The following is a 57,671-nucleotide window of genomic DNA, read 5'->3' as shown; positions in this document are numbered from 1 at the left end:
TAGATAAAAGAGATAGTTATGATTTAGATTTAGCAATAATTCTAAAGCATAAGATACCTATAAATATGGATATAGAAAATACGTTAATTGAAGAATAAGTTTAAAAAGGAGCATAAACATGAAAGTAGTCAAAAATATTATAACTTGTACAATAATATTGATGGTTTTATTTGTAGCTGGATGTAATGATATTAACAATAAAATATAGACAAAATTGCACTTGAAGAAGCTAAAATAATAGTAGCTAATGAAGGATATTCTTTAGAATCAGAAACACTTAGTGAGTCGGACATTTTAATAGGAGATTCAGGTGTATTTGAATTGATAAAAAAAGCTAGCATAGAAGGTGGGTATTCTAAGGATGACTTTAATTCAATGACAGAAGATAGGAAAGTTGTATCGTATAAATTAAAGGAAAAATCTAAATTTAAAGATAGACCAATAATGTTATGTTTAGTTATAGATAAAGATAAGGTAATAGGAGCCTACTTAGATTATGATGGGTATTATCCGAGTATTGCACCTATTAATTTTAAAGAATATATCAAACAGTAAAAGCTTATATAAATAATAAAAAACAATAGCCTATATAGGCTACTGTTTTTTATTAAAGACAAGATTTTATATAATCAACAGGCACATCCATTCTAATAGCCACATTTTCAGCTGACATTCCTTTATTTATAAATCGTCTAACTACCTTATTGATATTTTCGCCAACTTCTATAATATGTTTATCAGGATCATAAAAGCGGACAACGCGCTGACCCCAGGAATGTTCAATAATAGGATGGACATAACATATTCCTGGAATTTGATTTAATTTTAAGATGAAATTATCAAAGTCATCTTCTTCAAAATATAACTCACTATTATTTGCGCCAAAGAAAACTTCATTTTTTGGCTTATGTATAAAACTACACCAAGACTCCTTTGTTTGAAGGGCTATTCCCCCAGTTAGAGTTACATTTGCACCAAAATCTAAAATAACATCCAATCCTAGAACAGTAGAATAAAATAGTTTAGACTTTTCTATGTCAGAAACTACGATTAATGGGTTAGCAAATTTCATATTAATTACCCCCTTGATTAAAATTATGTATTAATTAAATTCTAGCTGAAAACTGTAAGGGTTGTAAATAATAAAGTTTACATAGGAATAGTGATGGCTTATACTAATATTAATATTTTGATTTAATGAGGTGAATAGATGAAGTTAGATTTAGAAAATATGATATACATATTAATCTATATGATATTTTTTCTATCTGTCATAAGTTGTCTAGCTTATTTTTGCAAAAAAAGAATATCTCATCAAATTGAGTTTATTTTAATAAAAAATATATCTCTAGATATGTTTAAGTACTCTGAGAAACTAGAACCAAAAGAATATTTTAGTTATCAAAAGTATGATATTTGGAGGTATTGTAGCTTATTCTAATTGAAATGAAACATTTTATAAACAAAAATTAAAAATCAAAGGAGATAATAAAATGAATTTCATTTCAGGTATGTTACAAGATTTATTAAATATATTATTCAGTTTTACAGGAGATTTAGGGGTTGCCATAGTAGTTATAACTTTAATGGTAAAATTAATTTTAATGCCTCTATCTTTAAAACAAAAATTTGCGATGAGAAAACAACAAGACTTGGCAGAAAAAATGAATGACATAAAAGAAAAATACAAAAATAATGCTAAGGAAATGGAAAAGCATCTGCAGAAACATTCAATGGAAACTATGAAAAGTATGATGGGATGTTCAACAATTTTACTACAAATGCCAATAGTGTGTGCACTTTACCAGACATTTTTAAATATGCCAAATACGTCACCAAGTGTGTTAATACCATGGATTAGTAGTTTAAATGTTAGTGATAATTTATTTATAATACCTTGTATATATACTTTAACTATGTTGGCCCCAAATTTAATAAGTATGGTGCCTTATTTTAGAACAAGCTCACAAGTTATGTTTAATAAGCAAATGATTATGTCCACAGTTATTATGGGATTTTTGTTAACAGCAAGAACTCCTGTAGCGATAGGGCTATATTTTATAACAAGTAGTTTATATACTTTAGTGGAAGATATTTGCTTTAGAATATATGTAAAGAACAAAAATAATTTAAGTGTAAATTAATATATGATAAATACCTGTCTAGATTATATTTAGACAGGTATTTTATTTTGTGAAAATTCTTCATAAACATAATGTTTGAATAAATAAAAACATGGAAACTATAAAGGTATAAATCTAGAAGGAGAATAAGAAAATGAACTATGATGTAGTGATCGTAGGAGCAGGACCTGGAGGGGTAGCTGCTGCTCATAATTTAATAAATAGTAATATATCTTGTATATTAATAGACAAGCAAAAATTTCCGAGAAATAAACTTTGTGCGGGAGGCATAACTTATAAAACTTTTGAATTAATGAAAACTCTAAAGTTACACAATGAATTTAATACTGAAAATTCAGTATTAAGTGAAGGCGGCAGTTTATATTTAGAGTATAAACATATAGCAGATATAAAAACTAAGGGGTTAACTTATTTAGTAGATCGATTTGAGTTTGATGACTACTTAGTTAAAGAGTATAAGAAAAAGGGTGGCACTTTTCTAGAAGGTACTGGTGTTAGGCAAATTAATACAAAAGAAAATATAATAACTTTATCTAATGGTGAAGAAATTAAGTTTAAATATTTAATAGGTGCAGATGGAGCCATAGGAATAACAAGAAAGTTGGTTGATGAAAAATTTAATGCAAATGGATTTTGTCTACAAGTGGAAATAGACAAAGATGAGTTTAATTATGAAGGAAACAATATGTCTTTGTATTATGGAGTTATTCCACAAGGATATGCTTGGATATTCCCAAAGAAAAATAGCTTTACAATTGGATTTGGTGGAAATTATGATAAGAAAATAGATTATCATAAAGAGTTTGAAAAATTTTTAAGTAGCTTAGGTATAGTTTGTGAAAGAAGAGAATTTAAAGGAGCAATGCTACCTTTTGGTGAATATATAAAGACTCCAATTAATAAGGAAAAAAATTTATTATTAGTTGGTGATGCAGCTGGCTTAGTAGATCCGTTTACAGGAGAGGGAATATATTTTGCTATGCTATCAGGAATAAAAGCATCTAAGACGATTATTAATGCTTTAAGAACAAATGATAGAAACAAGATTTATAAATATATCGACGAAATTAATGAAATTACAAAAAGTATAAGTAAAGGTGCTAAGCTTAAGAAACTAGTTTATAAATTTAGAAAGCCTGTTTTTAACGCTATGAAAAATGAGAAGTTTGGAAGTCATATATTTAATGACTGTTTGTATGAATCAAATTATGATTTATTAGAAATTGTATTTCATCATAAATAAATACTTAAAAAGGGAATGTATACAAGTATTTTTTCTTGTAATACATTCCCTGGATTTGTATAAAAGCTATTAATAATCTAATTGTTTTAGACTTAGAAGAATGAAATTATTAGATTTTTGTTTTACCTTATAAATTTTCAATTTCTTTTCAATATCTTTATCGATTTTTTCTCTTTTTTCACCAGAAAAAAGTTCTCTAATAGCATCAATAACAGAAGCAATTACTGCAATAGTGCCTGCACTTCCAAGTTCAAACCCCATCATTTCTGTTTCTGAAAGTTGCCCTCTTATCATAGTATTTATTTGTTGGACTAAGTCTCCCTTTATTATGACATAGTCCCATTTTTCACTTAATCCAGTTAATAGTTCATCCTTAGTAAAAGCCTCAAATGGAGGATTTTCTTTTTCTAGTGAACTTATTTCATTTAATACATCTTCAGAAGATTTACCAAGTGTATTACCTATAGCCGATAAAACTTCACTGGAATATTTTTTTGCTTGTTTTTTAGTATGTTTTAATAATAAATCTCTATCAATACCAGTTTTTAAACTTACTTTATCTCTACTACAGTTATTTTTTTTCAAATACATATCTAGGTAATTCATAATTAGCCCCCTTGAAATTATTAATATTATAAAATGTATTTCTATACTCAAATTAAATAAACTTGCATGTAGATTGATTACTAAGGATGTTTCTTATAAATTTAAGTACTAGTAATGTAATTGTTTCAAAGTTAAAAATACTACATCATCAGACATACTACTTAGTTTATAAAGTCTAAGTTTTTTCTCAATTTCTCTATTATTTTTGTCGCAATTACTAAATAAATCCCTTACAGTTTCTATGGCAGAAGTAAGTATAGTTATACCACCACCACTTCCTAATTCAAATCCTAAAGTTTCTGTTTCAGAAAGTTGATTTTTCATTATATTATAAATCTCTTTTCCGTAAGTACCTTTAATAACTATGTAATCCCATTGTTCATTTAACCCCAATAATAATTCGCTAGGATTATAAGCTTCAAATGCTGGATTTTCTTTTTCTAAAGTCAAAAGATCATTTAATACATCACCAGGTGTTTTATTTATTGTATTAGCGATGGCTATTAGTACTTTGCCAGAGTATTTTTCAACAGTTCTCTTTGTATGGTTAGAGAGTAGCTGTTGACTTACTCCTGTTTTTTTATGAACATCATATCTTTTACAATTATTTTTTCTTAAATATAAGTCTAGATAGTTCATTTAATTTCTCCTTTAAAAATTTTACTACTAAAAAATATTTTACTAGTAATATATATTGTAGTGATAAAAATGTAAAATGTATACTATAAAATAGTAAAATGTTTTGGTATAAAAATATAATTTATATCAATTACATAAGAATGTATCTTTACATTTTTGTAAGAAAACAAAAATTGTATTGACTGAAGAGAAAAAAACATGTAATATGAAGTTAAGTTCACGTGAAGTTTATTTCACATGAACTTAACTTCATATTATGAATGATTGATATAGATAAGGAGGATTATTATGAAAAATAAATTTTTTGAACGTATTTTATTTTCTATTGTAGCTATTGGGATATCAATAACAGATATCTTATTGGGAGGAACATCCAATATATATGTAGACAATTTTTACATACTGGTTGGTTTGATTGCATTTGTTTATACAATATTTGATTATTATAAGTATAATAAAAACCGTAAAGAAATAGATGATCAATTATCAAAAGAGTATGATGAAAGAGATGAGTTAGTAGATGGTAAAGTGTCTAAAATCACATTAAAGGTAATTTTAGCAACTATTTTTATAGTAATGTTTGCTTCGAAATTTGCAATTATAAATGGAGATATTTCATTATTTATAATACTAGTTACCTTTATAATAACTGAATTTTTAGCACGAAAATATTATAACTATATAATATAAATGTGGTGAAACAATGAAAAATAAAGTTAAAGAATTACGTCTAGAACATGGTATAACGCAGCAAGAATTAGCTGATAAAGTATGTGTATCATCGAGAACAATTATATCATTAGAAAAACAAACATATAATCCGTCGGTTCTTCTTGCATATAAAATTGCTTCGGTTTTTAGTTTATATATCGAAGAGGTTTTTATATTTGAAGAAGATGACAAATAAAAAATGAGAATAAGGAGATAGTAAGATGCCAGGTATATTTATTATGATTTTTGGAGCAATATTAATAGTTTGGGGAATATATAGAATGAAAAATGATGACGCTCTTTTTGGAAAAACTCAAAAAGGGAAAAATATATTTAACCTAATAATTATGGGGCAAGCTTCTGGAATAGGCCAATTTGCAAGCGGGATACTTTGTATAATAATAGGTATTGCTTCTTTTATAATTAAATAAAGTGAAAACAAAGTAACTTATATTAAAATAAAAAGGTATGAACTCACATAGAATTCATACCTTTTCTTATTTTATATTGATATTACATGTCTAAATATAATTTAAAAATTTATATAAAATTAGAATAGTAGAATAATATTCTAGTTATAAATAATAAAAGAGATATTTATAGATTAAAACTATTTTAGATAATTACTTTATTAATATATCTAGGCTACAATAATGCTATATAGAATATTATAGGGGGGATAAAGGTGGAAAGTAACTATAAGGTTGCATATTATAATGAGTGGAAAACACTACAAAAGAGAGAATTTAAGAATGTGGCAGAGATAAGGAATGTTATATATGATGAAGATAAAAAAGAATTTTCTATAAAAGTTTTTAATAGAGAATATATATTAAATTGTAATGATGAAACAATAAGGCGAAGTGGTGATAATCATATACCAAGTGCTGAAACTGGTGTTATGATATTGAATTATTTGTCTTTTACAGAAAATAATATAGATAAAACTAACAAGTGGGTAAGTCTAAAAGAAATACCAAACGGAGGGATGATGTTTTATCCGGCTTTTTATAAAAGTAGTATAGTTAGTTTAATTAATACTTTTGGTTATGATTCATCAAAATTAAGAAAGTGCGGAGAGAACCTAGATGGAAAAGAAACAAAAATGGGTGATATAGCATTTGAATTTGAAGTTTTTCCAAAGGTATTTTGTCGTGTTGCAGTATGGGAAGGAGATGATGAAATTGAGCCAAGTGCCACAATTTTATTTGATTCTTCAATACAATATATGATGCATGTGGAAAGTATAATTGGACTGGGAGGATATATAATTAATAAAATCATTAATGAGTTAGGAAGAGATTAGTCTATGTAATCAGTTATTTTAAACCTTGATTAAATCTAGTAAAAAACGTAAAATATAAAGATATGATATTGAAAGAATTGAATTTAAAATAATTATAATAAATAGATTAAAAGGTGATTATATAAAATGATAAAAGAAATAATAGTAGTTGAAGGAAGAGATGACGTTACTGCTGTGAAAAGAGCATTAGATTGTGAACTAATAACTACTGGAGGATTTGGATTCCCTAAAGGAGTTATGGAAAGAATAAAAGCAGCTCAAGAAAGAAGAGGTGTTATAATTTTTACTGATCCAGATTTTGCAGGAGAAAAGATTAGAAAGAAAATAGCAGCAGAAGTACCAGGATGCAAGCATGCATTTTTACCAAGAGAAGAGGCTAAAAAAGATGGAGACATAGGAATAGAAAATGCATCTCCAGAAAGTATACTAAGAGCTTTAAATAAAGTGAGAACTGAAAGTACAGAAAAAAGAAATGAATTTTCACAAGTGGATTTAGTGACAAATGGACTTATAGGTAATGAAGACGCATCTTATAGAAGAGATACCGTAGGACAGATACTAGGAATTGGATACGGAAATGCAAAGCAATTTTTAAACAGATTAAATAACTACGGAGTTTTAAGAGAAGAGTTTAATAAAGCAATAGAAAGTTTATAAGGAGACGAACATGGATAGATTATCATCGCATAAAGCCACAAAAGAAGTTGTTCAAAAACATAATTTTAAGTTCTCAAAATCACTGGGACAAAACTTCTTAATAGATACAAACGTAATAGATAGTATTATTGAAGGTGCAAGAGTTAAAGAAGGAGATTATGTAATAGAAGTAGGACCAGGAATCGGAACACTTACAAAAGAAATGGGAAGAACTGCAGAAAAGGTTGTAGCCATAGAAATAGACAAAACTTTAATTCCTATATTAGAAGAAACTTTATCAGACTTTTCTAATATAGAAGTAATCAATAAAGATATATTAAAAGTTGATGTACAAGAATTAATAGAAGAAAAATTAAATGGAGGGCCAGTAAAATTAATAGCCAACCTTCCATACTATATAACAACACCAATAGTTATGAAATTCTTAGAAGAAGATATACCAGTAACTGATATAGTTGTTATGGTTCAAAAAGAAGTTGCGGATAGAATGAATGCTAAGCCGAATACTAAGGACTATGGAGCATTATCAGTGGCAGTTCAATATTACTGTGATACAGAAATAGTTGCAAAAGCTCCGAGACATATGTTTATGCCGCAACCAAATGTTGATTCAACAGTTATAGGACTTCATGTAAGAGAAGAAATGAAATATCCAGTTGATAACGAAGATATATTCTTCAAAACTGTTAAAGCATCATTTGGACAAAGAAGAAAAACCCTTCTTAATTCATTAAGTGGACTTGGATTCTTAAGTAAAGATCAAATAAAGCAAGCTTTACAAGAAGCCAATATAGATGAAAAAAGAAGAGGAGAAACTTTATCAATAGAAGAGTTTGCCTCATTAGCAAATGAAGTAAATAGAATTAACGATGAAAATAAATAAGTAATTGATTATAAGCTAGTCTGAGGACTAGCTTTTTTGATATTAAAAATAAAATAGAAAATAACAGTTTACACATATATCCATTTATGATATATTACAAATAGATATATGTATATCTAAAATGGATACATCTGAAAAAGATATAAAAGGCAGAAGGTGGTTAAAATTAGTAGAAATAATTCTTTACAAGAAGAACAATTAACAGAACCAGGATATTATATATTATTAGCATTGCTAGTACCTATGCATGGATATGGAATATCAAAATACATAGAAGATTTAACTGAAGGTGAAGTTTCAATAGGTCCTGCAACTATGTACACTATGCTAAAAAAGATGCAAGCTCAGGATTATATAAGTTTAGCGGGAGAAGAAGCAAGAAAGAAAATTTATAAGTTAACTGACAAAGGAAACATGGTTATAAGGAAAGAACAAGAGAGAAGATATAAAATGGCACTTTATGGTGTTAAAGCTTTTGAAAGAATAGGAGGAGTGGAATAAATATGGCGAAAAATATAAAGTATGTACCAAGTGGTGGTTTGCTTTTATCTGAAGAAAAAGATATGAAGAAGCTGAGTAAGTTAGCTAAAGAAGGTTGGATGTTAGAATCTTTTGAAAAATTATCATATAAACTTATAAAAAGTGAACCAGAAGATATAGAATATTGTGTTGATTATAACGAAGATAAAGATGATTGGAATGAATATATATCTTTATTTGAAAATAGTGATTGGGAATATATTTGTTCCTATGAGGGATATCATTTTTTCAAAGCGCCAAAAGGAACGAAGCCTATTTATACAGATAAGGAAACATTGAGCTTAAAATATGAAAAACAATATAAATTAATGAAGAAATCTATAATAGGAACAGTAGTATTAATATTGGCATGTATATTAGGAATTGGTTTCATATCAATGTTAAACAATGGTTCTAATACATTAAGAGGACTAAAAATCGTCCTTTCTTCAGGTGTTGGTGCAGGAATTGGTATTTTAATTCCATTTATAATTTGTGCAGTCATAGCATATAAGAAAATAGAAAATTAAATTATGGGTCAAAAAGCTTAGTATGCCTTACATACTGGGCTTTTTTATTTTAGATTTTCATAGTACTTAATAAATAAGTTATTACATATAATTTCTTGAGAGATTATGTTAAGGGGTGAGAAACTGATGGCTACCAAAAGAAAGTTTAAAAGAGATTACATCATGCTAGAAGCGAAAGACATGAACTATAGATTTAAAGATAAGGTATCGCCAAAGGCTTTTGCAAAAATTGAAGTCACTGATGAGAAATCAGTTATAGCTTTGTATGCTGAAAATCTGAAAAGTGTAAGTGAAGGTTATACAGTAGTAGCAATAAGAAGTGACTACGAAACCATAGATTTAGGTAACTTTAATGTTAATAGTCAAGGAAAAGGTGAGTTTAGCCTAGATATGGGTGATGAGGATATAGACATAAAAGGAATAGCAGTTATACAAGATAGAGCAGTCCCACTTATAGGTTTTAAGGGGAGCAAAATAGAAAACTTTGAAGAAATATTATTTCCTCCACAATATGAGTTTGAAGAAGTAGATGATGATGAGTATGAATACGAAGAAGTAGAATATGTTGAGGTAGATGATGTTATAGATGAAGAATATGTTGATGATGAAGATATAGATAGAGAAGAGTATGAAGAATACGATGAATATGAAGAATACGAGGAATATGAAGAGATCGAATATGTTGAAGAAGATGATATAAGAGGTAATGAATATGAATACGAGGAAGTTATTTACGAAGAAATTGAAGAAGATGAATATGAATACGAAGAAGTAGAGGATGAAGAATATGAGGAAGTTCAGCCTAATATACAATCAAAAGTGCCAGAAAAGAAAAACACTAAAAGTAGAGATGATGACTATATTGAAAAGAAAATAAACAAAGCGAAATCTGTTTTAGAAAAGCAATACACAAAAAATGCTTATGAAACAGTAAAAACTAAAACAGAACCAACTAAAACGGCTAGTACATTATTAATGCCAAGACAAATTAAAAAAGGTTTAAAATATTTTAGAGAAGTAAAACCTTTTGTGGCAGATTATATTGATAGTACTAGATGGTGGAAAATAGAAATTAATCCAACAACTTTATGTGGTTATACAATGCCATACTTAGGTTATGTTAATTCTTTAAACTATACTATGTACAGCGATGCTATAATGCAGTCTTATAAATACAGACACTACTTATTTGGAGTACAATATGATGAATATAATAAGAGACAATATTACATTTATGCAGTACCAGGAAGAAAAAATGAACAGCCAGATAAGGGAAATACAGGATTTACAAGATATCAAGCATGTGATAATAGAAATAATTCTTTAGGCTACTGGTTATGTTTTGTTGATTGTAAAGCAAGACGAATAGTTAAATAAAATAAACGGTTTATATGATATAATACACATGAAATAGTAAGTGAGCTGTAAGGAAAAGAACTATTTAAAATAAATTAATCTTAAAATTAACAACAAAACGTTATATAATAGTTATATAAAACATTTAACCGGGGGTAAGACATGGCCAGAAAAAGAAAAATAAAAAAATCAGTGTTCTTAGTTGCAGCTATTATACTATTTTTTGGTGTATATATTATATCGTTTACTCTTTTCTCTAATAAAGACAATAGTAGTAAAGACAATGCAGTGAAAATAGAAGAGCCTGAAGACAATAGATCCTTACTTAAACAGTTAGAGGAAAAAGATAAGATCTATTTATCTGATGGTACTGTATCAGATGTTAGAGTTGATGAGCAATTATTAGAAGAGTTAAGATACTCTTTTGAGGATATTAGCAAAATAAGAAAACCAGCATCTTATGAGTCTACTTATGAAGGATATTCAGATGACGGACTAAAGTTTTCAACAAATTTAGATGTAATAAGAATTTATACAGTCAATGAAGAAGAGTATTATAAAATTCCTGTAGCATCTAAAGACGAATTTAAAAAAATATTAGATAAGAGTATCTATACATCTTTTGATTTTATAAAGCAATATAAAACGTGGAAAGAAGTTAAGATAACTTATAAAGATACAACAAAGAATTTAAGTAAGTGGAAATATGATGATTTAGCAAATACAATGGCTGCGAAAAGAGTGGTTGGTAAAGTACAACCAGAAAAGAGTAAGGAAAGAAGTGAGTATAATTTTGTAATTGAAATCAAAGCTGATAATTATGAAGCAAAAGTTGAAGTTATGGGAGCTAATTACGTAAAAATAGAATCTAAAGATTTAAATTCTTATTACGAAGTGCATACAGCTTTATATGATTATATTAAAGATGAAGTTTTTAAATTATCTAAATAAAAAAAGTAGAAAATTTGATTTATCAAATTTTCTACTTTTTTGTTATTATTTACTTTCTTCAAGTAATAATTCACCAACATGATAAACAGGACCTGCACCAGCAGTTATTAGTAAATCGTTAGGTTGCATATTAGCTTTCAGATAATCAACAATATCTTCGAATTTGCTGATATATATAGCATCCACATTGTTATGGTATAGTTTTTCAACTAAGTCCTTAGAATGAATATCTCCTGGATCATCTTCCCTAGCAGCGTAGATATCAGTTATTATAACTTTGTCTGCAGAGTAGAATGCTTCTCCAAATTCATTGAAAAGAGATTTTGTTCTACTGTAAGTATGAGGTTGGAATACACACCATAAAGTAGATTTTTTTAGTTTTTTAGCAGCAGCTAAAGTTGCTTTTAATTCTGTTGGGTGATGAGCATAGTCATCAACTATTAAAGCATCGTTAAAAGTACCTTTAATTTCAAATCTTCTTCCAACACCTGTGTATTTAATAATGCTATCTTTTATGTCTTCTACACTTATTCCAGAAACTAAAGAAACTATTATGGCAGAAGCAGCATTGTAAATGTTGTGTACACCAGGAACAGATAATTGGAATGTACCTAAATCTTTTCCAAAGTAAGTTAAATCAAATGATCCAAATCCACTATCATTAAAATGAATATTTTTTATGATAGCATCATTTGAAGCTTCTTTACCATACTTGATTACATTAGCTTTGACATCATGTAGTATTCCGTCTGTATTAGGGCTATCACCATTTATTACAAAGTGACCATCTTTAGGTAATAATTTTCCGAATTTATTAAATGAAGCTTTAATTTCTTCTATTCCAGAAAAATAATCAAGATGATCTTCCTCTATATTTAAAACGATTGCTATTTTAGGGTTAAAATTTAAAAAACTATCTGTATACTCGCAAGCTTCTGTTATGAAGTTTTGAGAGTTACCTATTTTTACATTACCACCAATCGATTTTAAGTTACCACCAACTAAGATTGTTGGATCTAAGTTAGTTGAATCAAATATAGTCGATAATATAGAAGTAGTTGTAGTTTTTCCATGAGTACCCGAAACTGCTATTGAGTTTTTGTACTCTCTCATTATTTGTCCTAAAAATGCAGCTCTGTTTATTGTTAGTATGTTTTTGTCTTTTGCAGCCATAAGTTCTTCATTGTCTGTGTGTATAGCAGCAGTGTAAACTACCATGTCCAATCCATCAACAATGTTCTCTTTTTTTTGGCCAATATAAATTTTTGCACCTTGTGCTTGAAGTTTCTCTGTCATTGAAGATTTATTCATGTCTGAGCCTGAAACTTCGTAGCCTTTATTAAGGCATATTTCAGCTAAAGCACTCATACTTATTCCGCCTATGCCGATGAAGTGTATCTTCATAATAATAAAACCACCTTTCATTTAATTTATTTCTATGAATAAGAACAATTTTTGTGGTATAATTAAATAATGTTCAATATTTTAAGTATCATATGCATATACTAATTCATATATTATAGTTTATTTATTTTTTCATAATATATGAAACATAACTAATATTATATCATACAATAAAATCTTATGCATTATTTACTTTATACCATAAATGTTGTAATTGTAGGAGGTTACTGAAACAATGAAGTTTAAGAGAACGGAAAGAATTGGTGCTATAGTCAAGATATTATCTGACAACCCAAATAAAATTTATACATTAAGCTATTTCACAGAAACATTTAACGCTGCCAAGTCTACAATTAGTGAAGATTTATTAGTTGTAAAAAATGTATTCGAAAAATTACAATTAGGTAAGGTTATAACAATTTCTGGAGCGGCTGGTGGAGTAAAATACATACCTAAAACATCAATACAAGAAAATCAAAACTTCCTAATGGAATTATGTGAAAAAATAAGTTCGCAAGATAGAATTTTATCAGGAAGATTTCTATATTTAATAGATTTAATATATAATCCAACAGTTGTAGCTAAAATAGGAAAGATATTTGCTTCAAATATAGATTACTCTGAAGCGGATTATGTAGTTACTATGGAAACAAAGGGAATACCTATGGCTCTTATGACTGCAAAAGCTATGAATTTGCCATTAGTCATAATAAGAAAAGACATAAAGGTTTCAGAAGGACCAACATTAAGTATGACTTATGTTACAGGAGACAATTCAAAAGTAGAAAGTATGAGTTTACCAAGAAAAGCTATCAAGTCAGGAAGTAAAGTTATTCTTATAGATGACTTTATGAGAGGTGGAGGAACAATAAAAGGCATGACTCAACTTATGAATGAATTTGGTGCAGAAGTAATAGGAACGGGTGTATTCATAACAACATCTACACCAGAGAATAAATTAGTTGAAGATTATATATCTTTAATAGAAATAGATACAAGAGAAAATGAAATAGTTGTTAAGCCAAATTTAAAAACTTTTAAAGATGAATATAGAACAGAAGACGTTGTGGATGATACTTTAGACAATGTAGATGATGATGAAATTGCTGAGTAATTCTAACTAATTCAAGCTGTATAATTATTTTTATGAATAAAAAATAAAAAAAACTCTGAAAAATTAAAGGAATTTGTTAAAAAGTATAGAATTATTTACCAAACAGTTTATAATTATATTGGGTAAATTGTATTTTGTCAAAATCACAAAGGGGGATATTGAGGTATGAACATAACTGACGTAAGAGTAAGAAAAATTACTGATGAGGGGAAAATGAAATGTATAGTTTCAATAACTTTTGATAATTTATTCGTAGTACACGACATAAAAGTTATCGAAGGTCAAAATGGACTATTCATAGCTATGCCGAGTAGAAAAGTTGGAGAAGGTAACTTTAGAGATATCGCTCATCCAATAAATGCAGAAATGAGACAAGTTTTAGAGAATGCTGTTTTAAAGGCATATGAAGAAGCATTAGCTCAACTGGAAGTTGCTGCAGAATAATTAAATAAAATGGGAATATTTTAAAAATTTGCAATAAATAAACGAGTCGACTTAATCGGCTCTTTTTTAATGAAAAATTTTGAATTATTAAGATAATAATGTATTATTTTTATTTTATGGCTAATAATAAAAATATCTAAATGAAGATAATAAAAAATATTATTAGATTTGAAGAAATGTTGACAAAAACATGAAATAAAATTATGATAATATCATAAGATATAAATATGAAAATTAGTTTTATATAAAAGCTATGATAAGAACAAGTAGTAATTAATGAAGATAAACAGAAAGTTACCGGTTGATGAGAGGTGCATATACAATTAATTATGAATACATCTTTGAGCTTCACACCGAAAGAAAAATATTGAGTAGGCTGTGACGAATTTGACACACGTTATAGTGTCATAGTATTTATTTAGATACTAACTGAGATAAGCAGTGTGAATTGTTTATAAATGAAGGTGGTAACGCGAGATATGCTCTCGTCCTTTTTAAGGACGAGGGCTTTTTTTATTATAACAAATTATAAAATTGATTTTTAAAATATAATTATAAAGGAGAGGAACACTATGTCAATGACGACTTACGATGAATTAGTTGCTAGAGGATTAGTTGCTCAAGTAACAGATGAAGATGAATTAAAAGAACTTATAAACGCAGGTAAAGCAGTATTCTATATAGGGTTCGATGCAACTGCAGATAGTTTACATGTAGGACATTTTATGGCTCTATGTTTAATGAAAAGATTACAGATGGCAGGAAATAAGCCAATAGCACTTGTTGGTGGAGGAACTACAATGGTAGGGGATCCATCTGGAAGAACTGATATGAGAAAAATGATGACTCCAGAACAAATAAATTACAACTGTGAATGCTTCAAAAAACAAATGAGTAAATTTATAGAATTTGGTGAAGATAAAGCTTTATTAGTCAACAATGCAGATTGGTTATTAGATTTAAATTATGTAGAATTATTAAGAGAAGTGGGAACTCATTTTAGTGTTAATAGAATGCTTAGCTTTGAATGTTACAAAAGCAGAATGGAGAGAGGACTTAGTTTCTTAGAATTCAACTACATGATAATGCAAGCTTTCGACTTCTATCATTTATACGAAAAATACGGATGCCAAATGCAATTAGGTGGAAATGACCAATGGAGTAATATGCTTGCTGGGACAGAATTAATAAGACGTAAATTAGGAGAAAATGCTTATGCATTAACTATAACTTTACTTCTTAACTCAGAAGGAAACAAAATGGGTAAAACAGCTAATGGTGCAGTATGGCTAGATCCAAACAAAACTTCTCCATTTGAATTCTACCAATACTGGAGAAATGTTGGAGATGATGATGTATTCAAATGTATGCGTATGTTAACATTCTTACCATTAGAAGAAATAGAAGCTATGGAAAAATGGGAAGATAATAAAATAAACCAAGCTAAAGAAGTTTTAGCATTTGAATTAACTAAATTAATTCATGGTGAAGAAGAAGCTACAAAATCACAAGAAAGTGCAAGAGCTTTATTCTCAGGAGCAGCACATGATAACATGCCTACAACAGAATTAACTGATGCTGATTTAACTGATGGAAGTATAGATATAATATCATTATTAGTTAAAGGTGGATTAGCTCCTACTAGATCAGAAGGTAGACGTAATGTGGAACAAGGTGGAGTAACTGTAGATGGTGAAAAAGTTGATGACTTTAAAGCTACATTCACTAAAGATGATTTATCTGGTGATGGTATAGTTATAAAACGTGGAAAGAAAAAGTTCCAAAAAGTAGTTATAAAATAATGATATAGTAAATAGCAGTAGCTACTAAATTATAGTTGCTGCTATTTTTGTGCATACTAAGATAATGCAAAGAAATACAAAAACCTAGTAATTTCATAAAAAGAATGCTATATTATATATGACAATAATACGATTGAATTATATACTATTCAACAAATAATACACCATAATAGTAACAATTATAAAAAACTTTATTGAAATGGAGTGAAAATATGAACTTTAAAGCCATAATTCTTGCTGCTGGAAAAGGTACAAGAATGAAGTCAAAATATCCAAAGGTTGTTCATAAAGTGTGCGGAAAAGAAATGGTTAACCATATTATAGATGTATCAAAAAAATCTGGTGTTAAAGACGTAGTAGCGATATTAGGTCATGAATCAGAAATCGTAAAAAATATACTACCAGAAGATACTATGATTGCAATGCAAACAGAGCAACTAGGAACAGGTCATGCTGTTAAAATGGCAAAAGAATACATAAATGATGAAGACACAATAGTTATTTTATGTGGAGACACACCTCTTATAAAAGAAGAAACCCTAAAAAAATTATTTGATTACCATATAGAAAATGAATATACAGCTACAGTTTTAACTACGAAAGTTGAGAACCCAACTGGATATGGAAGAATAATAAGAGATAAAAATGGTGATTTACTAAAAATTGTTGAGCAAAAAGATGGAAATGCTGAGGAATTAGCAGTGAATGAAATTAACTCTGGAATTTACTGTTTCAAAGGTAAGATGCTAAGAGAATCACTAGACTTACTTGATAACAACAATGCTCAAGGAGAGTATTACTTAACTGACACAATAAAAATATTAAGAGATAAAGGGTTTAAAGTTGGAGCATTCAATGGTTCTACAATTGAGGAATTAATGGGTGTAAATTCTAGATTAGAATTATCTAAAGCGGAAACTCTTATGAGAAAAAGAATAAATGAATTCCACCTATTAAATGGAGTTACTATAATAGACCCAGCATCTACTTATATAGAAACAGATGTAGAAATAGGACAAGATACAATTGTATATCCAGGATCTATGCTTCATGGTAAAACTAAGATAGGTAATGAGTGTATTATAGGAATGAATAATTCTATAACAAACTCAACTATAGGAAATAACACAGAAATTAAAAACTCTACAATAATAGATTCTACTATAGGAGAAAACACTACAGTTGGTCCTTATGCATATTTAAGACCAAAAAGTAACATAGGAAACCATGTGAAAATAGGTGACTTTGTAGAAGTTAAAAATGCAACTATAGAAGATAACTCAAAAGCATCACATCTGTCATACATAGGAGATGCCCATGTAGGCAAAGATGTTAACATAGGATGTGGGGTAGTATTTGTAAATTACGATGGAAAAAATAAATTCAAATCAATAGTAAAAGATGGAGCATTTATAGGCTCTAACTCGAACTTAGTTGCACCAGTTACAGTTGAAGAAAAAGGATATATTGCAACAGGGTCTACTATAACTGACAATGTACCTGAAGGCGCTTTAGCTATTGCTAGACAAAGACAGGTTATAAAAGAAGGTTGGGTAGCCCAAAAAGAAAAAAGAGATGAGAATAAATAGCTAATTATTATTTTAGGAAAACACCTAATAATATTTATATAATTTTCAGGAGGATAAGTAATGAATACTAGCGGAAGCGAGATTAAAATTATTGCAGGTAATTCGAATAAGGAGTTAGCTGAAAAAATCGCAGAATATATAGGAGTAAAGGTTGCTGATTGCCAAGTAACAACATTTAGCGATGGAGAAATAAGCGTAAACATCAATGAAACAGTTAGAGGTTGTGATGTATTCGTAGTTCAATCTACTAACAACCCAGTTAACAATAATTTAATGGAATTATTAATAATGATAGATGCATTAAGAAGAGCATCTGCAGGAAGAGTAACAGCAGTTATACCATACTACGGATATGCAAGACAAGACAGAAAAGCTAAGGCAAGAGATCCAATCACAGCTAAATTAGTGGCAAACTTAATAACAGCAGCAGGAGCAGATAGAGTTTTAACTATGGACTTACATGCTTCTCAAATACAAGGATACTTCGATATCCCACTAGATCATTTATTAGGAGGAAGCTTATTAGCTAACTACTTTAATGGGAAAAATATAGAAGATTTAGTTGTAGTTTCACCAGATTTAGGAAGTGTTACTAGATCTAGAAAATTTGCTAATCAGTTAGAGGGAGAAGTTCCAATAGCTATAATAGACAAAAGAAGACCTAAAGCTAATGTTTGTGAAGTAATGAATCTTATAGGGGATGTAAAAGGTAAAAATGTTATCATGCTAGACGACATGATAGATACAGCCGGAACTATAACAAATGCGGCTAATGCACTTAAAGAATTCGGAGCTAAAAATATATATGCTGGTTGTACACATGCAGTTTTATCTGGACCAGCTATAGAAAGAATAGAAAACTCTGCAATTAGTGAGTTAATAGTTCTTGATACTATAAAACTTCCTAAAGAAAAAGAAAATGATAAAATAAAAGTATTAACAGTAGCAGAAATGTTTGGAGAAGCTATTAAGAAAATATTCTCTAATGAATCTGTAAGTGTTTTATTCTAATTAGTAATTTATATGTAAGAGGTATTAATCCATAGATTAATATCTCTTTTTTAATTTAAAACTATTTGACTTGAGCAATGGAGTTGTCTGAAATTGCATGGTGACCATACAGTGACTTGAAGTGGTAACGAAGGCATCTCATTGTTGACATGAAGTATTTATCCGACACGGCGCTCGAGCAAAATAAATTTTTTATTTAAATTTATGGAATTAACAATATAAATTAAAAGCTTGAAAATGAGTATTAAATTAAACGGTTCTGGTAATGAATTTAACTATAAGACTAATCATGATATTAACTCATAGGACATGGTGAAAAAATGATAATTTAAATGATTACAAGGAGCAGATCATGAATATATTTGATATATTAAGAGCAGCAATAGAACTTGAAGCATCAGATATACATATTACAGTAGGTAGTGTACCAGTAGCTAGGATAAAAGGAAGATTTACAAAATTAACAGAAAATATATTAACAAAGCATGATACAGAAGATATGACAAAAAAAATTGCTGGAGATAAAAATTTTAAAAAAATTGAAGAACATGGTGAATGTGATTTTTCTGTATCTATAGAAAGTGGAGAAAGGTTTAGGGTAAATGCATATAAGCAAAAAGGAAATTATGCTATTGCAATAAGAACCATTACTTCTCAGATTCCTTCCTTCGAAACCCTGGGACTACCGGAGATTCTTAAAACTTTTACAGAAAAACATAAAGGCTTGGTGTTAGTTACAGGACCAACAGGAAGTGGTAAAAGTACAACTCTTGCAAGTCTTATAGACATAATAAATAAAAATCAACAAAGACATATTATAACTTTGGAAGATCCTATAGAATATGTTCATAATCATAAGAAAAGCTTAGTAAATCAAAGGGAAATAGGACAAGATACTGAAAGCTTTAACTCTGCTCTAAGAGCAATACTTCGTCAAGATCCTGATGTTATTCTTGTAGGGGAAATGAGAGACTCAGAAACGATTTCTATAGCATTAACAGCAGCGGAGACAGGTCATTTAGTATTTTCTACTCTTCACACCGTTGGAGCAGCCAAAACCATAGACCGCATAGTAGATATGTTTCCATCAGAGCAACAACATCAGATTAGAACACAGTTATCGACTGTATGTGAAGGTGTTATTTCTCAACAGTTATTACAGACTATAGATGAAAGAAATAGAGTAGCAGCCTTAGAAATTATGGTATCAAACCCAGCAATAAGGAATTTGATAAGAGAAAATAAAACTTATCAAATTCAAAATATTATACAAACAGGAAGCAAGCACGGTATGCAATCTATGGATCAAGAATTAGTTAATTTATATAGACAAGGAAGGATATCAAGACAGAGTGTACTTAGTAGATGTACGGATTATGAATACACTAGTAGATTAGTTGGAGATAGATACTAGACATTTGAGACATACTTTCCGGGATATAATATAAGACTAAGAATAATAGATTTGATTTGTGTATTTAGTTAGAATAATTGGTATGTAAATTTAATATTTTTATAAATTATATAAAAATTATAAAACAGTATCTGAAATGAATACCTGATTTTTTATACAATTTAATTCAACTGTATAAAATTAATAATAAAAAACTATAATATTAAATACTTCTATCATAAAGGAAAAATATTAAATGAAGTAGTATTTAATAATTATAAATATTGGGGAAATAAAACCATACTATTATTTAGATTTAAAAAATAAAACTATGATATATTTAACAATAGCAATAATTTTTATGATTTTATCCTATATTTCAGAAAAAATAATCTATAGACTAGATAATTGCATGGATAAAAATCTAACCAATAAAATATTAATATTTTTACCAAACATGATAATACCTATTTTAATATATACTAAGTATGAGTTAAGCATACAAACCATAAGTTATATGGCATTAATTCCTTTTTTAACAGTGGTTTCAATAATTGATTTTAGAACAACTTATGTATATGATATAACAATACTTAGTGGTATAATTATGCAGAGTGTTATTTTTTTATTGAACAAACAGCTAAGCGAAGGTTCAATGAGTCACATAAAAGGATTATTTATAGGTGTTGTTCTATCATATATTTTGGCAAAAGCAACAAAATCGCTGGGAGATGGTGATATAGGTTTTTATGGACTTTGTGCTTTTGTTCTTGGACAAGAATATAGCTTATATATGATATTTTTATCATTTATGTTAGCTAGTATTTATGGAGGGTATATACTTTTAAGAAAGCGAAAATCTATAAAATCATCAATTCCTTTTACACCATTTATATCTTTAGCGACAATTTTAATAATATTAACACAAAAGGATATAATTAATTTATATTTTGACATTCTAAGCAGAAATCTATAAAGGAGGATAAAAATGTATATAATAGTAGGTCTGGGAAATCCAGGAAAACAATATGAGAATACAAGACATAACATAGGATTTAATGTAATAGATATTTTAGCAGATGAATATGGTATAAGTGTAACTAAAATGAAGCATAAAGCTTTAATAGGAGAAGGAAGAGTAGGTACCGAGAAGGTTGTCCTTGTAAAGCCTGTAACTTATATGAACCTTAGTGGGGAATCTTTAGCTGAGATATATAATTTTTACAAAGTAGATACGAGTAACATTGTAGTAATATATGATGATATAGATTTAGATGTTGGGAAAATAAGAATAAGAAAAAAAGGCAGTGGTGGTACTCACAATGGGATGAGATCTATTGTGAAGTGCCTAGGAACAACAGATTTTCCAAGAGTTAGAGTTGGAGTTTCTAAGCCACAGCCAGGTAGGGATTTAGCAAGTTTTGTTCTTTCTAGATTTAGTAAGGAAGAAGAAGGAGATTTAAAGGACGGTCTAGAAAAAGCTATTAAGGCTATAGATTGTATAATTAGAGAAGACATAGATTTATCGATGAATAAATTTAATGGAAAATAATTAGGAGGCTATCATGAAGGATGTATTATTATATCCTTTGCAGAATTTAAATGAATATAAGGAAATTATAAGCTATATTGAGAAAAGTGATGGCGCAGCCTTAGTTAATGGTTTATTACCTATGCAAAAGCCACATATAGTTTATTCCATATTTAAAGAATTAAAAAAACAAATCCTTTTTATTGCCAATAGTGATTTAGAAGCAAAAAAAGTTTATGAGGATTTAGAAGGCTATATTAAAGGAAAGGTAGAATATTTATCAAGTCAAGATATTTACTTTTATCATTTAGATGCAAAGGACAGAAGCGAAGAAGCAAAAAAATTAAAAACATTACTTAAATTGGCTAAAGGAGAAAAGGTTATTACGGTGACTTCTGCTGAAGTTATTTTGAGGAAATATATACCAAAAAAGGTATTGATAGACAATATAATTACTTATAAAGTTGGAGATATTGTTGATATAGAAAAATTAACTAACACCCTTGTCAATTTAGGATATGAAAGAGTTTCTAAAATTGAGGGGTTTGGTCAATTTAGTATAAGAGGTGGAATAATAGATATTTTTTCTTTAGAGTACACTAACCCTATTCGTATGGAATTATTTGACGATGAAGTAGATTCTATACGAACTTTTGATGTGTTTTCACAAATGTCTATAGAAAAAATAAAAAAAGTTGTAATAACGCCATCAAGGGAGTTTATATATCCTGAAGAATTGGATAAAATAGTAAAAAATCTTAAAAAAGAAGTTAATGATAGTACAGATGAAGATGCTATTTCCAATATTGATAAAATATCAAATAGAACTTATTTTGAAGGGATAGAAAATTACATTGACTATGTTTATCCTCAAGACAACAAAAGTATTTTTACTTATTTAAATGAAGATGCAGTAATTTTTACACAAGATATTACAAGACTTAAGGAAAAGTGTGAAAACTGCTTTAATGAGTTTAAAGAAAATTACAAATTAAACCTAGAAAGAGGACTGGCTCTGAAGAATCAAGGTAAGCTAATTTATACTTATAATGATTTAAGTTATCTTATAGAAAACAGATCCATTCTTCTAAATACATTATTAACAAGACAGATAAATGAGTTTAACATAAAGAGAATTATTAATTTTGATTCTAGGGAAATACCTCCTTATAATGGTAAATTGGAACTTTTAGCAGAAGACTTAAACAGATTAAAATATAATGGAAATAAAGTTGTATTAGTTACAAGCACCTTAGAAAGAGCAAAGAAGTTAAGTAAGGACTTGATTGAGTTCAATGTGGAAGCCATAGTGTCTAAAAGTAGAGATGTTGAAATCAAATCTTCCCAAATAATTATTTGCCCGGGAAATATACGTAGAGGTTTTGAATATAAATCAATTAAATTTATAGTAATTACTGATAATGAAATAATAGGAGTTCAAAAAAGAACTTCAGCAAAAAAGAAAAAAAATAAAAATAAAAATGGGAAAAAGATTGACTCTTTCTTAGATTTGAATATAGGAGACTATGTTGTTCATGAAAATAGTGGTATAGGTAGATACACTGGAATAGAACAAGTTTTAGTAAATGGAATTAAAAAAGACTATATAAAAATAATTTACCAAGGTGGAGATAATCTTTATGTACCTATTGATCAAATGGATAAGGTACAAAAATATATTGGTGCGGATGTTGAAAGAGTTAAATTAAATAAATTAGGAACTAGTGAGTGGACTAGGGCAAAAGCTAAGGTTAAAAGAGAAATAGAAGATATGACTAAAGACCTTATTGAGCTTTATGCAAAAAGAGAAAAAGTTAAAGGATTCAAATTCTCAAAAGATACTCTTTGGCAAAAAGAATTCGAAGATTTATTCCCTCACGAAGAAACAGAAGATCAATTAAAAGCTATAAAAGAAACTAAAAAAGATATGGAATCTTCAAAAGTAATGGATAGATTAGTTTGTGGAGATGTTGGATATGGCAAGACGGAAGTAGCGATTAGAGCTATTTTTAAGGCTTGTATGGATAATAAGCAAGTTGCAGTACTAGTTCCTACTACTATACTTGCTCAGCAGCATTACAATACTTTCAAAGAAAGGTTTGAAAATTATCCAATCAGAGTAGAAGTTTTAAGTAGGTTTAAAACACCAAAACAACAAAAACAAATTATAGAAGATGCTAAAAAAGGTTTGGTTGATATATTAATAGGAACTCACAGAATTGTTTCAAAAGATATAAATCTACCTAAACTAGGATTAGTAGTTATAGACGAAGAGCAAAGATTTGGCGTTAAGCATAAAGAATCTTTAAAGAAAATAAAAAATACTGTAGACGTATTGACTTTATCGGCAACGCCTATACCAAGAACTCTTCACATGTCGCTTAGTGGAATTAGAGACATGAGTGTTATAGAAGATCCGCCGCAAGAGAGACATCCAGTTATAACTTATGTTACAGAGGCTAAGGAAAGTATAATACAAGATGAGGTGGAAAGAGAAGTAGCTAGAGGTGGGCAAGTATTCTTTGTATATAACAGAGTTGAAGGAATTGAAAGAATAGCTGCAAAAGTACAAGAATTGGTTCCGGATGCTAGAGTTTCTGTAGCACATGGTAGAATGACTCCAAAAGTCCTAGAAAACATTATAATTGATTTCTTAAATAAGGAATATGATGTTTTAGTTTGTACAACAATAGTTGAAACTGGTATGGATATCTCCAACGCTAATACAATGATAATTTATGATGCAGATAAAATGGGTCTAGCGCAGTTATATCAGTTACGTGGTAGGGTTGGAAGAAGTTCTAGACAAGGTTATGCTTATTTAATGTATGAAAAAGATAAAGTCTTAAGTGAAGTAGCGGAAAAAAGGTTAAAAGCTATTAAAGAGTTTACAGAGTTTGGCTCAGGGTTTAAAATAGCTATGAGAGACTTGGAAATTAGAGGAGCAGGAAATATATTAGGTTCTCAACAACATGGTCATATGGCAGTTATAGGATACGACTTATATGTTAAAATGTTAAACGATGCCATAAGAAAAGTTAAGGGAGAACTTATAGTTGAAGAAGTAGAAGTTGAAATTGATTTAAGTGTTAATGCATATATTCCAGATTATTATATTGATGATGAATTAATAAAGTTAGAAATGTATAAGAAAATTGCATGTATAGAAAATAAAGATGATTTAGCAGAAGTTCAATATGAACTGGAAGATAGATTTTCAGATATTCCTAAACCTGTGGAAACATTATTAAACATTGCTTATATAAAATCTGTGTGCAAAAAACTTAAAATAGAAAAGGTAAGACAAGTTAAAGATGAAATAATTTTAAGTCCTTTAACTAGATACAAAACTAAAGAAACAATAGGGTATAAGATAGTTAAGGAACTAGAAGAACTATTAGAAAAAATGTTAAAATTAAATAATTAATTTGGAGAGGTGTTTTATGAAAAAAATATTTACTTTAATCTTATGCTTAATGATGACAGTATCATTAATAGGATGTAGTGCAGACAAAAAAGCAGTGGCCACAGTAAATGGACAAGACATAACTTTAGGAAATTACCAAAAATTATTAGCTTTAAATAAATCGTCAATGGAATCTTATTATGGAAGTGATATCTGGTCTAAAGAAATGGAAGGTGGAAAAACTTACAAAGATACATTGAAAGAAATGGTGCTTGAAACTATGATAGGTTCTGAAGTAATTTATCAACAAGCAGAAAAAGAAAAAGTTACTCCCACAGATAAACAAGTACAAGAGCAGATAGATAGTTTCAATGAAAGTATAAAAAATAAGAATGACTACAAAGAAAATCTTAAAAAAATAGGAATAAATGAAGATTTTCTAAAATTTCAATTTACAAGAGATTTAGCTAATAGTAACTTGCAAGAAAAATTTGAAAAAGATACAAAAATATCAGAAGCTGATATGAAAAAATACTATGAAGATAACAAAAAGAGTTTCTATACTGATACTGTGACAGCTTCTCATATACTATTAAAAACTCAAGATAAAGAAGGTAAAGAATTATCAGCAGAGAAAAAGAAAGAAGCTAAGAAAAAAGCAGAAGAAGCTCTTGCTAAAGTTAAAGCTGGAGAAGACTTTGCAAAGGTAGCTAAAGAATATTCTCAGGACTCATCAGCATCAAATGGTGGAGATTTAGGCTCTTTCGGGAAAGGTCAAATGGTACCTGAATTTGAAAAGGCAGCTTTTAACATGAAAAAAGGGGAAATATCTGATATAGTAGAGACTCAATATGGTTATCACATAATAAAAATTACAGATAGGGTAGATAAGCAAGAAACTTATGACGATGTAAAAGATAAAATAAAGACTACGTTAGCAAGTGAAAAATATACTGAATATGTTGAAAAACTAAAAAAAGATTCTAAGATAGAACAAAAAGAAGATATTGTAAAATCTGCTAAATTTTAATATAATAAGCTATGTCCAATTAAGGATATAGCTTTTTTTGTATATTTTTCTTATCAATGGTAAAAATATATACATATAAAGACAGTGATGGAGGGATTAATTAATAAATGAGAGCTACAGGAATAGTTAGAAGAATAGACGACCTAGGAAGAGTTGTTATTCCTAAAGAGATTAGAAAAACCCTTAGAATAAGAGAAGGTGATCCTCTAGAAATATTTACAGCTAAAGACGGAGAAGTAATCCTTAAAAAATACTCTCCAATAGGAGAATTAAATGAATTCTCGCAAGAATATGCTGAAACCCTAGGTGAAACACTAGGACAAGGTGTTGTAGTAACAGATTTAGATTCTATAATAGCTGTATCTAAATTACCTAAAAAAGATTATAAAGAAAAAAGTATAAGCAATGAACTAGAACAATTAATTGAAAATAGAGTAGTTAAACATGCTAATGATAATAAAATGATACCATTATACAAAGATGATTCTACTCCATATAGCGGTCAAATTGTTATGCCAATTATAAGCGACTCAGGAGACTGCATAGGTTCAATTTCAGTAGTTACAAAAGAAAATGAAGTTTTTTCTGAAGACATAGAAAAGATTCTTAAAATTGCAACTAGCTTTTTAGGAAAGCAGGTACAATAAATACTAAAGGCCCTTATATTAAGGGCCTTTAGTATTTAAAAAATTTGTTTTCTAAATAATTAAAAAATCTTAAATTATTGAATATACTTATAAAGATATGATATATTAAAGTTTGTTATATAAATATTGGGAGGTTACGTTATGAGTAATAACAATAATAATAAAGAATCCTTTTTAAAAGGTGCGCTTATACTTGGCATGGCAGGTATAATCGTTAAGATAATGGGTGCATTTTTTAGGATTCCTCTTGGTAACATAATTGGATCAACGGGATTAGGGTATTATCAAGCGGTATACCCGGTATATACTCTGTTCTTAACATTAGCAACAGCTGGGTTTCCTACAGCACTTGCAAAACTAGTTTCAGAACAAAGAGCTGTAGGAGATTTTGGAGGAGCAAATAAAACATTTAGAATATCATATACAGTTTTATTTATTACTGGATTGATATCATTTTCATTTTTCTTCTTTGGTGCAGATTTTATATCTACAGTACTTTTGAAAAATAGTGGAGCATATGCAGCATTAATTGCTATTTCTCCTGCATTACTATTTGTTCCTTTGATGTCTTCTTATAGAGGATATTTCCAGGGAAGAAGAGAGATGTCTAAAATAGCTATTTCTCAAATAATTGAACAGTTTTTCAGGGTAGTATTAGGGTTATTCTTAGCATATATGCTTATGAAAAACTTTGGAGAGCAAATGGGAGCTGCTGGTGGAGTACTAGGAGCTGCAATAGGTGGATTTGCGTCTGCTGTATTTTTAATTTACATATATTTAAGAGGTAGTAAATCTAGAAAAGCTGAAATAGCTCAAAGTAAGCATATAAAGCTTGAAAGTACAGGTACAATCCTTAAAAGATTACTATATGTTGCTATACCTATAAGTATAGGTGCATGTGTAATGCCTTTAGTAAATATGGTAGATAGTGTAATAGTAGTAAGAAGGCTTACAGAAACTGGATTTAATATTGAACAAGCCAATTCTCTACTTGGACAATTATCAGGAATGGCAATATCAACTGTAAACTTACTTGTAGTTATAGACCAAGCTATAGGAATGAGTTTAGTACCATCTATTTCAGAAGCTTATGCATTAAAGCAAATGAAACGAGTAAGAAAAGAAGCTAAGACAGGTCTAAAGACTATATTGTTAGTTACTTTACCAGCTACATTTGGGTTCGCAGCCCTAGCAGGGCCAATAATGAAACTATTATATCCTGCTGAACCAGCAACCCTTGGAACTATGTTATTTGTAGTGTCTCCTTGTGCAGTATTCTTAGGTTTAATATATGCACAAAATGGAATACTACAGGGTATGGGAAAACCTATGGTACCAGTTATAGCATTAGCAGTTGGTATGGTATTTAAAGTAGTAATAAGTTATGTGTTAACAGGTATACCTTCAATAAATATAATAGGTTCTGGAATAGGTACTTTATCAGCATACGCAGTAGCATCTATAATAGAGTTTATATATATAAAGAAACATCTAAAATTAAGATTATCACCGAAAGAGTTTGTTATAAAACCAATGATAACAGTTATAACGATGTATGTAGTTGTTAAACTATCATATGGATTTATGGTAGGTTTCTTAGGAAACTCATTATCAACTCTAGTTTCAATAGCTATTGGTGGGCTTGTTTATGGTTTGGTTTTACTAGGAATAGGCGGAATTAGAAAAGATGAAATTTTAACTATGCCAAAAGGTGAAAAAATTTACTCAGTTTTAAGAAAACTTAAACTTATGAAATAGAAAATAATATATAAATGAATGATAAGATTATGTTAATGTTTATAATCTTATCATTCATATATAGGAGATAATAAAATGGGAAAAATATCTATTGTAGGACTAGGACCTGGAGATTATTCCTTAATTAGCCAAGGGGCATTGGAAGCATTAAGTTCTAGTTCTAATGTTTATTTAAGAACTAAGAAACATCCAACAGTAGAACAATTACAAGATAAAATTCAATATACTGCTCTAGATTATTTTTATGAAAAAGAAGATAATTTTGAAGAGGTATATGGACAAATTGCAAAGTTTATAGTAGAAAAAGGTAAAAATGAAGACTTAGTTTATGCAGTTCCAGGCCATCCTCGCGTTGCAGAAAAGACTGTAGGCATTATAGAGGGCTTATGTATAGTAAATAACCTAGAACTGGATATAATACCGTCTATGAGCTTTGTAGATGCTATGTACAATTATCTAGGAGTAGACCCAGCAGAAGGATTTAAACTATTAGATGCTTTTGAGTTAGAAGAGTCTTATATAGATATAAGTACAAATACTATAATAACGCAAATATATGACTCTTTTATTGCATCAAATGTTAAATTAAAATTAATGGAACATTATGATGATGAACAAGAAGTTTGTATAGTAAATGGTGCAGGGATAAAAAGTTTAGAAAATAAAACATATGTAAAATTATATGAACTTGATAGAAAACCTGAACTTTTTAGTTATTTAACAAGTTTATATATACCCAAAGGTGATAAAAAATTATATAATACAGTTCATGATCTACAAAATATAATGAAAAAGCTTAGAGGGCCATCAGGTTGTGAATGGGATGCAAAACAAACTCATGAGTCTTTAAAAAAATATTTGATAGAAGAAGCCTATGAAGTGGTACAAGCTGTTGACAACGACGATATTGATGAGTTAATTGAAGAGTTGGGAGATGTACTTTTACAAGTTATATTCCATTGTCAAATAGGAGAAGAAGAAGGATTCTTTAACTTAGGTGACGTATCAAGTAGCATTTGTAACAAATTAATACATAGACATCCTCATGTTTTTGAAAATATTGATATAGATATGAATAAATTTGATAAAACATGGGAAGAACTGAAAAAGAAGGAAAAAGGTGAGACCAGTGTAACTGAGGGCTTACAAAGGATTCCTCAATTTTTGCCGGCTCTAACTAAAGCAGAAAAAATACAATATAAGGTCGCCCTAGTAGGATTTGACTGGGATAATATTGGCGATGTTTGTAAAAAAGTTGAAGAAGAATACAAAGAACTACTTGACGAATGTAAATCAAGGAATATAAAATACATAAAGGAAGAGTTAGGCGATTTATTATTTTCAATAGTAAATTTAGCTAGATTTTTACAAGTTGATCCAGAAGAAGCATTAAACTTAACTAGTAAGAAATTTATAAAAAGATTTAAATTTATAGAAGATAATGCTAAAGCAATGAATAAGACATTGGAAGAAATGACATTAGAAGAGATGGATAAACTATGGGAGAAGGCTAAATTTCAATAAATAATAGAAGGAAATTTCATAAATATATAGAACTTACAAGAAAAGAGTTTTATATTAACACATTTTAGGAGGTAAAAATAATGAATAAAGCTGAATTAGTATCAAAAATGGCAGAAAAAAGTGAGTTAGAATTAACTAAAAAACAAATAGAAGATGCATTAAATGCATTCATGGCTTCAGTTGAAGAAGCATTAGTTGGAGGAGAAAAAGTACAATTAGTAGGATTTGGAACTTTCGAAACTAGAGAAAGAGCTGCTAGACAAGGAAGAAACCCAAGAGACCCACAACAAGTTATAGAAATACCTGCTTCAAAAGCTCCAGTATTCAAAGCTGGAAAAGTTTTAAAAGAAGCTATAAACAAATAAGAACATAATAGAAATTAATAATAGATAAAAGTGTGGGCTTCCCACACTTTTTCTGTATACTAAGGAGGTCATATGAGACTAGATAAATTTTTAAAAGTATCCAGAATAATAAAAAGAAGAACTGTAGCCAAAGAAGCTTGTGACAAAGGAATAGTTACTATAAATGGAAAACAAGCGAAATCATCTTCAGAAGTAAATATGGGTGATGTATTAGAAATTACTTTTGGAGAAAAAATAATGAAGTTTAAAATAACTGAAATAAAAGAACATGTCCTTAAAGCTGAAGCAAAGGAAATGTATGAGATAATAGAATAATATTCACATGACCTCAGTATATTTATATTAGGAGTAATTTATATATACTGGGGGGATATTATGGAACATAGTATAAGTTTAAAAGATAGATCTAATCTAGTTATATCAGGAGTGGATCATATATATTCTTTTAATGATAAGAGGGTAGAGCTTTTAACTTCTGCAGGAAGGCTTATTGTGGAAGGTGAAGGCTTGGATATGAATAAGCTAAATTTAGAAGAAAGTATAATAAGTGTGGAAGGTACAGTAAACTCTATAAGTTATGCAAAAGAGAAAAAACCTGAAGAAAAATTCTTAAAAAAGGTATTTAAATAATGGGATTTTTCGTAGAAGATATAGGTATATTTTACTTAACTATTTATGGTGGAATAGTAATAGGACTATTGCTTGATTTTTACAGAGCATTAAGATCGAATTTCAAAATAGTAAAGAGAATATCTTTTGTTTTTGATCTTATATTTTGGATACTTATAACTTCGGTAATTTTTATAACAATTAATTTGCTAGAAAGATTTGACTTAAGATATTATCATTTTGTAGCCTTATTTCTAGGTTTTATTTTATATTACAACACCATAAGTAAGTATATTTTTACCCTGTTCAATAAAATAATTTCTTTTATAACAAGCTTATCCAAAAAGACTATACATTACATAGTCAGTTTTTTAAATAATTTGTATTACATTATTATCTATTCAATACACTTTATCTTTGATATTATTTGTTATATACCAAGTATACTTTTATCAACTAAGAGAAAAAGAAAAAAGAAAAAGGGTGTAGGTGCATGAAGATAAAAATGTTAAAAAGATTTATGGGTCAGTATATGATTCTAAGTTTATTTGTATTTTTTTTAGTGTTTAGTATCATCACTGGATTTATATTTCAAATTAGAAAAATAAATGAGTATAAAGGCCAGATAGCACAAATAAACAACCAGATAGAAGATACTAAAGAGGAAATAAATAAGTTAGAAAAGATTTCTAAAAGTAACGATTTAGAATCGGCGGCAAGAGAAGAGCTTGGCATGATTAAATCAAATGAAATAATATATGTAGATTCCAGTGAAAGAGATAACTAAGTTATCTCTTTTTCGTTTATAATAATATATTATAACTTATTAATTTGAGCGAGGTCGTTGCCTGAAGTGATAGTAAACTCAAGGCATCTCGTTGACGATATGAATTTTAGCGCCCACTAAGCAAAGAGAATTTTAACTAAGGAGGAAAAAAATGAAAATAGGAACAATCGATATAGGGACAAATTCCATGAGATTATTAATTGCAGATTATGAAGGCAATAAAATAGAAAATAGAAAAAAGTACATAAATACAACTAGAATAGGTCAAGGTGTTAATCAAGAAGGATATATTACAAAAGATGCTTTAGAAAGAAATTTAAAGGCACTTAAAGAGTTCTCTGATAAATGTAAAGAGGAAAGGTGTGACAAAGTATATTGTATGGGAACATCAGCGCTTAGAGATAGTAAAAATGGACAAGATTTTGTTAATGAGGCAAAAAACCTAACAGATATAGATGTTAAGATAATCTGTGGAGAAGAGGAATCTAATTTAGGCTTTATGGGTGTACTGCAAGGCACAGAAGGTGATAAAAAAGAAGATATATTAGTAATAGATATCGGCGGTGGTTCTACAGAGTTTATAGTGGGAAATGAGAAAGGAATTAAGTTTTGTAAAAGTGAAAATGTTGGAGCACTAAGAATGACAGAAAAATTTATTACCACAGATCCAATTAGTAATGAAGAATTTAATAATATGACAACTTTTATAGAAGATACCATATCATCTACTATAGATAAGCTTAGAACAATGAATATAAGCAAAATAATAGGAATTGGAGGCGCAATTACTTCACTTTCTGCTATGAATCAACAATTAGAAGTATATTCTATGGAAAAAGTTCATAATAGTGTGGTTACAAAAAAAGATTTAGAAAAAATTCTACAAAATTTAAAAATAATGACATTAAATGATAAGAAAACCTTAAAAGGCCTACAGCCAAAACGAGCGGATATTATAACGGCTGGTGTAAAAATATTACATATTGTAATGAAAAAGTTAGAATTTGAAAAAATAATGATAAGTGAGTACGATAATTTGGAAGGCCTAATGTGTCAAAACTCAAAAAATATGTCTTAATTTTTTAGGAATACTAAAACCAATTGCGACAAAATATAATTCTCCCCTTTGATATAATTCATTGTAAATAGTAAACAAAGGAGGAGATTTTTTTATGGAGAGAAATGGAGCTGCTATAAAAAATAGAGGGATTAATTTAAATAAATTAAAAATAAATAAATATATAAACACAAAGACGGCAATTTTTATGCTGATGGGATTTTTTCTTAGTCGATTTACCATTGTGGATGGGGTAGCACCCTTTGGAATAGCATTTTTCTTATTTTTTGTTAAATTAGATCAATATAAATATCAAGTATTTTTGTCAACTATGTTGGGCATATTATTATCATTTAATGATATATCATCTGTTGCTAAGTACAGTATATGTTTAGTTATTATTTTTGCTTTTAGTAATAAGATTAAAAAATTGGATTCTATAGCCAAGATAAGTTTGCTAGGGGCTGTAATATTACTCCCTATGTCTTTAGGACAAACAGCATATTATGGTAATAACAACATATACGATTTTATAATAGTTTTTATGGAGTTTGTAGTCACGTTTATTTCATCATATATATTTTCATTTGGGACAAAGTTCTTAATAAATAATAGGAACAAGATGTACATAAGTCCCGAGGAGGTAGTTTCCCTCAGCCTACTGATTGCCTTTAGTATTATTGGTATAGGCAATATAGGTTTATTTGGTGTTTCAGCTAGAGGAGTTTTAGCAACTGTGTTAATACTTATAGCATCTATACTTGGAGGATCAACTCTAGGTGCTACAAGTGGAGTTATCGTTGGTTTAGGTTTTATGATATCTAACGTAGTATCAGCCTTATATATGGGAGTATATTCTTTTGCAGGCCTTGTATCTGGGGCATTTAATAAATTAAATAAATATATCTCTATATTAGGATATTTATTAAGTTGGATTATAATATATTCCTATACTTCGGGAATAACTTCAAATTTATCACAAATAATTGATATAGCCATAGGGTGTTTAATAGTTTCTCTAATACCAAAATCATTTTTTAATAAGATGGAGAAATTAGTAAAAACCAAGGTAGACTCTAACGAAGCTGTTTATGAATATATAACAAGAAGTAAAAACTTAACAAATAGCAAACTTATGAATATACAAAGAGTATATAGTGAGTTAGCTAACACTTTTGACAAAGTAAGAGAAAGAGACAAAGTGATAGACCAAAGAGATATATCTACAATAATTGATTTAATTCATAATGATGAATGCCAATATTGTAGTATGCAACGAATTTGTTGGGAATCAAAATTTAATTATACTTACAACTTAATATATGAAATAATTGAAAAAATAGAGGATGGTGAGATAAGTACAAGGGATATTCCAGAAAACTTTAGGAAAGAGTGTATGAAGCCAGAGCTAATTGTAAGAGTAGCTAATTATTATTATAAACTATATGCTCTAGACTATGATTGGAGTATGAAACTAAGTGAAAGTAGAAAAGTTATATCAAAACAAATAAAAGACATATCCAAATCCATAGAATGTATATCCAAAGGCTTGGAGCATGACATTATGTTGAATTTGGACAAGGAAAAAGAAATCTTTGATGAACTACAAAGATATAACATAATTGTGGACAAGGTTAATTATATCCAGGAAAATAACGATGATTTTAAAATAGCCATCGAAATGAAAAACTGCAGAGATGGTTGCTTATGTGATGAGAATTTATTAAAAATTATTTCTAACTTTGTAGGAGAATCTTTAGATATTCAAAAGATCGGGTGTCATTGTTTAGGAGAAAATTGTAAGGTTATTTTTACAAAAGCTGAGAAATTTAAGGTGGTCACTGAGGTAGCAACCATGTCTCGAGATGGTCATATATTCTGTGGAGACAATTCTACATTTATGGAGATATACGATGGAAAATATATGATGGCAATAAGTGATGGTATGGGCAAAGGCAAAAAGGCATATGATGAATCATCTGTTACTATAGACATTTTGGAAAATATGATGGAAGCTAAAATTGACAAAGAGATAGTTATAAACACAATAAACAATATGCTTTTACTTAAATCATCGGAAGAAATTTTTTCTACACTGGATTTAGGTATAGTTGATTTGAAAAAAGGAAGGTTAGAAACTGTTAAAATGGGTGCTTGCTCAACATATATTAGTAGAGAAAATAAGGATGTAGATATAATTTCATCCTCTTCACTACCAGTTGGAATTTTGTCTGAAATAAACTTAGACAGACATAATGTGAAAATAAAGAATGGTGATTTTATAATAATGGTCTCTGATGGGATTGTTGATGCTGGCAAAAATAATGACTTTGGAGAGAATTGGCTAATATACTTCTTAAAAAAATTAACAACAACTAATCCAAAGGAAATTGCAAATCAAATTTTAGACCGAGCTCTAGAATTGCAGCTTGGAGAGGTAGATGATGATATGACCGTGTTGGTGACTAAAGTTGTCAGCAATTAAAATATAAATATCAACAAAAAAGTATAAATATCTATAAATTTTGTTGATAAGATTGTAAAAAATGTTGATAAATAGGAGGAATATGGTGAAGTAATATAATTTTGTTAATATAAAACCGTTGAAAATACTAAAATGTATTAAAAAGAAAGGGTGTTGATATGTGAATAAGATTGTGGATAAGTATTGGTTATACACAGTATGTAAAATTGAATAATTTGTAAAAAATGAGCCATCCTATTATTAAGTAACTTGATGAAAGGGTGGCTTTTTATGGGCAGAAAGTTATTAAAATTATTAATCGTTTTATTACTATTATTTGGAATGTATACTACAAGACAAGATATTTATCATAATTGTGCTACAGTTTTTGCACAAAATGAAAAAGATGAAGAGAAACCAAAAAAAGAAATTGATTATAGCAAGTATTGTTGGAATTTATATACCTTATATAAAAATGACGATGCGTGGTCAAAAGACTTGAAAAAATTTAATCAAGAGATGAACGAGCTTGAAAACTATATAGGAAAATTAACAAAATCAAAAACTCATTTATATTTAGGAATGGGAATAAAAGAAAAACTTGATATAAAGCTAAACTCTTTATCAGCTTATGCTAAGTTAAAAAAAGATTTAAATAAAAATTCATATGAATATCTAAACATGACAGAAGAAATTAAAAAATCTTATTCTAGGTATATGAAGATTACATCACAGTTGGAGTTAGAAATACTTAAATTATCAGATAAAGATTGTAATAAATACCTATCTGATAGAAAAATCAATAATAAGTATGGTATGTATATAAAAGAGATTAGAAGAAATAAAAAACATTATTTAGATGATAAAAGTGAAAATATATTATCAAACATGTCATCTATAAATGGACTACCTAGCAATGTTTATGATTTATTTAGAAATATGGACAAAAAAACTAATATGACTCCTGCAGAATACGAAAATGCTATACAAGACTTTAATAGAGAAAAAAGAGTAGAAGCTTATAAAAATGAATTTCTTCCATATAACGATAATGTAAATACTTTAGCAGGATTGTTAAGTGGACAGGTTAATAAAAATGTTTTTTGTTCTTCAGTTAGAAATTATGATTCATCTTTGCAAATGTATTTAGACTCAGATAATATAGATGAAAAGGTTTATAAAGGATTAATAAAAACTGTAAGCAAAAATACAGATAGTTTACATAAGTATATTAGTCTTAGAAAGAAAGTTTTAAACTTAGATAAAGTGTATTATTATGATATGTTTGTACCTATTGTTAGTGAATGCGAAGATGTTGTTTCTTATGATAAAGCTCAAGGGATGGTTTATTCTGCTTTGGCACCTTTAGGTGATGCATATGGAAGTATACTTTACAAGGCATTTAATGAAAGATGGGTAGACGTATACTCTAAAGAAAATAAAGTTAGCGGAGGGTATTGCTTATCGGTATATGACAATCATCCTTATATACTGCTTAACTACAATAGCTCCATAGGAGGAGTATCTACATTAGTTCATGAACTTGGCCACGGAGTTTATGAATATTTAAGCACTAAAAATCAAAACTTTTATAATTCTTCTCCATCGATTTTTACTCATGAAGTAGCATCAACAACAAATGAAGTACTTCTTTATGAAAATTTGATTAAAAATGCAAGAAACAATAAAGAAAAAGCGTACTATATTAGCATGTATTTAGACTTTATAAAAAATACACTATATACACAAACTATGTACGCTGAATTTGAAGATTATATACATGAGGCTGCGGAAAATAATAAGCAGCTAAATGCTTTAGTATTAAATGATAAATGGTCTATGTTATTGAAAAAATACTATGGAGATGATTTTGAAGTGGATCCATTATCTATGGTAGGATGGGCAAGAATACCTCATTTTTATAATAGTTTTTATGTATACAAATATGCGACAGGGTGTTGTAGTGCTGTTACTTGTGCTCAAGACATACTTAAAAATGGGCCAGAGAATTATTTGAATTTCCTTAAAAAAGGTGGTTCAGATTATCCTTTAAATCTGTTAAAATCTAATAATGTTGATTTAAATAGTCAAAAACCTATTAATAATACTATCGATAAATTTGATCAACTGGTAAATGAGTTAGAAAAATTATTAGAAGAGAAGTAATTGTTTAACTAATAATAAACATGACAAAACTATGAGTATGATGATAAAATAAATATGAATATAACTTATTGTATTTAAGATTATTGGAGGGAATAACATTATGCAAAGGAAAATAAGAAAAGCGGTTATACCTGCTGCAGGTCTTGGGACAAGATTTCTACCAGCAACAAAGGCTCAACCAAAAGAAATGTTACCTATTGTTGATAAACCAACCTTGCAATATATAATTGAGGAAGCTGTAGCTTCTGGAATAGAGGAAATATTAATAATAACTGGTAAAAATAAAAAATCTATTGAAGATCATTTTGATAAATCAGTAGAGTTAGAATTAGAACTTGAACAAAAAGGAAAGACAGAATTACTAGAAATAGTTAGAGATATATCAAAGATGATAAACATCTATTATATAAGACAAAAGGAACCTAAAGGACTTGGTGATGCTATATACTGTGCAAGAAGCTTCATAGGAGATGAACCTTTTGCTGTCATGCTTGGAGATGATATCGTAGACAATGATGTCCCATGTTTGAGACAACTTATGGATGCTTACGAAGAATATAGAACTACAATTCTTGGAGTTCAAAAAGTTGAAAATGAAAATGTAAATAAGTATGGTATAATAGACGCTAAACATATAGAAGATAGAGTTTACAAAGTTAAGGATCTAGTTGAAAAGCCTGATATAGATAAAGCTCCTTCTAATATTGCGATTTTAGGAAGATATATAATTACACCTGAAATATTTGATATATTAGAAGATTTACCTATAGGAAAAGGTGGAGAAGTTCAGTTAACAGATGCCTTAAAAAGACTATCTAAAAAAGAGGCTATGTATGCATATAATTTTGAGGGAAGAAGATACGATGTGGGGGACAAATTAGGTTTCCTAGAAGCTACTGTAGATTTTGCTCTTAAAAAAGATGAATTAAGAGATGATTTTATGAAATATCTTAAAAAAGTTAGCCTTGAAGACGCTGATAAAGAATAGTTACAAAATTTAGAGAGGTGATTCATATGGCTAAAAATATGCAAAAAAAAATGACTAAAGTCCTAGCAATAGGAATAGCTGTAATTTTTATATTAACAAGTATATCTACGTTAATAAGAATGTTAGCAATGTCATTATAGAGAAAAAGCTGGTCTTTTATGACCGGCTTTTTTAATTTGAACAAAACTACTATTTATATATGATTGTACAACAAAAAAATATAGTATATCACATATGCATTCATAATAAAAAATAAAATAGTATGTGGTATACTATTTACTAAAATAAGTATATAATATATAATTTTCTATGGAATATAATAAAGGAGATGGGAAATTAATGGATAGAAATTTAGCATTAGAACTTGTAAGAGTAACAGAAGCAGCAGCCTTAGTATCTTCTCAATTTATGGGAAGAGGAGATAAAAATGGAGCGGATGGCGCTGCTGTAGAAGCGATGAGAAGAGCTTTTGAATCGGTGAAAATTAATGGAGAAGTAGTTATTGGTGAAGGTGAGTTAGATGAAGCACCGATGCTTTATATAGGGGAAAAGGTTGGATTACAAACAGAAGATTCTATGGAAGTTGATATAGCTGTGGATCCACTTGATGGAACTACATTAATAGCAAAAGGACTTCCAAATGCCATATCAGTAATAGCTGTTGGAAAAAAAGGTTCCCTACTTCATGCCCCAGACACATATATGAAAAAGATTGTTGTTGGTCCAAAAGCAAAAGGATGTATAGACTTAGATAAAAGTGTTGAAGAAAATATATTAAGTGTGGCAAAAGCTTTAGGTAAAAAAACTACGCAAATGACAATAATGACACAAGATAGAGAAAGACATAATTATATAATTGAACCTGCTAGAAAATTAGGCTGCCAAATAAGAATGTTTGGTGATGGAGACGTAGCTACAGGTATTGCTACTTGTTTTGAAGAAACTGGTGTAGATATACTTATGGGAATCGGTGGAGGACCAGAAGGTGTAATAACAGCAGCAGCTATAAAATGTATGGGTGGAGATATGCAAGCGCAAATTTATCCTATGAGTGAACAAGAAAGAAACAGATGCCATGAAATGGGACTATCTGATGAAGATATAGAAAAGAAATTAACTTTAGAAGATTTAGCTAAAGGTGATGATTTATTCTTTGCTGCTACAGGAATTACAGAAGGCAACTTATTAAAAGGTGTAATAAATGTAGGAGATAATAAAGCTAAAACTGAATCTATTGTAATGAGAGGAAAGACAGGAACAATAAGATTTGTAGATGCAACTCATAACCTTGATAAAAATGAAATACTTATTGATTTAATGAAAAAATATAATATGGAATAAATAAAAAGTGGGCAAATTGTCCACTTTTTTATAATTATAAATATTTTTAATGGATCAATAGAATAGCTTGAAGTTGTAGCAGAGGCATCCTGTTGAATACACAAAGAATAGCGCCTATGCAGTGACTTAAAAGAATCAAATTTTTTTGTTTTTGATGAATAAATTTACAAATAATAGTAAAAATAATAAAAAAGATAAGAACTAGGAGTTTTACGTGTTGACCATGATATTTAATAGTGATATTATTAGTTTATTAAATTTCATATTTAAAAATGATTACTTTTCTTTTTCACACCCTATATTCCCTATAAAATTAAAATTTAATTACAGCCTTAAATAAAATGTGAGGAGGTTCCTTTGAATTTGGAAAATATAACAATGGAAGAATTGAGTAAAAAGACTTTAGCAGAACTTAGACAAATAGCTAAAGACTTAGATATAAAATCAGTTACTAAATACAAAAAAAATGAATTGATTGAGTTAATTAATAGCAACTCAAAAAATAACAATGAAAAAGACAAGAAGATATTAGGTAATAATGAAGTAAGTATAAATAAAGAATATCTTAATGAAGATATAGAGGCTAAAGAACAAAAACAGGGAAGAGAAAATATAGATAATAGTGGGGACAGAAATAAACAATTTATTAATAGAAATAGTGATACGGAAAATTTTAAACCTGGTGATAAATTAGATAATAGATCTTATGTAAAAACTCATAGTAGAGAAAATCAAAACAATTCTCGTAATTTCAACAATAATAAAACTTCAAGTATGGAAAGTAGAAATCAGAGAAATAATAAAGGTAATTATGTACCAAAAGTTGTTGAAGAATCTAAAATAATTAATGAGTTCAACACTTCTAAGGATGATGAAGTAGTTGGAGTTTTAGAAATACTTCCTGATGGATTTGGTTTCTTAAGAGGATCTAACTATCAATCTACAGATGAAGACGTATATGTTTCTCCATCTCAAATAAGAAGATTTAATCTTCAAACAGGGGATAAAGTTAGAGGTATAACAAGACATCCAAAAACAGGAGAAAAGTTTAGAGCATTACTATTTGTACAAAAAGTTAATGAGGAAAACCCAGAAACTTGTATAAATAGAAAATCATTTGTTAACTTAACACCAATATACCCAGAAGAAAGACTAACACTTGAAAAAAGTCAAAATGAAATATCAACTAGATTAATCGACTTAATTTCGCCAATAGGAAAAGGACAAAGGGGTCTTATAGTTGCGCCACCAAAGGCAGGTAAAACTATACTTCTTAAAAGTGTAGCTAATAGCATTGCTAAAAACCATCCTAATGTGGAATTAATAGTATTATTAATAGATGAAAGACCAGAAGAAGTTACAGATATGAGAGAATCTATCAATGGAGATGTTATTTACTCAACATTTGATCAAGTATCAAATCATCATGTTAAAGTAGCAGAGATGGTATTAAATAGAGCTCAAAGACTTGTTGAACATGGAAAAGATGTTGTAATACTTCTTGATAGTATAACAAGATTAGCAAGAGCTTATAACTTAACAATATCACCAACAGGAAGAACTTTATCAGGAGGTCTTGATCCAGGAGCGTTACATGGACCTAAAAAATTCTTTGGAGCAGCTAGAAATATTAGACAAGGTGGTTCATTAACAATACTTGCGACTGCATTAGTAGAAACGGGTTCTAGAATGGATGATGTAATCTTCGAAGAATTCAAAGGAACTGGTAATATGGAATTACATCTAGATAGAAAGCTTGCTGAGAAGAGAATATTCCCTGCTGTAGATATTTATAAGTCAGGAACAAGAAGAGAGGACTTATTACTTACAGAAGAAGAAAAAACAGCTTTATGGAAATTAAGAAAAGAAATGAGTAATAATTCTATATTAGAAGTTACAGATAACTTAATAGATGCATTAAAGAAAACAAAAAATAATGAAGAATTTATAAGAAGTATTAAGTAAAAAACATAAACCTAAAATCATATGGTGAAGAAATGCAAAAATCCTTGTATCACTAAAAAACATGTGATATAATGATGTAGTTGAAGATGAAAACTTAAAATTAATATAATTAATTTAGAATATAATTGAAAAAGAGGTGACTAAAAATGCAAAAAGATATACAACCAAAATACAATGCAGTTGAAGTACACTGTGCATGTGGAAATACTTTCATGGCTGGTTCAACTAAGGACGAAATAAGAGTTGAAATATGTTCAGAGTGCCATCCTTTCTATACTGGAAAGCAAAAGAACATAGAAAAAGGTGGAAGAATCGACAAATTCAAAAAAAGATTCAAAATGGATTAATTATTGTAAAAAAAGGGGTTGGTTATCCAACTCCTATTTTATTTCCCTAATTACTAAAAAAATACATAATTTTAGAATATTATTAATAATAACATTAGATAAAAGCTTAGGAGGTTCGAAAATATGTATAGACCAGTAAACCATGGTTATATTGAAGTAGTAGTTGGACCTATGTATAGTGGAAAGAGTGAAGAATTAATAAGAAGATTAAAAAGAGCTAAAATTGCAAAACAAAATATTATTGTATTTAAACCTCATATAGATGATAGATATAGTAAGAAAGATGTAGTATCTCATAGTGGGGACAGTATAGAAGCTATTCCAATAAAAGAAGCATCGAGTATTTATGATTTAATAGATGAAGATGTTCAAGTTGTTGGTATAGATGAGGTGCAATTTTTTGATGAAGAAATAGTAGATATTGCTGTTGACTTAGCTAACAAGGGCGTAAGAGTTATAGCAGCAGGTCTAGATATGGATTTCAAAGGAGAACCATTTGGTCCTACACCAAGACTTTTAGCAGTTGCTGAATTTGTAGATAAAATTCAAGCTATTTGCTCTGTGTGTGGTCAACCAGCAACAAGATCACAAAGATTAATAGATGGAAAACCGGCAAGATATGATGATCCTATTATTCAAGTAGGAGCTGTAGAAAGCTATGAAGCTAGATGTAGAAAGTGCCATGTGGTGAAATAAATTATTAACCCCTTAAAAGTATAATATAATACTCTAAGGGGAATTTTTATATTATAATAGTTTTAGTGTTAGAAAAATTATTATGAGGAGTATTACCATGAAAAAGCAAAGTGTTGGAGGGCAAGCTGTAATTGAAGGGGTTATGATGCAGTCTAAAAATTACAGAGCAATTGCTGTTAGAAAAAGTAATGGAGAAATTGAATTAAAAAAAAATAGAATAAAAAGCTGGATAAAAGATAAAAAAATTGATAAGATACCTTTTTTAAGAGGCTCATTTATATTATTTGAAACTATGATAGAAGGTATGAAAAGTCTAAATTATTCATCAGAATTTTTTTTAGAAGAAGAAGAAGAGGAAGATGCAATAGATAGATTTCTAAAAAGAATATTTAAAGATAAAGCCAATGATGCGATTATGGCAGTATCTCTTATTTTGGCAATGCTTCTTTCTGTTGGATTATTTGTATTAATACCAACATCCATAGGAGGATTATTTTCATCATTTATACACAACAACATAATACTTAATTTAATTGAAGGTTTATTTAGAATATTTATATTAATATTGTATATGTTGTTAATATCTAGAAATAAAGATATAAAAAGAACCTTTATGTATCATGGAGCAGAACATAAGGCTATTTATTGCTATGAAAGTGGTTTAGAATTAACAGTAGAAAACGCAAGGAAATTTACAACGCTACATCCTAGATGTGGTACAAACTTCTTATTTATAGTAATGGCAACATCAATTATATTATTTTCTTTTTTTGGATGGCCAAATATTTTAGCTAGAATAGCAATGAGAATATTATGCATACCTATAGTTGCTGGCATATCTTATGAAATAATAAAATTTCTTGGGAAATATAATAATATATTAAGTAAAATTGTTGCATATCCAGGAATGATGCTTCAACATATTACTACAAAGGAACCAAATGATGAACAATTAGAAGTAGCGATAAAAGCATTAAAGGCTGTAATTTAAGAGAAATAAGGAGAAACTTATGACTATTAAGGAAATAATTATAAGATATTCAAAAGAGCTTGAAGAAATAAGTCCTACACCTAGACTTGATGTGGAAACATTACTACAAAAAGTCCTTGAGGTAGATAGATTATATATACTTTTAAACTTAGAGAAATCATTAAGTGAGGATGAAGAAAAACTATTTAGTAAACTTATAAATGAAAGATTAAATAATAGACCAATTGCTTATATTGTAGGAAATCGTGAATTTATGGGACTAGACTTTTATGTTCAAGAAGGTGTTTTAATACCAAGACCAGACACAGAAGTATTAGTAGAAGAAATTATTGAACTAGGAAAAAATAAAGGGCCTATAAATATACTTGATATTGGTACGGGTTCTGGTGCCATTACTGTTAGTTTAGCAAAATACTTAGACAATGCTAAAATTACTTCTGTAGATATATCAGATATAGCTTTGGAGATTGGTAAAAAAAATGCTGAAAGCAATAATGTAAAGGATAGAATAACTTTTATTAAATCAGATTTATTTACTAATATAGATGATAATATGAGATTTGATATAATAGTCTCGAATCCTCCATATATAAAAAGAGAAGTTATCGAAACTTTAGACAAACAAGTTAAAGATTTTGAACCATATAATGCATTGGAAGGTGGAATAGATGGCTTAGATTTTTATAGGGCTATAACTATACAGTCTAAAAAATATCTTAATAATGATGGAATTTTAGCTTATGAAGTAGGTCATGATCAAAGTGAAGAAGTTAGTAAGTTAATGGAGTCAGATGGATATACTAATATATATACTAGAAAAGACTTACAACAAATTGACAGAGTTGTTATAGGAAGTGTTTTATGATATAATAAAATGCTGAGATTGTACGAATAAAAGAGGTGAAAAGTATGTTAAACAAGCTACAGGTTCTAGAAGATAAATATATAGATTTAACTGAAAAAATCAGTGATATGGAAATAATAAATGACCAAAAAGTTTGGCAAAAGTATATGAAAGAACATGCAGATTTAGAACCTATCGTTCATAAATACAGAGAATATAAAAATGTATTAAATGACCTTAGTGAATCTAAAGCTATTTTAGAAGAAGAGTCTGACGAGGAACTAAGAGAATTAGCTAAAATGGAAATATCTGAATTAGAAGGTCAGGTTGAACCATTAGAAGCGGAATTAAAAATTCTTTTATTACCAAAAGATCCTAACGATGAGAAGAACGTTATAGTTGAGATAAGAGGTGGAGCAGGTGGAGACGAGGCCGCTCTATTTGCAGGAAACTTATTCAGAATGTATTCCAGATATGCTGAAAGAAGAAGATGGAAAATGGAACTTTTAGGTGCTAGTGATACTGGTGTTGGAGGATACAAAGAAGTATCTTTCTTAATAAAAGGTAAAGGTGCTTACTCAAGGCTTAAATATGAGTCAGGAGTTCATAGAGTTCAGAGAATACCAGCTACTGAATCTGGAGGAAGAATCCATACATCAACTGCAACAGTTGCAGTTTTACCAGAAGTAGAAGGTGTAGAAGTAGAAATAAGCCCAAATGATTTAAGAATAGACGTATTCCGTGCATCAGGAAATGGTGGACAGTGTGTAAATACAACTGACTCAGCAGTTAGAATAACTCACTTACCTACTGGTGAAGTTGTATCTTGCCAAGATGAAAAATCACAATTAAAAAATAAAGAAAAAGCTTTAAAAGTATTAAAAGCTAGACTTTATGATAAAGCTCGATCAGAACAACATGACGAAGTTGCAGCAGAGAGAAAGAGTCAGGTTGGTACAGGAGATAGATCTGAAAGAATAAGAACTTATAACTACCCACAAGGTAGAGTAAGTGATCATAGAATAAACTTAACTCTTTATAAGTTAGAACAATTTTTAGATGGTGATATAGACGAAATGATAGATGCGCTAATTACGGAAGATCAAACTAAAAAGATGACAGCAATATAAAATCCCTAAATTTTTAGGGATTTTTTCTATAGCCACTTAAATATAATTGAATATAGTGATATATTAAAATATAAATATGGGGTGAGTTAAATAGAATGATACTAAAAGTCACACTGATAGGACTATTGGCTGGAGTATTAGGTACAGGAATTGGAGGAATAGTATCTGCAATATTTAGAAAAGAAGTAGACAAGTATCTTAATTTTTGTATGGGATTTTCCGGTGGAATTATGTTAGCTGTAGTAGTTTTTGATTTGATGAAAGAGGCAATGGAATCAAGTGGTTTAATTTATACGGTAGTATTTACATTTATGGGGGTACTACTAACAATGTTTATAAAAAGTAGACTAGACTTCGCTGAAGATGTTAAGTCAGGGTATTTAATATTTATAAGTATACTACTACATAATTTGCCAGAAGGGCTGGCAATAGGATCATCATTTGTATCAGCACAAACTCTAGGAATTACCCTTGCTATAGTAATTGGGCTACACAATATACCAGAAGGACTGGCTACAGCTCTTAGTTTGGCTGGAGCTAGAGTTCCTACAAAAAAAATAATTTTATTTACATTTATAGCGGGTATACCTATGGGAATAGGTAGTTTTTTAGGAGTATATTTTGCAGGGATTTTCAAATCTTTAATTGGTGTATTTCTATCTTTGGCAGCAGGAACAATGTTATTTGTAGTTTTAGATGAAATAATGCCAAAATCTAAAAGTCTATATAGTATAATAGGCTTTTTAGCAGGTACAATAATTGTATATTGTATATAGATTTACTTAAGAAGGGAGTGAGAAATAAGATGACATTTATAAGCAGAATTGACGAGAAACATATAAACAAAGATGAAATAAAAAAACAAGCAGAAATACTAAAAGAAGGGAAAACAGTAATATTTCCTACAGAAACAGTTTATGGATTAGGTGCAAATGCTCTTGATGAAAATGCTGTAAGTAAAATTTATGAGGCAAAAGGGCGACCTAGTGATAATCCATTAATAGTACATATATATGATAAAAAACAAGTTAATGACCTAGTAAAAGACATTAATGAAAATGCACAGATTATAATGAATAAATTTTGGCCAGGTCCAATAACTATTATATTGAAGAAAAAAGATATAGTACCAATGAGAACTAGTGGTGGTTTAGACACAGTTGCAATTAGAATGCCTTCTAATCCTATTGCTAAGGCTCTTTTAGAGGAAGTTAAATTGCCAATTGCCGCTCCATCTGCTAATATTTCAGGAAGACCATCACCTACAAGAGGCAAGCATGTGTATGAAGAAATGAACAATAGAGTAGATGGAATTATATTAGGAGGAGATTGCACCTTTGGCCTAGAATCAACAGTACTAGACCTAACAAATGATATTCCTACTATATTAAGACCAGGTAGTGTTACAAAAGAGGATTTAGAAAATGCTATTGGCCAGGTGAATATTGATCCAGCTTTAGAAAAAAAAGAAGATAATATCAAGGCAAAAGCACCAGGAATGAAATATAAGCATTACTCACCAAATGCAGATGTATATATTGTATCGGGTGATATAGATAATGTTGTAAAAAAAGTAAATGAATTATCTTATGATGGAGCTAAAAAAGGATTAAAATGTGCAGTAATGTGCTTAGAAGAAAATAATAATAAATATAAGTGTGATACAATAGTATTAGGTCGAAATTTGGAGGAAGTTGCTTCAAATTTATTTAATGCACTTATTACTGCAGATGAGAACGAATATAACATTGTATATACAGAGGAATTTCCTAATTTTGGGGTTGGTAGAGCTATAATGAATAGGCTACTTAAATCTGCTGGGTATAAAATAATAAAAGTATAAAATAATAAAAGTATGAAGTTGAAAAGTTAAAAATAATCATTATAAAATTATCAATAGCATTTTAAAAAGAAATGAATACAAATTTTTGTAAATTTGGAATATTTTGGATGAAATTCAAATAAAAACTAATAAAATATTAAAAAAAATTGTGCTTTTCTATGGAGTATTAATAAAAAATTATGTATAATTAAATAAACTAGTTAAAAAAAAATCAAACATAAAAGATGCTGTGTGATTGGAATAATTATCACAAGTTTTAAAATATAATTACTTTACATACTAAAAAGGAGTTCTAATTATGAGAATAGGTTTGGGATGTGACCATGGAGGATTTAATTTAAAATCAGATATTATTGATTTTCTAGAATCAAAAGGAATAGAGTACATAGATTTTGGGACGAATAATGCACAAGATTCAGTAGATTATCCAATATATGGGGAGAAAGTTGCGAATGCAGTTATTTCGAAAGAAGTAGATTATGGAATTGTATGTTGTGGAACAGGAATAGGTATATCTTTAGCAGCAAATAAAGTTCCTGGTATAAGATGTGCTGTTGTTTCAGATGTTTTTTCAGCAAAAATGTCTAAGGCACACAACAATGCAAATATGTTATCTCTTGGAGAAAGAGTATTAGGAAGAGGTCTTGCATTAGAAATAGTAGAGGCTTGGATTAATACAGAATTCGAAGGAGATAGACATTTAAGAAGAGTTAACATGATAGTTGATATAGAAAAAAAGCATAATAAATAGGAGGTTTAATAGTAATGAGCAAAGTTATAGTTACGGATCATCCGTTAATACAACACAAATTAACAATAATGAGAGATAAAGAAACTGGGTCTAAAGACTTTAGAGAATTATTAACAGAAATAACAATGTTAATGGGATACGAAGTTACTAGAGATTTACAATTAGTTGATGTAGAAATAGAAACACCTGTTGTAAAAACTACTCAAAAAATGATATCAGGTAAAAAATTAGGAATAGTACCTATATTAAGAGCAGGACTTGGAATGGTTGATGGATTTATAAGCTTAATACCAGCAGCTAAAGTTGGTCACTTAGGTCTTTATAGAGATCCTGAGACATTAAAGCCAGTTGAATATTACTCTAAATTTCCACAAGATATAGATGAAAGAGAAATGATAGTAGTTGACCCAATGCTTGCAACAGGTGGTTCAGCAGTAGCAGCTATAGATGTTTTAAAAGCAAGGGGAGCAAAAAGTATAAAGTTAGTTAACTTAGTTGCAGCTCCAGAAGGAATAGCTGAAGTACAAAAATATCACAACGATGTAGATATATATGTAGCAGCTATAGATGAAAAATTAAATGATCACGGATACATAGTTCCAGGATTAGGAGATGCTGGAGATAGATTATTTGGTACTAAATAGTATATCTTAGGGAATCTATTGCTTAAATAGATTCCTTATTATAGATAAAATAACTATATTCTTAGTATAGAGGAGCATAGTTTTATATGAGTAATAAAAAAAGTACAGGTGCACAAATAGCACAAATGCTTTCTTTAATGAGTCAGCTAGGTATTATGATGGTTGTTTCCATATTTGGATGTTTTTTTATAGGCAAATTTATCGATGATAAATTAAATACAGAACCTATTTTCATGCTAATATTTTTAGTATTGGGAGTAGGAGGAGCTTTTATGTCTGTATATAAAACTGTAATTGGATACACAAAAAGGAAGTGATAGAATATGGATATAAAAGTACAACAAGAAGTTAAAGAAATAACAAAGGGTATATGTATATATGCCATTATAATAGGAATAATATCTTTAGTTATTTCTAAACAACCAATTCACGTAATATTGGGGGTTGTTTTTGGTAGTATAATTGCGATACTTAATTTTAGGTTATTAGCAATTACCCTGGAAAAAGCAGCAGATATGCCGCCAGGAAAAGCCCAAGCTTATTCCGGAATTAGATATTTGATAAGGATGTTTATTGTAGCAGTAGTTTTATTTGTTTCAGTAAAAAATCCAAATATACATGTTATAGGTACAGTCTTAGGATTAATAAGTACTCAGATTGTTATATTTATAAAAAAACTTATAATATCAAGAATATCGAGAAAGGAGGTATAAATAAGTGAAGTATACACAATGGGTCATTGAATTTGCAAATGGTTTTAAAATTAGTGAAACTGTTGTAACTAGTTGGATTATAATGGTTGGGTTAATAGTAGTAGCATTTTTATTAACAAGGAATCTTCAGCCAGTACCAACTACAAAAAGACAAATTATGTTAGAGTATGCCGTTGGATCACTTAGAAGCCTTATTCATGGAAACATGGGTGATGATATAGAAAAAAGAATGCCTAATATATTCCCTTATATTGGATCTTTATTTCTTTTCTTCGTATGTTCCAACTTGATTGGCTTATTAGGTTTTAAGTCGCCAACTACTGATGTAGACACAACTTTAGCCTGGGCTTTAATTACTTGCTTCTTAATTTACTACGAAGGGGTTAAAGTTAAAGGACCAGGATACTTTAAAGGTTTATTAGAACCAGTTCCGTTATTATTACCACTGAACATAGTAGGTGAATTTGCTAGACCAATATCGCTTACATTCCGTCCATTTGGTAATATTTTAGGAGGAACAGTAATTATGGGATTACTTTATCAGTTATTAGCATTTATATCATCATTGATACCAAATGTTTCAATTCCATTCTTACAATTATTAATACCAGTACCATTACATTTCTACTTTGATTTATTTGCAGGATGTTTACAAGCATTTATATTCATAATGCTTACAATGGTATTTGTTTCAAACTCAACAGAGTAAAATATATGCAAATTAAATGTTGGCATATTAGAATAATAATAAAAAATAAAAGTTAAAATTCGAGGAGGATTAAAATTATGGAAATTACTACTTTACAACAAGGAATCGCTATAGCAGGTTCTGCAATAGGTGCAGGTATAGCAGTTATAGCTGGTATAGGTGCAGGTATAGGTCAAGGATATGCAGCTGGTAAAGGTGCAGAAGCTGTTGGTAATCAACCAGAAGCTAAAGGAGATATAATCTCTACAATGCTATTAGGTGCTGCAGTTGCAGAGTCTACAGGTATATATGGTCTTGTTATATCTATAATCTTAATATTCGCTAATCCATGGGTATAAAATTGAAGACGATTTGTAATAAGATTTTATAGTTAGGAGAAATTATAAATTAATCTCCTAACTATAAATTATGGATGATGGAAAGGAGGATTAGTAGATGGGTGTTAAACCAGTAGTAACCATAACTTGGGAATTAGCTATTCAGATAGTAAATACAATTGTTCTATTTTGGATACTAAGAAAAATTTTATTCAAACCAGTTTTGAATATCATAGATGCTAGAGAAAAGGCAATAAAAACAGATATAGCTACAGGAGAGCAAGCGAAAAGTGAAGGTTTAGCTTTTAGAGCTGAATACGAACAAAAAATTGCGGTTGCTAAAAATGAAGGTCAAGAAATCATTAAGCAAGCAACTCTTAGAGCTGAGCAAAAGTCTGATGAAATAATATCTACTGCAAGAGAAGAAGCTACTAGCTTAAAAGAAAGAGCTAATAAAGATATAGTACAAGAAAAAGAAAAAGTTATGAATGAACTTAAGAGTGATATTTCTAACATAGCTATACTTGCTGCTTCTAAGGTAATTGAAAAAGATATTGACCAAGCTAAACATGAGGAAATGATAAACAAATTTATCGAAGAGGTGGGCGAAGCTAAATGATAGATATAATAGCTAACAGATATGCAGAAGCCCTGTTCCAACTAAGTGAAGATGAAAATATCACTAAAGAAATTTACAATGAATTATGCAATGTAGTAGATACAGTAAAAAATAATAAGGACTTAGATAATGTTTTAAAATCACCTTTAGTAGCTAAAATTGAAAAGGTTCAATTAATTGAAGCATTATTTAATAATAAAATAAATAATAACTTAAAAAATTTCTTGAAAATACTAGTTGAGAAGGGAAGAATATCTTCTTTAAAATCAATAGAATTAACATTTAAGCAACTACTAAATGATAAAAATAATATAATCGAAGGTACTGTAATAAGTGCTATACCTTTAACTGATAAAAAAGTTAAAGAACTTGAAGAAAAACTTTCAAAAAAATATAATAAAAATGTTACTTTAGAGAATAAAGTTGACCAAAGTATATTAGGTGGGGTTTTAGTAAGATTAGGAAATACACAAATTGACGGATCTGTAAAAACTCGTTTAGATAATATAAAAGACCAACTTTCTCAAGTAATTTCTTAGGAGGGCGGTGAACCCATGAACTTAAGACCAGAAGAAATAAGTTCTATAATTAAACAACAAATTAAGAATTATGATAATAAAATAGAAATGACTGATACTGGTAGTATACTTAAAGTAGGTGATGGTATCGCCACAGTATACGGTTTAGAAAACGTAATGTCAAGTGAACTTCTTGAATTCCCAGGAGAAATATATGGAATGGCTCTTAACTTAGAGGAAGATGTTGTTGGGGCTGTTATATTTGGAGATGACAGTGGAATAAAAGAAGGTGACATAGTAAAAAGAACAGGAAGAATAGTTGAAGTTCCTGTTGGTGAAGCTTTAGTAGGTAGGGTTGTAAGTCCACTTGGTTTACCTATTGATGGTAAAGGACCTATAAACACTAATAAAACTAGACCAGTTGAAAGTAAAGCACCTGGAATAATGGCAAGAAAATCAGTATGTGAACCATTACAAACTGGCATAAAAGCTATAGACTCTATGATACCAATAGGTAGAGGACAAAGAGAGCTTATCATAGGTGATAGACAAACTGGTAAGACTTCTATAGTTATAGATACAATATTAAACCAAAAAGGTAAAGATGTTATATGTATATACGTTGCAATAGGACAAAAACGTTCTACAGTTGCACAACTTGTTAATACATTAGAAAAAGGTGGAGCAATGGATTACACAATAGTTGTATCAGCTACAGCTTCTGAATCTGCACCACTTCAATACCTTGCACCATATGCAGGAGCTGCAATGGGTGAAGAGTTCATGTTCAATGGTAAACATGTTTTAATAGTATATGATGATTTAAGTAAACAAGCAGTTGCTTACAGAGAGATGTCATTACTACTTAGAAGACCACCAGGACGTGAAGCTTATCCAGGAGATGTATTCTACCTACATTCAAGATTACTAGAAAGAGCTGCTAAGTTATCTGATGAATTAGGTGGAGGATCTATGACTGCACTTCCAATCATAGAAACTCAAGCAGGAGACGTTTCTGCATATATACCAACTAACGTAATATCAATAACTGATGGACAAATATACTTACAACCAGAATTATTCTATTCAGGTATAAGACCAGCAGTTGACCCTGGTATATCAGTATCAAGGGTTGGTGGTGATGCTCAAATTAAATCAATGAAAAAAGTTGCAGGTACATTAAAACTTGCTTACTCACAATATAGAGAGCTTGCATCATTCTCTCAATTTGGGTCAGACTTAGATGAAGATACTAAGAAGAGACTTGCTCAAGGGGAAAGAATAGTTTCTGTTTTAAAACAAAATGAAACTGACCCTATGGCAGTTCAAAACCAAGTTATGATAATATTTGCTGTTATAAATAATTTCTTAGAGGATATACCAGTAAGTAATGTAGCAATATTTGAAAAAGAGCTATTCAGATTTGTAGATGAAAACTATCCAGAAGTATCTAAAAAAATATTAGCAGCAGAAGATTTCTCTTCTGATTTAACAAACGCAATAGTAGAATTTAAGAAAAAGTTTGTTGTTGAAGCGTAATCCTTTTTACAAAAGGAGGTAAATTAATTGGCAGGAGCTGGAATTAAAGAGATTAAAACACGTATTAACAGTGTTAATAGTACAAAGCAGGTTACTAAAGCTATGGAACTTGTTGCTTCTTCGAAAATGAGAAAAGCAAAAGAGAGAGCTTTAAATGCTAGACCGTACTTTGGAACAATGTATGATACGGTGAGAGATATAGCCACAAGTACACGTGGCGTTAGAAATGTATTCTTAAAACAAAGAGAAGTAAAAAGTAAATGTTATATTGTTGTTGCAGGAGATAGAGGACTTGCGGGCGGATATAACTCAAACATAATAAAATTAACACTTAACCACATGGGTAATAAAAATGAAAAAATCATGCCGATAGGTAAAAAAGCAACAGAATATTTTTCAAAAAGAGGCTATGATATTTTGAAATCAGCAGAAAGTGTTGAGAAATGTGGTTATGAACAAACACTTGAATTTGCAAATGAAGCAATGGATTTATATAAAAAAGGTGAAATAGATGAAGTATATATAGTATATACAGAATTTGTGTCTCCTTTGACTCAAAATCCGAAATTATTAAAAGTGCTACCTTTAGCATTTGAAAAAGAAGAAAATAAGGAAACAGAAGAGCAAGCTGCAAAAGGAGCTAGAGTTCAATATTTACCATCGGCAGAAGTTGTTTTAGGTCATATAATACCTAAATATGTTTCTGGTATAGTTTATGATGGAGTTATAGAATCTTTCGCATCAGAACAAGCTGCGAGAAGAACTGCAATGAGTTCAGCAACAGATAATGCAGACACAATGCTATCTAATTTAGAATTAAGTTACAACAGAGCTAGACAATCGGCTGTAACTCAAGAAATAACAGAGATAGTAGGTGGGGTAGAAGCTCTAAAATAAGGAGGTTAGGAAATGGCCAACGTAGGGAAAATAGTATCAATCGTAGGTGTTGTACTAGATGTTAAGTTTGATAATGAAAACAGCCTACCTAACTTATTAAACGCTTTAGTTATAAAGTTAGGAGATCAAGAAATAGTTGCTGAAGTTGCACAACATATAGGTGATGATACAGTCAGATGTATAGCAATGAGTGCTACAGATGGACTAGTTAGAGGAATGGAAGCAGTAGATACAGGAAGACCAATAAGTGTTCCTGTTGGAGATGCAACACTAGGGAGAATATTCAATGTTCTTGGAGAGCCAGTTGATGATGGTCCAACTCCAAAGGACGCATCTGAATTACCGATACATAGGCAAGCGCCTGAATATAATGATATAGCAAGTACTGCTGAAATACTTGAAACAGGTATAAAAGTAGTTGACTTACTAGTACCATACTTAAAAGGTGGTAAAATAGGTCTATTCGGAGGAGCTGGTGTTGGAAAAACAGTTCTTATACAAGAGCTTATAAACAATATAGCTAAGCAACACGGTGGTATATCAGTATTCGCTGGTGTTGGAGAGAGAACAAGAGAAGGTAATGACCTTTATCATGAAATGAAAGATTCTGGAGTTATAAATAAAACAGCTCTAGTATTCGGACAAATGAACGAGCCACCAGGAGCTAGAATGAGAGTTGCCTTATCTGGACTTACTATGGCAGAGTACTTCAGAGATGAACAAAATCAAGACGTTCTTTTATTCGTAGATAATATATTCCGTTTCACACAAGCAGGTTCAGAAGTTTCTGCGCTTCTTGGACGTATGCCTTCAGCAGTTGGATACCAACCAACACTTGCTACAGAAATGGGTAACTTACAAGAGAGAATAACATCAACTAAGAAAGGTTCTATAACATCTGTTCAAGCAGTTTATGTACCTGCGGATGACTTAACTGACCCAGCTCCAGCGACAACATTTGCTCACTTGGATGCGAAAACAGTTTTATCTAGACAAATAGCAGCTATAGGTATATATCCAGCAGTTGATCCACTTGAGTCTAGTTCAAGAGTACTAGATCCAAAGATAGTTGGAAATGAGCATTATGAAGTGGCAAGAGAAGTACAATCAATACTTCAAAGATATAAAGAATTACAAGATATAATCGCTATACTTGGTATGGATGAATTATCTGATGAAGATAAGGTTATAGTTGCTCGTGCGAGAAGAATACAAAGATTCCTTTCTCAACCATTCTCAGTTGCAGAAGCATTTACTGGATTAGAAGGAAAATATGTACCAGTAAAAGAAACTATAAGAGGATTTAAAGAAATATTAGAAGGAAAACATGATGACTTACCTGAATCAGCATTTCTACTTGCAGGAACAATAGATGAAGTTGTTGCTAAGGCAAAGGAGAGTAGATAGGTCATGGCAAACATATTTCAACTTGAAATAGTAACTCCAGAAGAAAAGTTCTACCAAGGTGAGGTGGAAATGGTTATAACTAGAACAACACAAGGGGATAGAGCTATATTAAAAGATCATATACCTTTCGTTGTTGGTTTAATCGATGGAGAATTAAGAATAAAAAAAGATGGCAAGTTTAAATCTGGCCAAATATCTGGTGGTTTCATGACTGTTAGTAAAGAAAAAACGACTATACTAACTGAGTCCGCTAAATGGAACGATTAAGTCTGTGGACTTTAAAACTAGAATATAATATTACGTAAAAAGACTAGGAATGATCCTAGTCTTTTTACTTTGTCTAAAACTAAGATTTGGTGTATAAAACAAAAATATTATTAACGGTAATATAATTGTTTAAAATAAGGTAAGATAATTATATTAGAGAGAATTTATGGGAGGAAAACATGAATATTTTAGATATAGGGACAGATATTATAGAAGTAGAGAGAATTAAAAATGCATTAAGTAAAAGAGGTGATTTTCTAAAAAAGATATTTACACAGAGAGAAATAGAAATGTTTGAGGAAAAGGGAAATAATCCTCAAACAATAGCTGGTAATTTTGCAGCAAAAGAAGCTATTAGCAAATCTTTAGGATTGGGTATAAGGGGTTATAATTTTAAAGATATAGAAGTACTTAGAAATAGCTTAGGAAAGCCTATAGTAAAAACTTATAATAATTTGGAACAAATTTGCATACAATATAGTGTTTTAGAAATAAAGGTAAGCATATCTCATAGTGAGAACTATGCTGTTGCAAATGCTATAACAATTACAATGTAAAAATAAGATATATTTAAATATACGAATGAATAAAAATAAATTAGGAGGTACTTTGTGAAAAATAAGTGGTATTCGTTACTAATAATAATTGTTTCAATAATTACTCTATATAGTGTTGGATGTGGAAGAAAAGAATATACGAAGGAAGAAGTATATGAGGATTTCCAAAATCAAATTTCAAAAATTGAATCATATACTTGTACTGCAAAAGTAGAAGCTATAGGAAATAAGGAGAATACTACCTATATTTTTAAACACACATATAAAAAACCTGATTATTATAAGTTAGAAGTCAAGTCACCAAAGAATTTACAAGGAAAAACTATTGAATATAAGGGTGATAAAGTTTTAGTTAGCAATCCTAGTACCAATGATACAATAGAACTTCCTAATATAAATAATGATAGTCATTATTTATTTATTGGAGATTTTATAAAAAACTATAGGCAAAATGAATCAATAATTTTAGAAGTTACAGAAAGTGAATTAAAAATAGAAACAAAAATACCAGGCGATAATAAATATTTTAATAAACAAGTTTTATATGTAGATAATAAGACTAAAAATCCAAATAAAATGGAAATACTAGATAATGAAGATAAACCTATATTTATAGTAACATATGAAGATTTTAAGTATGAAAAATAAATAAAATAGTATAAACAACTTAAGAGAAATCTAGATGACATAATAATTTGTTTTACTAAAATAAAAAGGATATTAAAAGTCATAACAAAGCTATTATTAATGAATAAGTTGTATAGTAAATTTTTGCTCCAGAAACTATTATTTAAGACATAAAAAAAGTTGTGTAGGTTATAATATTTAACATAAGGTGTATAAAAATTAAAATAAGAGAAAAGAAATTTAATTTTGCTTACTAAATACACGACAAATGAACGTACTTATATGGAAACAAATGCAATTTTACAATTAGTTAGG

General features: G+C 29.3%; 64 protein-coding genes and 1 other annotated feature (1 of these 65 running past the window's edge). Of the genes, 60 read left to right on the top strand and 4 right to left on the bottom strand.

All coding sequences use genetic code 11. The annotated features are described in order from the left end of the window. A protein-coding gene (locus tag K0039_RS13515; RefSeq protein WP_228105591.1) for a hypothetical protein crosses the window boundary here: on the top strand, positions 1-98 show its final stretch. 268 nt of this gene lie to the left of the window's left edge; 98 of the gene's 366 nt are visible here — the last part of the coding sequence; its start codon lies beyond the left edge, outside the window; it ends in the stop codon at positions 96-98. A 223-nt stretch (positions 99-321) separates the two neighbouring features. Then, positions 322-555, top strand: a complete 234-nt coding sequence (locus tag K0039_RS13510) for a hypothetical protein (protein WP_228105590.1) — start codon at positions 322-324, stop codon at positions 553-555. Positions 556-607: 52 nt separating this feature from the next. Here K0039_RS13510 and K0039_RS13505 read toward each other — a convergent pair whose 3' ends face one another. Then, on the bottom strand, positions 608-1,072 hold the full coding sequence (locus K0039_RS13505; protein ID WP_228105589.1) for a VOC family protein: 465 nt from the start codon (positions 1,070-1,072) through the stop codon (positions 608-610). Between the two features lie 138 nt (positions 1,073-1,210). On the opposite strand from K0039_RS13505, the gene K0039_RS13500 reads away from it, so the two are divergent. From K0039_RS13500 to K0039_RS13490, 3 genes are all read left to right on the top strand, one after another. Then, positions 1,211-1,441, top strand: coding sequence for a hypothetical protein (locus tag K0039_RS13500; RefSeq protein ID WP_228105588.1), 231 nt, complete (start codon positions 1,211-1,213; stop codon positions 1,439-1,441). A gap of 52 nt (positions 1,442-1,493) precedes the next feature. Next, on the top strand, positions 1,494-2,144 hold the full coding sequence (locus K0039_RS13495; RefSeq protein WP_228105587.1) for a YidC/Oxa1 family membrane protein insertase: 651 nt from the start codon (positions 1,494-1,496) through the stop codon (positions 2,142-2,144). Positions 2,145-2,277: 133 nt separating this feature from the next. Next, positions 2,278-3,387 (top strand): NAD(P)/FAD-dependent oxidoreductase, encoded by a 1,110-nt coding sequence (locus tag K0039_RS13490; RefSeq protein WP_228105586.1) that lies wholly within the window; start codon positions 2,278-2,280, stop codon positions 3,385-3,387. 69 nt (positions 3,388-3,456) lie between these two features. Here the strand turns inward: K0039_RS13490 and K0039_RS13485 are convergent, their stop codons facing one another. Further along, on the bottom strand, positions 3,457-3,993 hold the full coding sequence (locus tag K0039_RS13485; RefSeq protein ID WP_228105585.1) for an XRE family transcriptional regulator: 537 nt from the start codon (positions 3,991-3,993) through the stop codon (positions 3,457-3,459). A 108-nt stretch (positions 3,994-4,101) separates the two neighbouring features. Next, positions 4,102-4,632, bottom strand: coding sequence for a helix-turn-helix domain-containing protein (locus K0039_RS13480; protein ID WP_228105584.1), 531 nt, complete (start codon positions 4,630-4,632; stop codon positions 4,102-4,104). A 288-nt stretch (positions 4,633-4,920) separates the two neighbouring features. Here K0039_RS13480 and K0039_RS13475 point away from each other — a divergent pair, with 288 nt between their 5' ends. From K0039_RS13475 to K0039_RS13430, 10 genes are all read left to right on the top strand, one after another. Continuing rightward, entirely contained in the window at positions 4,921-5,322 is a 402-nt protein-coding gene (locus K0039_RS13475) for a DUF2178 domain-containing protein (RefSeq protein ID WP_228105583.1), read from the top strand. Between the two features lie 13 nt (positions 5,323-5,335). Next, on the top strand, positions 5,336-5,539 hold the full coding sequence (locus tag K0039_RS13470; protein WP_228105582.1) for a helix-turn-helix transcriptional regulator: 204 nt from the start codon (positions 5,336-5,338) through the stop codon (positions 5,537-5,539). Positions 5,540-5,564: 25 nt separating this feature from the next. Next, a complete protein-coding gene (locus tag K0039_RS13465; RefSeq protein ID WP_228105581.1) occupies positions 5,565-5,774 on the top strand; it encodes a hypothetical protein in 210 nt (69 codons plus the stop codon). A gap of 254 nt (positions 5,775-6,028) precedes the next feature. Further along, positions 6,029-6,649 (top strand): DUF3786 domain-containing protein, encoded by a 621-nt coding sequence (locus tag K0039_RS13460; protein WP_228105580.1) that lies wholly within the window; start codon positions 6,029-6,031, stop codon positions 6,647-6,649. A gap of 126 nt (positions 6,650-6,775) precedes the next feature. Next, a complete protein-coding gene (rnmV, locus tag K0039_RS13455) occupies positions 6,776-7,306 on the top strand; it encodes a ribonuclease M5 (RefSeq protein WP_228105579.1) in 531 nt (176 codons plus the stop codon). A 10-nt stretch (positions 7,307-7,316) separates the two neighbouring features. Next, positions 7,317-8,189 carry a 16S rRNA (adenine(1518)-N(6)/adenine(1519)-N(6))-dimethyltransferase RsmA gene (rsmA, locus tag K0039_RS13450; protein WP_228105578.1) on the top strand — a complete coding sequence of 291 codons (873 nt, stop codon included), beginning with the start codon at positions 7,317-7,319 and terminating at the stop codon, positions 8,187-8,189. Between the two features lie 156 nt (positions 8,190-8,345). After that, the gene (locus K0039_RS13445) at positions 8,346-8,690 is read left to right on the top strand and encodes a PadR family transcriptional regulator (protein WP_228105577.1); all 345 of its coding nucleotides are present in this window, start codon (positions 8,346-8,348) and stop codon (positions 8,688-8,690) included. 2 nt (positions 8,691-8,692) lie between these two features. Further along, positions 8,693-9,238 (top strand): DUF2812 domain-containing protein, encoded by a 546-nt coding sequence (locus tag K0039_RS13440; RefSeq protein WP_228105576.1) that lies wholly within the window; start codon positions 8,693-8,695, stop codon positions 9,236-9,238. A gap of 126 nt (positions 9,239-9,364) precedes the next feature. Continuing rightward, positions 9,365-10,615, top strand: a complete 1,251-nt coding sequence (locus tag K0039_RS13435; RefSeq protein WP_228105575.1) for a hypothetical protein — start codon at positions 9,365-9,367, stop codon at positions 10,613-10,615. Positions 10,616-10,756: 141 nt separating this feature from the next. Continuing rightward, a complete protein-coding gene (locus K0039_RS13430; protein WP_228105574.1) occupies positions 10,757-11,545 on the top strand; it encodes a hypothetical protein in 789 nt (262 codons plus the stop codon). 45 nt (positions 11,546-11,590) lie between these two features. Here the strand turns inward: K0039_RS13430 and murC are convergent, their stop codons facing one another. Further along, positions 11,591-12,949 (bottom strand): UDP-N-acetylmuramate--L-alanine ligase, encoded by a 1,359-nt coding sequence (gene murC, locus K0039_RS13425; RefSeq protein ID WP_228105573.1) that lies wholly within the window; start codon positions 12,947-12,949, stop codon positions 11,591-11,593. Positions 12,950-13,184: 235 nt separating this feature from the next. Here murC and purR point away from each other — a divergent pair, with 235 nt between their 5' ends. From purR to gerS, 45 genes are all read left to right on the top strand, one after another. Then, on the top strand, positions 13,185-14,063 hold the full coding sequence (gene purR, locus K0039_RS13420) for a pur operon repressor (protein WP_228105572.1): 879 nt from the start codon (positions 13,185-13,187) through the stop codon (positions 14,061-14,063). A gap of 165 nt (positions 14,064-14,228) precedes the next feature. After that, complete coding sequence (gene spoVG / locus K0039_RS13415; protein ID WP_228105571.1) at positions 14,229-14,507, top strand: septation regulator SpoVG; 279 nt, start codon at positions 14,229-14,231, stop codon at positions 14,505-14,507. A gap of 244 nt (positions 14,508-14,751) precedes the next feature. Next, positions 14,752-15,003: a binding site (T-box leader), on the top strand. 82 nt (positions 15,004-15,085) lie between these two features. Beyond that, positions 15,086-16,309 (top strand): tyrosine--tRNA ligase, encoded by a 1,224-nt coding sequence (gene tyrS / locus K0039_RS13410; protein WP_228105626.1) that lies wholly within the window; start codon positions 15,086-15,088, stop codon positions 16,307-16,309. A 212-nt stretch (positions 16,310-16,521) separates the two neighbouring features. Then, positions 16,522-17,898 carry a bifunctional UDP-N-acetylglucosamine diphosphorylase/glucosamine-1-phosphate N-acetyltransferase GlmU gene (glmU, locus tag K0039_RS13405; RefSeq protein ID WP_228105570.1) on the top strand — a complete coding sequence of 459 codons (1,377 nt, stop codon included), beginning with the start codon at positions 16,522-16,524 and terminating at the stop codon, positions 17,896-17,898. 60 nt (positions 17,899-17,958) lie between these two features. After that, on the top strand, positions 17,959-18,909 hold the full coding sequence (locus K0039_RS13400) for a ribose-phosphate diphosphokinase (RefSeq protein WP_228105569.1): 951 nt from the start codon (positions 17,959-17,961) through the stop codon (positions 18,907-18,909). A 352-nt stretch (positions 18,910-19,261) separates the two neighbouring features. Continuing rightward, a complete protein-coding gene (locus K0039_RS13395; protein WP_228105568.1) occupies positions 19,262-20,323 on the top strand; it encodes a type IV pilus twitching motility protein PilT in 1,062 nt (353 codons plus the stop codon). Positions 20,324-20,714: 391 nt separating this feature from the next. Beyond that, positions 20,715-21,278 (top strand): prepilin peptidase, encoded by a 564-nt coding sequence (locus tag K0039_RS13390; RefSeq protein WP_228105567.1) that lies wholly within the window; start codon positions 20,715-20,717, stop codon positions 21,276-21,278. A gap of 12 nt (positions 21,279-21,290) precedes the next feature. Further along, positions 21,291-21,854: an aminoacyl-tRNA hydrolase gene (pth, locus tag K0039_RS13385; protein ID WP_228105566.1), complete on the top strand. Its 564-nt coding sequence runs from the start codon at positions 21,291-21,293 to the stop codon at positions 21,852-21,854. A 13-nt stretch (positions 21,855-21,867) separates the two neighbouring features. Beyond that, positions 21,868-25,260 carry a transcription-repair coupling factor gene (gene mfd / locus K0039_RS13380; protein ID WP_228105565.1) on the top strand — a complete coding sequence of 1,131 codons (3,393 nt, stop codon included), beginning with the start codon at positions 21,868-21,870 and terminating at the stop codon, positions 25,258-25,260. 16 nt (positions 25,261-25,276) lie between these two features. Next, complete coding sequence (locus K0039_RS13375) at positions 25,277-26,269, top strand: peptidylprolyl isomerase (RefSeq protein ID WP_228105564.1); 993 nt, start codon at positions 25,277-25,279, stop codon at positions 26,267-26,269. Positions 26,270-26,376: 107 nt separating this feature from the next. After that, positions 26,377-26,916: a stage V sporulation T C-terminal domain-containing protein gene (locus tag K0039_RS13370; RefSeq protein ID WP_228105563.1), complete on the top strand. Its 540-nt coding sequence runs from the start codon at positions 26,377-26,379 to the stop codon at positions 26,914-26,916. 141 nt (positions 26,917-27,057) lie between these two features. After that, positions 27,058-28,674 carry a putative polysaccharide biosynthesis protein gene (locus K0039_RS13365; protein ID WP_228105562.1) on the top strand — a complete coding sequence of 539 codons (1,617 nt, stop codon included), beginning with the start codon at positions 27,058-27,060 and terminating at the stop codon, positions 28,672-28,674. A gap of 75 nt (positions 28,675-28,749) precedes the next feature. Then, positions 28,750-30,198: a bifunctional methyltransferase/pyrophosphohydrolase YabN gene (gene yabN / locus K0039_RS13360; RefSeq protein ID WP_228105561.1), complete on the top strand. Its 1,449-nt coding sequence runs from the start codon at positions 28,750-28,752 to the stop codon at positions 30,196-30,198. An 80-nt stretch (positions 30,199-30,278) separates the two neighbouring features. Then, positions 30,279-30,563 (top strand): HU family DNA-binding protein, encoded by a 285-nt coding sequence (locus K0039_RS13355; protein WP_018591954.1) that lies wholly within the window; start codon positions 30,279-30,281, stop codon positions 30,561-30,563. Between the two features lie 72 nt (positions 30,564-30,635). After that, complete coding sequence (locus K0039_RS13350; protein ID WP_228105560.1) at positions 30,636-30,878, top strand: RNA-binding S4 domain-containing protein; 243 nt, start codon at positions 30,636-30,638, stop codon at positions 30,876-30,878. A gap of 60 nt (positions 30,879-30,938) precedes the next feature. Beyond that, complete coding sequence (gene yabP / locus K0039_RS13345; protein ID WP_228105559.1) at positions 30,939-31,193, top strand: sporulation protein YabP; 255 nt, start codon at positions 30,939-30,941, stop codon at positions 31,191-31,193. Next, a complete protein-coding gene (yabQ, locus tag K0039_RS22815; protein ID WP_228105558.1) occupies positions 31,193-31,669 on the top strand; it encodes a spore cortex biosynthesis protein YabQ in 477 nt (158 codons plus the stop codon). The genes yabP and yabQ overlap by 1 nt, the downstream gene beginning before the upstream one ends. Next, positions 31,666-31,959 (top strand): FtsB family cell division protein, encoded by a 294-nt coding sequence (locus K0039_RS13335; protein WP_228105557.1) that lies wholly within the window; start codon positions 31,666-31,668, stop codon positions 31,957-31,959. Before yabQ ends, K0039_RS13335 begins: the two co-directional genes overlap by 4 nt. Before the next feature lie 151 nt (positions 31,960-32,110). Continuing rightward, positions 32,111-33,037, top strand: coding sequence for a Ppx/GppA phosphatase family protein (locus K0039_RS13330; RefSeq protein ID WP_228105556.1), 927 nt, complete (start codon positions 32,111-32,113; stop codon positions 33,035-33,037). Positions 33,038-33,131: 94 nt separating this feature from the next. Next, complete coding sequence (spoIIE, locus tag K0039_RS13325) at positions 33,132-35,501, top strand: stage II sporulation protein E (RefSeq protein ID WP_228105555.1); 2,370 nt, start codon at positions 33,132-33,134, stop codon at positions 35,499-35,501. 270 nt (positions 35,502-35,771) lie between these two features. Further along, a complete protein-coding gene (gene pepF, locus K0039_RS13320) occupies positions 35,772-37,646 on the top strand; it encodes an oligoendopeptidase F (RefSeq protein ID WP_228105554.1) in 1,875 nt (624 codons plus the stop codon). Positions 37,647-37,746: 100 nt separating this feature from the next. Further along, positions 37,747-38,634: a UTP--glucose-1-phosphate uridylyltransferase GalU gene (gene galU / locus K0039_RS13315; RefSeq protein WP_228105553.1), complete on the top strand. Its 888-nt coding sequence runs from the start codon at positions 37,747-37,749 to the stop codon at positions 38,632-38,634. 339 nt (positions 38,635-38,973) lie between these two features. After that, positions 38,974-39,975, top strand: a complete 1,002-nt coding sequence (gene glpX, locus K0039_RS13310; RefSeq protein ID WP_228105552.1) for a class II fructose-bisphosphatase — start codon at positions 38,974-38,976, stop codon at positions 39,973-39,975. Positions 39,976-40,353: 378 nt separating this feature from the next. Further along, entirely contained in the window at positions 40,354-41,940 is a 1,587-nt protein-coding gene (gene rho / locus K0039_RS13305) for a transcription termination factor Rho (protein ID WP_228105625.1), read from the top strand. A 146-nt stretch (positions 41,941-42,086) separates the two neighbouring features. After that, positions 42,087-42,287 (top strand): 50S ribosomal protein L31, encoded by a 201-nt coding sequence (gene rpmE, locus K0039_RS13300; RefSeq protein ID WP_018591942.1) that lies wholly within the window; start codon positions 42,087-42,089, stop codon positions 42,285-42,287. Between the two features lie 123 nt (positions 42,288-42,410). Further along, positions 42,411-42,983, top strand: a complete 573-nt coding sequence (locus K0039_RS13295; RefSeq protein ID WP_228105551.1) for a thymidine kinase — start codon at positions 42,411-42,413, stop codon at positions 42,981-42,983. 97 nt (positions 42,984-43,080) lie between these two features. Continuing rightward, on the top strand, positions 43,081-43,974 hold the full coding sequence (locus tag K0039_RS13290; protein WP_228105550.1) for a DUF1385 domain-containing protein: 894 nt from the start codon (positions 43,081-43,083) through the stop codon (positions 43,972-43,974). Positions 43,975-43,993: 19 nt separating this feature from the next. Then, positions 43,994-44,839, top strand: coding sequence for a peptide chain release factor N(5)-glutamine methyltransferase (gene prmC / locus K0039_RS13285; RefSeq protein ID WP_228105549.1), 846 nt, complete (start codon positions 43,994-43,996; stop codon positions 44,837-44,839). A 44-nt stretch (positions 44,840-44,883) separates the two neighbouring features. After that, the gene (gene prfA / locus K0039_RS13280) at positions 44,884-45,948 is read left to right on the top strand and encodes a peptide chain release factor 1 (RefSeq protein ID WP_228105548.1); all 1,065 of its coding nucleotides are present in this window, start codon (positions 44,884-44,886) and stop codon (positions 45,946-45,948) included. A 95-nt stretch (positions 45,949-46,043) separates the two neighbouring features. Continuing rightward, positions 46,044-46,724 (top strand): ZIP family metal transporter, encoded by a 681-nt coding sequence (locus tag K0039_RS13275; RefSeq protein WP_228105547.1) that lies wholly within the window; start codon positions 46,044-46,046, stop codon positions 46,722-46,724. 29 nt (positions 46,725-46,753) lie between these two features. Next, complete coding sequence (locus K0039_RS13270; protein ID WP_228105546.1) at positions 46,754-47,791, top strand: L-threonylcarbamoyladenylate synthase; 1,038 nt, start codon at positions 46,754-46,756, stop codon at positions 47,789-47,791. Between the two features lie 298 nt (positions 47,792-48,089). After that, positions 48,090-48,542, top strand: a complete 453-nt coding sequence (gene rpiB / locus K0039_RS13265) for a ribose 5-phosphate isomerase B (protein WP_228105545.1) — start codon at positions 48,090-48,092, stop codon at positions 48,540-48,542. A 14-nt stretch (positions 48,543-48,556) separates the two neighbouring features. Next, positions 48,557-49,186, top strand: a complete 630-nt coding sequence (gene upp / locus K0039_RS13260; RefSeq protein WP_228105544.1) for a uracil phosphoribosyltransferase — start codon at positions 48,557-48,559, stop codon at positions 49,184-49,186. A gap of 86 nt (positions 49,187-49,272) precedes the next feature. Next, the gene (locus K0039_RS13255) at positions 49,273-49,503 is read left to right on the top strand and encodes an AtpZ/AtpI family protein (protein ID WP_074919684.1); all 231 of its coding nucleotides are present in this window, start codon (positions 49,273-49,275) and stop codon (positions 49,501-49,503) included. 6 nt (positions 49,504-49,509) lie between these two features. After that, on the top strand, positions 49,510-49,899 hold the full coding sequence (locus K0039_RS13250; RefSeq protein ID WP_074919683.1) for an ATP synthase subunit I: 390 nt from the start codon (positions 49,510-49,512) through the stop codon (positions 49,897-49,899). A 4-nt stretch (positions 49,900-49,903) separates the two neighbouring features. Continuing rightward, on the top strand, positions 49,904-50,608 hold the full coding sequence (atpB, locus tag K0039_RS13245; RefSeq protein ID WP_228105543.1) for a F0F1 ATP synthase subunit A: 705 nt from the start codon (positions 49,904-49,906) through the stop codon (positions 50,606-50,608). A 77-nt stretch (positions 50,609-50,685) separates the two neighbouring features. After that, complete coding sequence (atpE, locus tag K0039_RS13240) at positions 50,686-50,946, top strand: ATP synthase F0 subunit C (protein ID WP_018591930.1); 261 nt, start codon at positions 50,686-50,688, stop codon at positions 50,944-50,946. 97 nt (positions 50,947-51,043) lie between these two features. Next, a complete protein-coding gene (gene atpF, locus K0039_RS13235) occupies positions 51,044-51,544 on the top strand; it encodes a F0F1 ATP synthase subunit B (RefSeq protein ID WP_228105542.1) in 501 nt (166 codons plus the stop codon). Next, positions 51,541-52,083, top strand: a complete 543-nt coding sequence (locus tag K0039_RS13230; protein ID WP_228105541.1) for a F0F1 ATP synthase subunit delta — start codon at positions 51,541-51,543, stop codon at positions 52,081-52,083. The genes atpF and K0039_RS13230 overlap by 4 nt, the downstream gene beginning before the upstream one ends. Before the next feature lie 15 nt (positions 52,084-52,098). After that, on the top strand, positions 52,099-53,601 hold the full coding sequence (gene atpA / locus K0039_RS13225; protein ID WP_228105540.1) for a F0F1 ATP synthase subunit alpha: 1,503 nt from the start codon (positions 52,099-52,101) through the stop codon (positions 53,599-53,601). Between the two features lie 27 nt (positions 53,602-53,628). Then, complete coding sequence (atpG, locus tag K0039_RS13220) at positions 53,629-54,498, top strand: ATP synthase F1 subunit gamma (protein WP_228105539.1); 870 nt, start codon at positions 53,629-53,631, stop codon at positions 54,496-54,498. Positions 54,499-54,510: 12 nt separating this feature from the next. Then, entirely contained in the window at positions 54,511-55,905 is a 1,395-nt protein-coding gene (gene atpD / locus K0039_RS13215; RefSeq protein WP_228105538.1) for a F0F1 ATP synthase subunit beta, read from the top strand. Between the two features lie 3 nt (positions 55,906-55,908). Further along, entirely contained in the window at positions 55,909-56,172 is a 264-nt protein-coding gene (locus tag K0039_RS13210) for a hypothetical protein (protein ID WP_228105537.1), read from the top strand. Between the two features lie 179 nt (positions 56,173-56,351). After that, the gene (acpS, locus tag K0039_RS13205) at positions 56,352-56,729 is read left to right on the top strand and encodes a holo-ACP synthase (RefSeq protein ID WP_228105536.1); all 378 of its coding nucleotides are present in this window, start codon (positions 56,352-56,354) and stop codon (positions 56,727-56,729) included. 54 nt (positions 56,730-56,783) lie between these two features. Beyond that, on the top strand, positions 56,784-57,377 hold the full coding sequence (gene gerS, locus K0039_RS13200) for a germination lipoprotein GerS (protein WP_228105535.1): 594 nt from the start codon (positions 56,784-56,786) through the stop codon (positions 57,375-57,377). Positions 57,378-57,671 lie beyond the last annotated feature (294 nt).

Origin of the sequence: Terrisporobacter mayombei (assembly GCF_020748465.1) — a bacterium.
GTDB lineage: Bacteria > Bacillota > Clostridia > Peptostreptococcales > Peptostreptococcaceae > Terrisporobacter > Terrisporobacter mayombei.
This window is presented reverse-complemented; position numbering and strand designations above follow the sequence as displayed.

Bases quoted from the DNA above. Each gene is read 5' to 3' on its own strand.
- K0039_RS13505 (WP_228105589.1), bottom strand. From the start codon at position 1,072: ATGAAATTTGCTAACCCATTAATCGTAGTTTCTGACATAGAAAAGTCT.
- K0039_RS13500 (WP_228105588.1), top strand. From the start codon at position 1,211: ATGAAGTTAGATTTAGAAAATATGATATACATATTAATCTATATGATA.
- K0039_RS13495 (WP_228105587.1), top strand. From the start codon at position 1,494: ATGAATTTCATTTCAGGTATGTTACAAGATTTATTAAATATATTATTC.
- K0039_RS13490 (WP_228105586.1), top strand. From the start codon at position 2,278: ATGAACTATGATGTAGTGATCGTAGGAGCAGGACCTGGAGGGGTAGCT.
- K0039_RS13485 (WP_228105585.1), bottom strand. From the start codon at position 3,993: ATGAATTACCTAGATATGTATTTGAAAAAAAATAACTGTAGTAGAGAT.
- K0039_RS13480 (WP_228105584.1), bottom strand. From the start codon at position 4,632: ATGAACTATCTAGACTTATATTTAAGAAAAAATAATTGTAAAAGATAT.
- K0039_RS13475 (WP_228105583.1), top strand. From the start codon at position 4,921: ATGAAAAATAAATTTTTTGAACGTATTTTATTTTCTATTGTAGCTATT.
- K0039_RS13470 (WP_228105582.1), top strand. From the start codon at position 5,336: ATGAAAAATAAAGTTAAAGAATTACGTCTAGAACATGGTATAACGCAG.
- K0039_RS13465 (WP_228105581.1), top strand. From the start codon at position 5,565: ATGCCAGGTATATTTATTATGATTTTTGGAGCAATATTAATAGTTTGG.
- rnmV (WP_228105579.1), top strand. From the start codon at position 6,776: ATGATAAAAGAAATAATAGTAGTTGAAGGAAGAGATGACGTTACTGCT.
- rsmA (WP_228105578.1), top strand. From the start codon at position 7,317: ATGGATAGATTATCATCGCATAAAGCCACAAAAGAAGTTGTTCAAAAA.
- K0039_RS13440 (WP_228105576.1), top strand. From the start codon at position 8,693: ATGGCGAAAAATATAAAGTATGTACCAAGTGGTGGTTTGCTTTTATCT.
- K0039_RS13435 (WP_228105575.1), top strand. From the start codon at position 9,365: ATGGCTACCAAAAGAAAGTTTAAAAGAGATTACATCATGCTAGAAGCG.
- K0039_RS13430 (WP_228105574.1), top strand. From the start codon at position 10,757: ATGGCCAGAAAAAGAAAAATAAAAAAATCAGTGTTCTTAGTTGCAGCT.
- murC (WP_228105573.1), bottom strand. From the start codon at position 12,949: ATGAAGATACACTTCATCGGCATAGGCGGAATAAGTATGAGTGCTTTA.
- purR (WP_228105572.1), top strand. From the start codon at position 13,185: ATGAAGTTTAAGAGAACGGAAAGAATTGGTGCTATAGTCAAGATATTA.
- spoVG (WP_228105571.1), top strand. From the start codon at position 14,229: ATGAACATAACTGACGTAAGAGTAAGAAAAATTACTGATGAGGGGAAA.
- tyrS (WP_228105626.1), top strand. From the start codon at position 15,086: ATGACGACTTACGATGAATTAGTTGCTAGAGGATTAGTTGCTCAAGTA.
- glmU (WP_228105570.1), top strand. From the start codon at position 16,522: ATGAACTTTAAAGCCATAATTCTTGCTGCTGGAAAAGGTACAAGAATG.
- K0039_RS13400 (WP_228105569.1), top strand. From the start codon at position 17,959: ATGAATACTAGCGGAAGCGAGATTAAAATTATTGCAGGTAATTCGAAT.
- K0039_RS13395 (WP_228105568.1), top strand. From the start codon at position 19,262: ATGAATATATTTGATATATTAAGAGCAGCAATAGAACTTGAAGCATCA.
- K0039_RS13390 (WP_228105567.1), top strand. From the start codon at position 20,715: ATGGATAAAAATCTAACCAATAAAATATTAATATTTTTACCAAACATG.
- pth (WP_228105566.1), top strand. From the start codon at position 21,291: ATGTATATAATAGTAGGTCTGGGAAATCCAGGAAAACAATATGAGAAT.
- mfd (WP_228105565.1), top strand. From the start codon at position 21,868: ATGAAGGATGTATTATTATATCCTTTGCAGAATTTAAATGAATATAAG.
- K0039_RS13375 (WP_228105564.1), top strand. From the start codon at position 25,277: ATGAAAAAAATATTTACTTTAATCTTATGCTTAATGATGACAGTATCA.
- K0039_RS13370 (WP_228105563.1), top strand. From the start codon at position 26,377: ATGAGAGCTACAGGAATAGTTAGAAGAATAGACGACCTAGGAAGAGTT.
- K0039_RS13365 (WP_228105562.1), top strand. From the start codon at position 27,058: ATGAGTAATAACAATAATAATAAAGAATCCTTTTTAAAAGGTGCGCTT.
- yabN (WP_228105561.1), top strand. From the start codon at position 28,750: ATGGGAAAAATATCTATTGTAGGACTAGGACCTGGAGATTATTCCTTA.
- K0039_RS13355 (WP_018591954.1), top strand. From the start codon at position 30,279: ATGAATAAAGCTGAATTAGTATCAAAAATGGCAGAAAAAAGTGAGTTA.
- K0039_RS13350 (WP_228105560.1), top strand. From the start codon at position 30,636: ATGAGACTAGATAAATTTTTAAAAGTATCCAGAATAATAAAAAGAAGA.
- yabP (WP_228105559.1), top strand. From the start codon at position 30,939: ATGGAACATAGTATAAGTTTAAAAGATAGATCTAATCTAGTTATATCA.
- yabQ (WP_228105558.1), top strand. From the start codon at position 31,193: ATGGGATTTTTCGTAGAAGATATAGGTATATTTTACTTAACTATTTAT.
- K0039_RS13335 (WP_228105557.1), top strand. From the start codon at position 31,666: ATGAAGATAAAAATGTTAAAAAGATTTATGGGTCAGTATATGATTCTA.
- K0039_RS13330 (WP_228105556.1), top strand. From the start codon at position 32,111: ATGAAAATAGGAACAATCGATATAGGGACAAATTCCATGAGATTATTA.
- spoIIE (WP_228105555.1), top strand. From the start codon at position 33,132: ATGGAGAGAAATGGAGCTGCTATAAAAAATAGAGGGATTAATTTAAAT.
- pepF (WP_228105554.1), top strand. From the start codon at position 35,772: ATGGGCAGAAAGTTATTAAAATTATTAATCGTTTTATTACTATTATTT.
- galU (WP_228105553.1), top strand. From the start codon at position 37,747: ATGCAAAGGAAAATAAGAAAAGCGGTTATACCTGCTGCAGGTCTTGGG.
- glpX (WP_228105552.1), top strand. From the start codon at position 38,974: ATGGATAGAAATTTAGCATTAGAACTTGTAAGAGTAACAGAAGCAGCA.
- rho (WP_228105625.1), top strand. From the start codon at position 40,354: ATGGAAGAATTGAGTAAAAAGACTTTAGCAGAACTTAGACAAATAGCT.
- rpmE (WP_018591942.1), top strand. From the start codon at position 42,087: ATGCAAAAAGATATACAACCAAAATACAATGCAGTTGAAGTACACTGT.
- K0039_RS13295 (WP_228105551.1), top strand. From the start codon at position 42,411: ATGTATAGACCAGTAAACCATGGTTATATTGAAGTAGTAGTTGGACCT.
- K0039_RS13290 (WP_228105550.1), top strand. From the start codon at position 43,081: ATGAAAAAGCAAAGTGTTGGAGGGCAAGCTGTAATTGAAGGGGTTATG.
- prmC (WP_228105549.1), top strand. From the start codon at position 43,994: ATGACTATTAAGGAAATAATTATAAGATATTCAAAAGAGCTTGAAGAA.
- prfA (WP_228105548.1), top strand. From the start codon at position 44,884: ATGTTAAACAAGCTACAGGTTCTAGAAGATAAATATATAGATTTAACT.
- K0039_RS13275 (WP_228105547.1), top strand. From the start codon at position 46,044: ATGATACTAAAAGTCACACTGATAGGACTATTGGCTGGAGTATTAGGT.
- K0039_RS13270 (WP_228105546.1), top strand. From the start codon at position 46,754: ATGACATTTATAAGCAGAATTGACGAGAAACATATAAACAAAGATGAA.
- rpiB (WP_228105545.1), top strand. From the start codon at position 48,090: ATGAGAATAGGTTTGGGATGTGACCATGGAGGATTTAATTTAAAATCA.
- upp (WP_228105544.1), top strand. From the start codon at position 48,557: ATGAGCAAAGTTATAGTTACGGATCATCCGTTAATACAACACAAATTA.
- K0039_RS13255 (WP_074919684.1), top strand. From the start codon at position 49,273: ATGAGTAATAAAAAAAGTACAGGTGCACAAATAGCACAAATGCTTTCT.
- K0039_RS13250 (WP_074919683.1), top strand. From the start codon at position 49,510: ATGGATATAAAAGTACAACAAGAAGTTAAAGAAATAACAAAGGGTATA.
- atpE (WP_018591930.1), top strand. From the start codon at position 50,686: ATGGAAATTACTACTTTACAACAAGGAATCGCTATAGCAGGTTCTGCA.
- atpF (WP_228105542.1), top strand. From the start codon at position 51,044: ATGGGTGTTAAACCAGTAGTAACCATAACTTGGGAATTAGCTATTCAG.
- K0039_RS13230 (WP_228105541.1), top strand. From the start codon at position 51,541: ATGATAGATATAATAGCTAACAGATATGCAGAAGCCCTGTTCCAACTA.
- atpA (WP_228105540.1), top strand. From the start codon at position 52,099: ATGAACTTAAGACCAGAAGAAATAAGTTCTATAATTAAACAACAAATT.
- atpD (WP_228105538.1), top strand. From the start codon at position 54,511: ATGGCCAACGTAGGGAAAATAGTATCAATCGTAGGTGTTGTACTAGAT.
- K0039_RS13210 (WP_228105537.1), top strand. From the start codon at position 55,909: ATGGCAAACATATTTCAACTTGAAATAGTAACTCCAGAAGAAAAGTTC.
- acpS (WP_228105536.1), top strand. From the start codon at position 56,352: ATGAATATTTTAGATATAGGGACAGATATTATAGAAGTAGAGAGAATT.